General features: G+C 67.8%; 52 protein-coding genes and 2 pseudogenes (2 of these 54 only partly in view). 30 read left to right on the top strand and 24 right to left on the bottom strand.

Going from position 1 to position 57671, the window contains the following annotated elements; translation table 11 throughout:
* Nucleotides 1-189, bottom strand: the 5' portion of a protein-coding gene (locus AAW14_RS07855; protein ID WP_265561318.1) for a DUF5326 family protein. Its footprint begins 24 nt before the window's first position; only the first 189 of its 213 coding nucleotides appear in the window; its start codon is at nt 187-189; its stop codon lies off the left edge, out of view.
* Between the two features lie 167 nt (nt 190-356).
* Nucleotides 357-674: a cupin domain-containing protein gene (locus AAW14_RS07850; RefSeq protein WP_265561316.1), complete on the bottom strand. Its 318-nt coding sequence runs from the start codon at nt 672-674 to the stop codon at nt 357-359.
* A gap of 59 nt (nt 675-733) precedes the next feature.
* On the opposite strand from AAW14_RS07850, the gene AAW14_RS07845 reads away from it, so the two are divergent.
* The 5 genes from AAW14_RS07845 (at nt 734) to AAW14_RS07825 (ending at nt 4562) form a co-directional block, all read left to right on the top strand.
* On the top strand, nt 734-1114 hold the full coding sequence (locus AAW14_RS07845) for a phage holin family protein (RefSeq protein ID WP_265561314.1): 381 nt from the start codon (nt 734-736) through the stop codon (nt 1112-1114).
* Nucleotides 1115-1122: 8 nt separating this feature from the next.
* Nucleotides 1123-1614 (top strand): low molecular weight protein-tyrosine-phosphatase, encoded by a 492-nt coding sequence (locus AAW14_RS07840; protein ID WP_265561312.1) that lies wholly within the window; start codon nt 1123-1125, stop codon nt 1612-1614.
* Nucleotides 1611-2765 carry a cystathionine gamma-lyase gene (locus AAW14_RS07835; RefSeq protein WP_265561310.1) on the top strand — a complete coding sequence of 385 codons (1155 nt, stop codon included), beginning with the start codon at nt 1611-1613 and terminating at the stop codon, nt 2763-2765. Before AAW14_RS07840 ends, AAW14_RS07835 begins: the two co-directional genes overlap by 4 nt.
* A 257-nt stretch (nt 2766-3022) precedes the next feature.
* Nucleotides 3023-3928 (top strand): LysR family transcriptional regulator, encoded by a 906-nt coding sequence (locus AAW14_RS07830; RefSeq protein ID WP_265561308.1) that lies wholly within the window; start codon nt 3023-3025, stop codon nt 3926-3928.
* 151 nt (nt 3929-4079) lie between these two features.
* Nucleotides 4080-4562: an NUDIX domain-containing protein gene (locus AAW14_RS07825; protein ID WP_265561306.1), complete on the top strand. Its 483-nt coding sequence runs from the start codon at nt 4080-4082 to the stop codon at nt 4560-4562.
* Between the two features lie 22 nt (nt 4563-4584).
* Here AAW14_RS07825 and AAW14_RS07820 read toward each other — a convergent pair whose 3' ends face one another.
* Both AAW14_RS07820 and AAW14_RS07815 read right to left on the bottom strand, forming a co-directional pair.
* A complete protein-coding gene (locus AAW14_RS07820; RefSeq protein WP_265561304.1) occupies nt 4585-5949 on the bottom strand; it encodes a globin domain-containing protein in 1365 nt (454 codons plus the stop codon).
* 416 nt (nt 5950-6365) lie between these two features.
* A pseudogene (locus AAW14_RS07815) lies at nt 6366-6994 on the bottom strand (HAD family hydrolase).
* 219 nt (nt 6995-7213) lie between these two features.
* Between AAW14_RS07815 and AAW14_RS07810 the strand changes: the two are divergent.
* Nucleotides 7214-8080 carry a GNAT family N-acetyltransferase gene (locus AAW14_RS07810; protein WP_265561303.1) on the top strand — a complete coding sequence of 289 codons (867 nt, stop codon included), beginning with the start codon at nt 7214-7216 and terminating at the stop codon, nt 8078-8080.
* 76 nt (nt 8081-8156) lie between these two features.
* Here the strand turns inward: AAW14_RS07810 and AAW14_RS07805 are convergent, their stop codons facing one another.
* On the bottom strand, nt 8157-9365 hold the full coding sequence (locus AAW14_RS07805) for an MFS transporter (RefSeq protein ID WP_265561300.1): 1209 nt from the start codon (nt 9363-9365) through the stop codon (nt 8157-8159).
* A gap of 142 nt (nt 9366-9507) precedes the next feature.
* Here AAW14_RS07805 and AAW14_RS07800 point away from each other — a divergent pair, with 142 nt between their 5' ends.
* The gene (locus tag AAW14_RS07800; RefSeq protein ID WP_265561298.1) at nt 9508-9966 is read left to right on the top strand and encodes a MarR family winged helix-turn-helix transcriptional regulator; all 459 of its coding nucleotides are present in this window, start codon (nt 9508-9510) and stop codon (nt 9964-9966) included.
* A gap of 36 nt (nt 9967-10002) precedes the next feature.
* Here the strand turns inward: AAW14_RS07800 and AAW14_RS07795 are convergent.
* Nucleotides 10003-10536 (bottom strand): annotated as a pseudogene (locus tag AAW14_RS07795) (IS630 family transposase); the annotation flags it as partial.
* Between the two features lie 129 nt (nt 10537-10665).
* Between AAW14_RS07795 and AAW14_RS07790 the strand changes: the two are divergent.
* Nucleotides 10666-11118, top strand: a complete 453-nt coding sequence (locus tag AAW14_RS07790; protein ID WP_265561297.1) for a GNAT family N-acetyltransferase — start codon at nt 10666-10668, stop codon at nt 11116-11118.
* A 128-nt stretch (nt 11119-11246) separates the two neighbouring features.
* On the opposite strand, the gene AAW14_RS07785 is transcribed toward AAW14_RS07790, so the two are convergent.
* Nucleotides 11247-12632, bottom strand: coding sequence for a serine hydrolase domain-containing protein (locus AAW14_RS07785; RefSeq protein ID WP_265561295.1), 1386 nt, complete (start codon nt 12630-12632; stop codon nt 11247-11249).
* Nucleotides 12633-12742: 110 nt separating this feature from the next.
* Between AAW14_RS07785 and AAW14_RS07780 the strand changes: the two genes are divergently transcribed.
* Nucleotides 12743-13321, top strand: a complete 579-nt coding sequence (locus AAW14_RS07780; protein ID WP_265561293.1) for an NUDIX hydrolase — start codon at nt 12743-12745, stop codon at nt 13319-13321.
* Here the strand turns inward: AAW14_RS07780 and dnaB are convergent.
* The gene (dnaB, locus tag AAW14_RS07775) at nt 13266-14741 is read right to left on the bottom strand and encodes a replicative DNA helicase (protein WP_265561291.1); all 1476 of its coding nucleotides are present in this window, start codon (nt 14739-14741) and stop codon (nt 13266-13268) included. The genes AAW14_RS07780 and dnaB overlap by 56 nt on opposite strands.
* Before the next feature lie 460 nt (nt 14742-15201).
* Here dnaB and AAW14_RS07770 point away from each other — a divergent pair, with 460 nt between their 5' ends.
* Nucleotides 15202-16539 (top strand): MATE family efflux transporter, encoded by a 1338-nt coding sequence (locus AAW14_RS07770; protein ID WP_265561289.1) that lies wholly within the window; start codon nt 15202-15204, stop codon nt 16537-16539.
* A gap of 168 nt (nt 16540-16707) precedes the next feature.
* Here AAW14_RS07770 and rplI read toward each other — a convergent pair whose 3' ends face one another.
* The 4 genes from rplI to rpsF all read right to left on the bottom strand — a co-directional run bounded on the left by rplI (nt 16708) and on the right by rpsF (nt 18441).
* Nucleotides 16708-17154 (bottom strand): 50S ribosomal protein L9, encoded by a 447-nt coding sequence (gene rplI / locus AAW14_RS07765; RefSeq protein WP_265561287.1) that lies wholly within the window; start codon nt 17152-17154, stop codon nt 16708-16710.
* 18 nt (nt 17155-17172) lie between these two features.
* Complete coding sequence (gene rpsR / locus AAW14_RS07760; RefSeq protein ID WP_003949403.1) at nt 17173-17409, bottom strand: 30S ribosomal protein S18; 237 nt, start codon at nt 17407-17409, stop codon at nt 17173-17175.
* An 82-nt stretch (nt 17410-17491) separates the two neighbouring features.
* Nucleotides 17492-18073 carry a single-stranded DNA-binding protein gene (locus AAW14_RS07755; RefSeq protein WP_265561285.1) on the bottom strand — a complete coding sequence of 194 codons (582 nt, stop codon included), beginning with the start codon at nt 18071-18073 and terminating at the stop codon, nt 17492-17494.
* A gap of 77 nt (nt 18074-18150) precedes the next feature.
* Nucleotides 18151-18441, bottom strand: coding sequence for a 30S ribosomal protein S6 (gene rpsF, locus AAW14_RS07750; protein WP_004985983.1), 291 nt, complete (start codon nt 18439-18441; stop codon nt 18151-18153).
* Nucleotides 18442-18705: 264 nt separating this feature from the next.
* Between rpsF and AAW14_RS07745 the strand changes: the two genes are divergently transcribed.
* The 3 genes from AAW14_RS07745 (at nt 18706) to AAW14_RS07735 (ending at nt 21452) form a co-directional block, all read left to right on the top strand.
* Nucleotides 18706-19020 (top strand): hypothetical protein, encoded by a 315-nt coding sequence (locus AAW14_RS07745; protein ID WP_265561281.1) that lies wholly within the window; start codon nt 18706-18708, stop codon nt 19018-19020.
* A gap of 160 nt (nt 19021-19180) precedes the next feature.
* Entirely contained in the window at nt 19181-20299 is a 1119-nt protein-coding gene (femX, locus tag AAW14_RS07740) for a peptidoglycan bridge formation glycyltransferase FemX (protein ID WP_265561280.1), read from the top strand.
* A gap of 121 nt (nt 20300-20420) precedes the next feature.
* Nucleotides 20421-21452 (top strand): alanine racemase, encoded by a 1032-nt coding sequence (locus AAW14_RS07735; protein ID WP_265561278.1) that lies wholly within the window; start codon nt 20421-20423, stop codon nt 21450-21452.
* An 81-nt stretch (nt 21453-21533) separates the two neighbouring features.
* On the opposite strand, the gene AAW14_RS07730 is transcribed toward AAW14_RS07735, so the two are convergent.
* Both AAW14_RS07730 and AAW14_RS07725 read right to left on the bottom strand, forming a co-directional pair.
* Complete coding sequence (locus AAW14_RS07730) at nt 21534-23042, bottom strand: glycosyltransferase family 87 protein (RefSeq protein ID WP_265561276.1); 1509 nt, start codon at nt 23040-23042, stop codon at nt 21534-21536.
* A gap of 129 nt (nt 23043-23171) precedes the next feature.
* On the bottom strand, nt 23172-25841 hold the full coding sequence (locus AAW14_RS07725) for a transglycosylase domain-containing protein (RefSeq protein ID WP_265561274.1): 2670 nt from the start codon (nt 25839-25841) through the stop codon (nt 23172-23174).
* 373 nt (nt 25842-26214) lie between these two features.
* Here AAW14_RS07725 and AAW14_RS07720 point away from each other — a divergent pair, with 373 nt between their 5' ends.
* The 4 genes from AAW14_RS07720 (at nt 26215) to AAW14_RS07705 (ending at nt 29965) form a co-directional block, all read left to right on the top strand.
* Complete coding sequence (locus AAW14_RS07720; RefSeq protein ID WP_265561272.1) at nt 26215-26895, top strand: PadR family transcriptional regulator; 681 nt, start codon at nt 26215-26217, stop codon at nt 26893-26895.
* Between the two features lie 44 nt (nt 26896-26939).
* Nucleotides 26940-28022: an inositol-3-phosphate synthase gene (locus AAW14_RS07715; RefSeq protein ID WP_265561270.1), complete on the top strand. Its 1083-nt coding sequence runs from the start codon at nt 26940-26942 to the stop codon at nt 28020-28022.
* 77 nt (nt 28023-28099) lie between these two features.
* Entirely contained in the window at nt 28100-29362 is a 1263-nt protein-coding gene (locus AAW14_RS07710) for an MFS transporter (RefSeq protein WP_265561268.1), read from the top strand.
* A gap of 108 nt (nt 29363-29470) precedes the next feature.
* Nucleotides 29471-29965 carry a hypothetical protein gene (locus tag AAW14_RS07705; protein ID WP_265561266.1) on the top strand — a complete coding sequence of 165 codons (495 nt, stop codon included), beginning with the start codon at nt 29471-29473 and terminating at the stop codon, nt 29963-29965.
* Between the two features lie 105 nt (nt 29966-30070).
* Here AAW14_RS07705 and AAW14_RS07700 read toward each other — a convergent pair whose 3' ends face one another.
* Nucleotides 30071-31516, bottom strand: a complete 1446-nt coding sequence (locus tag AAW14_RS07700; RefSeq protein ID WP_265561264.1) for a CCA tRNA nucleotidyltransferase — start codon at nt 31514-31516, stop codon at nt 30071-30073.
* Between the two features lie 244 nt (nt 31517-31760).
* Between AAW14_RS07700 and AAW14_RS07695 the strand changes: the two genes are divergently transcribed.
* The 7 genes from AAW14_RS07695 to trxA all read left to right on the top strand — a co-directional run bounded on the left by AAW14_RS07695 (nt 31761) and on the right by trxA (nt 41944).
* A complete protein-coding gene (locus AAW14_RS07695; protein WP_265561261.1) occupies nt 31761-34199 on the top strand; it encodes a DUF6049 family protein in 2439 nt (812 codons plus the stop codon).
* Between the two features lie 46 nt (nt 34200-34245).
* Nucleotides 34246-36576 carry a murein biosynthesis integral membrane protein MurJ gene (murJ, locus tag AAW14_RS07690; RefSeq protein ID WP_265561258.1) on the top strand — a complete coding sequence of 777 codons (2331 nt, stop codon included), beginning with the start codon at nt 34246-34248 and terminating at the stop codon, nt 36574-36576.
* A gap of 118 nt (nt 36577-36694) precedes the next feature.
* Nucleotides 36695-38419 carry a protein kinase family protein gene (locus tag AAW14_RS07685; RefSeq protein WP_265561256.1) on the top strand — a complete coding sequence of 575 codons (1725 nt, stop codon included), beginning with the start codon at nt 36695-36697 and terminating at the stop codon, nt 38417-38419.
* A gap of 363 nt (nt 38420-38782) precedes the next feature.
* Nucleotides 38783-39496, top strand: coding sequence for an RNA polymerase sigma factor SigM (sigM, locus tag AAW14_RS07680; RefSeq protein ID WP_265561254.1), 714 nt, complete (start codon nt 38783-38785; stop codon nt 39494-39496).
* Nucleotides 39493-40416, top strand: coding sequence for an anti-sigma factor family protein (locus AAW14_RS07675; RefSeq protein ID WP_265561252.1), 924 nt, complete (start codon nt 39493-39495; stop codon nt 40414-40416). The genes sigM and AAW14_RS07675 overlap by 4 nt, the downstream gene beginning before the upstream one ends.
* Before the next feature lie 179 nt (nt 40417-40595).
* Complete coding sequence (trxB, locus tag AAW14_RS07670; RefSeq protein WP_265561250.1) at nt 40596-41567, top strand: thioredoxin-disulfide reductase; 972 nt, start codon at nt 40596-40598, stop codon at nt 41565-41567.
* Between the two features lie 44 nt (nt 41568-41611).
* The gene (trxA, locus tag AAW14_RS07665; RefSeq protein WP_003991504.1) at nt 41612-41944 is read left to right on the top strand and encodes a thioredoxin; all 333 of its coding nucleotides are present in this window, start codon (nt 41612-41614) and stop codon (nt 41942-41944) included.
* 117 nt (nt 41945-42061) lie between these two features.
* Here trxA and AAW14_RS07660 read toward each other — a convergent pair whose 3' ends face one another.
* The 9 genes from AAW14_RS07660 to rpmH form a co-directional block, all read right to left on the bottom strand.
* Nucleotides 42062-42679 (bottom strand): GNAT family N-acetyltransferase, encoded by a 618-nt coding sequence (locus tag AAW14_RS07660; protein ID WP_265561246.1) that lies wholly within the window; start codon nt 42677-42679, stop codon nt 42062-42064.
* A 326-nt stretch (nt 42680-43005) separates the two neighbouring features.
* On the bottom strand, nt 43006-44106 hold the full coding sequence (locus tag AAW14_RS07655) for a ParB/RepB/Spo0J family partition protein (protein WP_265561244.1): 1101 nt from the start codon (nt 44104-44106) through the stop codon (nt 43006-43008).
* Entirely contained in the window at nt 44103-45176 is a 1074-nt protein-coding gene (locus tag AAW14_RS07650; RefSeq protein ID WP_322741023.1) for a ParA family protein, read from the bottom strand. The genes AAW14_RS07655 and AAW14_RS07650 overlap by 4 nt, the downstream gene beginning before the upstream one ends.
* Nucleotides 45177-45512: 336 nt before the next feature.
* The gene (rsmG, locus tag AAW14_RS07645; protein WP_265561242.1) at nt 45513-46229 is read right to left on the bottom strand and encodes a 16S rRNA (guanine(527)-N(7))-methyltransferase RsmG; all 717 of its coding nucleotides are present in this window, start codon (nt 46227-46229) and stop codon (nt 45513-45515) included.
* Between the two features lie 161 nt (nt 46230-46390).
* Nucleotides 46391-46903 (bottom strand): protein jag, encoded by a 513-nt coding sequence (locus AAW14_RS07640; protein ID WP_265561240.1) that lies wholly within the window; start codon nt 46901-46903, stop codon nt 46391-46393.
* A 15-nt stretch (nt 46904-46918) separates the two neighbouring features.
* Nucleotides 46919-48199, bottom strand: a complete 1281-nt coding sequence (gene yidC, locus AAW14_RS07635; RefSeq protein ID WP_265561238.1) for a membrane protein insertase YidC — start codon at nt 48197-48199, stop codon at nt 46919-46921.
* A 3-nt stretch (nt 48200-48202) separates the two neighbouring features.
* Complete coding sequence (gene yidD / locus AAW14_RS07630; RefSeq protein ID WP_265561236.1) at nt 48203-48556, bottom strand: membrane protein insertion efficiency factor YidD; 354 nt, start codon at nt 48554-48556, stop codon at nt 48203-48205.
* Nucleotides 48553-48927 carry a ribonuclease P protein component gene (rnpA, locus tag AAW14_RS07625; RefSeq protein WP_265561234.1) on the bottom strand — a complete coding sequence of 125 codons (375 nt, stop codon included), beginning with the start codon at nt 48925-48927 and terminating at the stop codon, nt 48553-48555. The genes yidD and rnpA overlap by 4 nt, the downstream gene beginning before the upstream one ends.
* 18 nt (nt 48928-48945) lie before the next feature.
* A complete protein-coding gene (rpmH, locus tag AAW14_RS07620) occupies nt 48946-49083 on the bottom strand; it encodes a 50S ribosomal protein L34 (RefSeq protein ID WP_003956500.1) in 138 nt (45 codons plus the stop codon).
* Nucleotides 49084-49508: 425 nt separating this feature from the next.
* Between rpmH and dnaA the strand changes: the two genes are divergently transcribed.
* From dnaA to gyrB, 6 genes are all read left to right on the top strand, one after another.
* Nucleotides 49509-51440 (top strand): chromosomal replication initiator protein DnaA, encoded by a 1932-nt coding sequence (gene dnaA, locus AAW14_RS07615; RefSeq protein ID WP_265561232.1) that lies wholly within the window; start codon nt 49509-49511, stop codon nt 51438-51440.
* 860 nt (nt 51441-52300) lie between these two features.
* Entirely contained in the window at nt 52301-53431 is a 1131-nt protein-coding gene (gene dnaN, locus AAW14_RS07610) for a DNA polymerase III subunit beta (RefSeq protein ID WP_265561481.1), read from the top strand.
* A 259-nt stretch (nt 53432-53690) separates the two neighbouring features.
* On the top strand, nt 53691-54566 hold the full coding sequence (gene gnd, locus AAW14_RS07605; protein ID WP_265561230.1) for a phosphogluconate dehydrogenase (NAD(+)-dependent, decarboxylating): 876 nt from the start codon (nt 53691-53693) through the stop codon (nt 54564-54566).
* A 52-nt stretch (nt 54567-54618) separates the two neighbouring features.
* The gene (recF, locus tag AAW14_RS07600; RefSeq protein WP_265561228.1) at nt 54619-55740 is read left to right on the top strand and encodes a DNA replication/repair protein RecF; all 1122 of its coding nucleotides are present in this window, start codon (nt 54619-54621) and stop codon (nt 55738-55740) included.
* The gene (locus AAW14_RS07595) at nt 55737-56270 is read left to right on the top strand and encodes a DUF721 domain-containing protein (protein ID WP_265561226.1); all 534 of its coding nucleotides are present in this window, start codon (nt 55737-55739) and stop codon (nt 56268-56270) included. Before recF ends, AAW14_RS07595 begins: the two co-directional genes overlap by 4 nt.
* 362 nt (nt 56271-56632) lie before the next feature.
* Nucleotides 56633-57671: the start of a DNA topoisomerase (ATP-hydrolyzing) subunit B gene (gene gyrB, locus AAW14_RS07590; RefSeq protein ID WP_322741018.1), read on the top strand. 1046 nt of this gene lie beyond the right edge of the window; the window shows 1039 of its 2085 coding nt (coding positions 1-1039); the start codon lies at nt 56633-56635; its stop codon lies off the right edge, out of view.

The following is a 57671-nucleotide window of genomic DNA, read 5'->3' as shown; positions in this document are numbered from 1 at the left end:
GCTCGACATGAACTTCCGTACGACGTAGATGAGTCCGCCGACCAGCGCGACGAAGAGCAGCACCTTGAAGAGCAGCCCGATCACGAACCCGATGACGGTCGCGATCACGCTCCCGAAGACAACCAGGGCGATGACCGGCACCGCGACCCACTTCACCCACCACGGCAAACCCGTGAAGATCTCTCGCATCGCCCTTGTCCTTGTCTCTCCGCCCGTCGCCCCGCATACCGTCGGGGCTGTGCTTCCGGGTCCTTCGATGTCCTGCCTTCGATGCTAGGACCGCCAAGGGCCGAAGAAGAGAGCTCGCACCCCTTGTCCGCCCCTGATCGTCCCCCTAGGGAACCCCGAGACGGGCCTCAGCTCTCGGGCGGAGAGAACACCACCAGAACCCTCAGGTCCTCGGTGATGTGGTGGAACTTATGGGCGACCCCGGCGGGCACGTACACAACACTGCCGCGCCCGACCTGGGTGGTCTCCGTGCCCACGGTGATCGAGGCGCGCCCGCTGACGACGAAGTACACCTCGTCCTGCTGGTGCGGCTTCTGCGGGTCCAGATCGCCGGCGTCGAGCGCGTACAGGCCGACCGACATGTTCCGCTCCCGCAGGAACTGCAGGTAGGCACCTTCGTTGGCGGCACGTTCCGCCTCCAGTTCGTCCAGCCGGAATGCCTTCATCGCACTTGTCCGCCCTCGCTCGGTACTCGACTCCGATCCCATCTGCCACGATCAGACACATGAAGAATTTCGTAGTCAAGACGATCGCCAACGCCGGGGCTCTCGCCGTCGCCGTCTGGCTGCTCGACAAGATCACCCTGACAGGTACCAGCACCGGCAAGAAGATCGGCACGCTGATCGTCGTAGCGCTCCTCTTCGGTCTGGTGAACTTCCTGGTCAAGCCGATCGTGAAGGTGCTGACCTTCCCGCTGTTCATCCTGACGCTCGGCCTGATAACCCTGGTCGTCAACGCCCTGATGCTGCTGCTGACCTCCTGGCTGGCAGGCAAGCTGAATCTGAGCTTCCATGTCGAGGGCTTCTGGACCGCCGTCCTGGGCGGCCTGATCATCTCGATCGTCTCCTGGGCGCTGCACATCGTGCTCCCCGACGAAAAGGACTGATGCGCTCCATGACCTATCGCGTCTGCTTCGTCTGCACCGGCAACATCTGCCGCTCCCCGATGGCCGAGTCCGTCTTCCGGGCTCGGGTGGCGGAGGCTGGTCTCGGGGGCCTGGTGGAGGTCGACAGCGCGGGCACGGGCGACTGGCACGAGGGAGACGGCGCCGATCCGCGCACGGTCGCCGTGCTGGAGGGCAACGACTACGACAGCGGTCACGTCGCTCGCCAGTTCCAGCCCTCCTGGTTCTCCCGCCTCGACCTCGTGATCGCCCTCGACTCCGGCCATCTCAAGGTCCTGCGCCGTCTGGCACCCACCCCGGAGGACGCGGCGAAGGTCCGCCTCCTGCGCTCGTACGACCCGGCCGCCGACGACGACCTCGACGTACCGGACCCGTATTACGGGGGGATGGACGGATTCGTGGCGTGCCTTGGGATGGTGGAGGCGGCGAGCCAGGGCCTGCTCGCCGCGGTACGAGAGCATGTGGAGGGACAGGCAGCATGACATCCGGGGATTCCGACCCATCCGGCCCGGGAATGGGCGACGGCACACGTGCGGTGCGGGCGGGGCTGCCCGAGCCCGTCAAGTACGAGCCGACCCTGCCGGGTCCTGTCTTCGCGGCGCACTTCCATCTGCCCGGGGAGCCGACCGGCCCGTACGCCTACGGGCGTGACGAGAACCCCACCTGGACCCATCTGGAGCGTGCCATCGGCGAGCTGGAGGCGCCCGGCGAGGAGGGTGTCGAAACGCTTGCCTTCGCCTCCGGCATGGCCGCGATCTCGGCCGTCCTCTTCTCCCAGCTGCGCGCCGGTGACACCGTGGTGCTGCCCTCGGACGGCTATCAGGTGCTGCCGCTGGTGCGCGAACAGCTGACCGGGTACGGCATCCATGTGCGCACCGCGCCGACCGGCGACGACGCCCAGCTCGACGTCCTGGACGGCGCGAAGCTGCTGTGGATCGAGACCCCCTCCAATCCCGGGCTCGACGTCTGCAACGTGCGGCGGCTGGTCGGCGCGGCGCGTGCGCAGGGCACCCTCGTCGCCGTCGACAACACGCTCGCGACCCCGCTCGGCCAGCGGCCCCTCGAGCTGGGCGCCGACTTCTCCGTGGCCAGTGGCACCAAGATGCTCACCGGGCACGGGGACCTGCTGCTCGGATACGTGGTGTCCCGGAGCGCCGCCCTGATGGCCTCCGTACGACGCTGGCGCAAGATCGTCGGCGCGATCCCGGGTCCCATGGAGGCCTGGCTCGCACACCGCTCGTTGGCCACGCTCCAGCTGCGCGCCGACCGGCAGACCGCCAACGCGCTCTCGGTCGCCGAGGCGTTGCACGGCCGCCCCGAGGTGACCGGGCTGCGCTATCCGGGTCTGCCCGACGATCCCTCGCAGAAGGTCGCCGCGCAGCAGATGCGGCGTTTCGGGTGCGTGGTGTCCTTCACGTTGCCCACACGCGCACGTGCCGAGCGCTTTCTGGGCGCGCTGCACATCGTTGACGACGCGACGAGTTTCGGAGGCGTCCGGTCCACCGCCGAGCGGCGTGGACGCTGGGGCGGTGACGCGGTGCCCGAGGGCTTCATCCGGTTCTCTGCCGGTGCCGAGGACCCCGAGGACCTTGTGGCCGATGTGCTGCGTGCGCTGGACGAGTCGGCTCGGTGACCATGCCTCGAGCGATGGTCCGCGACCTCGGCTACGTACGGCCGGGGGAGGGGGCTCGCCGGAGGGGTTCCGCTACGTACAACGGACGGTCCGAACCTCCCCCCTCGTGGCTCGGACCGTCCCGGTTCCGCGCGCGAAGAACCGCGCGAACAAGGCTAGTTGACTCTGTGTCAGTGTCCAATCACGGTAGCGACAGAGACCTATCGACTTATTTATAGTTGAGCGCGGTCGGGGGTGCTGGGAGGGGAGGAAGCGCCATGGATTTGGCCCTGCTGCGCACCTTCGTAACCGTGCACCGGGCCGGTTCCTTCACCCGCGCCGCGGCACTGCTCGGTCTCTCGCAGCCGGCGGTCACCTCGCAGATTCGCACCCTGGAACGGCAACTGGGACGCCCCCTCTTCCTGCGCCAGGCCCGCGGTGTGACCCCCACGACCATCGGCGACGAACTGGCGCACAAGGCCGCGCCCCATCTCGACGCCCTCGTCGAGATCGCCGAAACCGGTCTCGACGAGCAGTCGTCAGTGCGTACCCTTCATCTCGCCGGGCCACCGGAGTTCACCGCGGAGCGCGCCCTGCCCGCGCTCGCGGAGCTGACCGACGACGACGGCCAGGTGCTCGCCCTTCGCGCCTCCTTCGGGAACGCGGACGAGACCCTGGAGGGGCTTGCCGCCGGACACCACGACCTGGCGATCACCACGGCCCGGCCCCGGGGCCCCTTGCTCACGGCGACTCCCCTGTGCGACGAGGAGCACGTGCTGGTCGCGGCCCCCCGCTGGGTCTCCCGCATCGGCCCCGGCAAGTTGCGCCGCAAGGGCGCACACGCGCTGGAGAACCTTCCGGTGGTGGAGGTGCACGAGTCGCTGCCCTTTGTGTCCCGCTACTGGGCCTCCGTCTTCGATTCCTGTCCGGCCGCCTCCGGCACCGTCATCGTCCCCGACCTGCGCGCGGTGCTCGCCTGCGCCGTCACAGGCGCCGGACTGGCCGTGCTGCCTCGCTACCTCTGCGCCTCCGCACTGGAGCATGGGGACGTGGTGGCCCTGCACGAACCGGCGGTGCCTCCGCTGCGGACCTACTTCCTGGTGGTGCGCACCGGCACTCTGGCCATGCCGCACATCGCACGGGCTCACGAGTGGCTGCTGCGGACGGCGGCCCGCTGGGGCTGACCGCACTGTGCCGGCGCCACGGTCGGCCGATACCGGCGTCAGCCCTTCGTTCCATGGCCCGCCAGGGGATCCACCCGGAGTTCACCCGGGGTTCGGGTCCGTGTGGGGCGCGCGATGTTTCACGTGGAACAGGCTGGGCCACATTTCACCCATGACCGTTCGCCCCGTGGTCAAGCGCACCGCCCGCGCCATCCTGCTCGATGGTGACGACCTGATTCTGATCAAGCGGACCAAGCCCGGCGTCGATCCCTACTGGGTCACACCGGGGGGCGGAGTCGAGCCGTCGGACACGACCGTCGTGGACGCGCTCCACCGTGAAGTGCACGAGGAACTCGGCGCCAAGATCATCGATGTGGTGCCCTGCTTCGTGGACACGGTCGAGCACATCGGCGAGGACGGCGGCGCGACCGGTGTGAAGGTCCAGCACTTCTTCGTCTGCCGTCTGGAGTCCATGGACGAGCGCCTGCGACACGGCCCGGAGGTCGAGGAGCCCGCCGGCGAGTACGAGATCGTACGGGTGCCCTTCACCCGGGTCGGTATCGCCTCCGTGCACCTGGTGCCCCTGTCGCTGCGGCACTACCTGGACGGGAACATCGAGGGCGTACGAGCCATGCACGCGCCCGACCTGGGCTGACGTCCCGACACAAGGCGTTCTCCTACGGAACTCGGGCCTCGGCCGTGATCAGTTCCTCCACCGAATCATGGCGGATCCGCTCCGACGGGATACCAATGTCCCTCAGTGCGTCCACACCGCTGCGGATCATGCCGGGGGGACCCGAAAGGTACGCGTCGTACTCGTTCCACGGCCCGTACTCGCGCACGGCATCCGGAAGCTGGAGGTGCGCCTGTGCGTCGACGACCGGGCGGACCGAAAGCCAGGGGTGGCTCTGCTGAAGCCGCAGCATGGTGTCGATGTCGTACAGGTCGTGCCCGGTGCGGGCGCCGTAGAAGACCTCGACGGGACGCCGCTGACCGTACTCGGCGACGTCCTCGACCAGGGCCTTGATGGGCGCGATGCCGGTGCCGCCGCCGAGACAGAGCAGTCCGCAGTTGGTCGTGTGGTCCACGGTCATCGTGCCGACCGGCGGACCGAGGCGGATGATGTCACCGGGACGGGCCCGGTGGACCAGCGCGTTGGAGACCCAGCCCGCCGGGACCGCTTTCACATGAAACGAGAGCAGGCCGTCGGAGCGCGGCGCCGAGGCGAAGGAGTAGTGCCGCCACACCCGTGGCCACCACGGGGTCTCCACGCTCGTGTACTGCCCGGCGAGGAACGGGTACGGCTGGTCCGGACGGACCGTGATCACCGCGATGTCCGGGGTGCGAAGGTCGTGCGAGACGACCTCGGCGTACCACCAGGCCGGGGCGAGCAACTCGTCCGCAGCCGCCGCGTCGATCATCACCTGGGAGATCGTCGTGTACGCACGCACCCAGGCGGCTTCCGTCTCCTCGCTCCAGATCGCCGAGGCGTACCTGCTCAACGCGCCGATCAGGCACTCACCGACGGCCGGGTAGTGCTCGGGCCGGGTCCCGTACTTGCGGTGCCCACGGCCGAGGTTCTGCAGATAGGCGACGAGGACCTCGGTGTTGTCGAGGTGCTCGGCGGCGGTCAGGAGCGCTCTGAGCAGCCGGTCCCGCTGAGTGTCCATCGCGGCGGGGAACAGGGGCCGCAGTTCGGGATGGCGCACGAAGAGAAGCGCATAGAAGTACGAGGTGACCTTGTCCGCGACCGGTCCGATCTCGACCATGGTCCGCCGGATCAGCACGGCATCGGGGGAGGCGGCGGAGGGACGTTCCGTCGGGGCGGCCGTTCCCGAGGTCCCAGCTATTCGCGGCTGCTCTGTGGCGTTCCCGGGCGTCGGACTGCCGACGGGACCTGTCGCTGCCGGGTGGCCACCATCGGGCGTCTCCTGCTCTTCGCTCGTGGGCGTCTCGGGCAACTGACGGGGAGTGAACCAGCCGCCACCGCCGCTGCCGCCGGACGTGCCGTTGTCGGCCGACATGGTGGTCGGAGCGTCCATGGTGTGCCTCGCCTCGAACATCTTTCGGTGGTCTGCGCACTTCCCAGGTCGGAGGGTGCCTGTTTCCCCCGCCGACGACCTTGCTTTCCCCCGTTGTGTCCCTACCCGCCAATGCGGCCACATTCAATCCGGAATCTTGCCGCGTACGGACAAGTAATACGAGAGTGTGACATTGGCCGCAGTGGTCGCACCGCAGCATCTCACCTTGGGCCCACACTCGGCCGCGGAACAGAGAATGCGTGTCTTCGATCTCTCCGTCCCATTAGGCTGCACCGGCCTCCGCTCGCGCCTTGCGGGACGTGCGCACACCACACCGGACGCGAACCGGACTCGACCATACCGGTCGCCGTTCCGCAGACAAGTACCCCCTTGCCCCCGGACGCAGGAACAGGCGGGCGAACCATCAATTCCCTCAATTACCGGGCGCCGCATACCAATTCATAGGCATCCCACAGATCCCGTCCGACATAGGAGTGGGTGGCACGGCCCACCAGATGACGGTCCCCATTGACCGCGACGGATACCGGTACGGCGTCGAACAGGTCCTTGTCCGACAGCGAATCCCCATAGGCGACACAGTCCGCGCGCCGTACGCCGAACTCCGCGCACAGCTGGTCCGCGATCCACACCTTGGCTGCGGCGTTGAGTATCCCCGTGAGGTCCACCGCTTCCCTGAAGGGCAGGGCGGAAAACGCGAGCCGAATGCCGCATGTGCGCCCCACTGCGTCAGCCGCTCCACGAAGAAGGAGGGCGACAGGGAGATGACGGCACAATAGTCACTGTTCTCATGGATCTCCGCCCATACCTCCTCGATACGGGACAACCAGGGAGCCGCTGCGAACGCCGCCGCCACATGTGCTTCTGTGAGCCCCGCCCACAGGGCGTGCACCTGTACCGCGTACTCCGGGGGGCCGATGCGCCCGGTCGCGGCTGCCCGGTCCAGTGCCACCGTTTCGGCCTCCAGGCCCAGTTGCCGAGAGATCTCCACGGGGGCGGACGTCCCATGCAACAGTGTGCCGTCGAGGTCGAAGAGATGAAGCCTCACCGTGGGCGAGGAGGCTAGCGGCCGGCTTCCGTCGGGCCCGGCACTCCTGGACCGCGACTGTTCATCTGCTCGACGCCGACCGATCGTGATCGGGTCGTCGCCGTTTCACGTGAAACATCTGTCCTCGTACTGTGCAAGGGGGTGGGCATGGCCAAAAGCGTGTGCGTTCGATCCCAAACCGGTAGACGCCAATGGCACATGTCAGACAGCCTGACCTGCGTGTCGACACCTGCCCTCGCTGCGCTGCCCATCCGCCGTCTGACGCATCGCGATCTACTCGCCTGCGCCGACTTGTCCGAGGATCGCGGCTGGCCCCGCGAGGAACACAAGTGGGGGCTGCTCCTCGCCGCCGGCACCGGTTACGGCATCGACGACCCCCAGGGCGGTCTCGTCGCCGCCTGTGTCGTGACCGAGTACGGATCCCGGTACCGGCCGGATCTGTGCGGCATCGGCATGGTTCTGGTGGCCGAGCGGCATGCCGGCCAGGGTGTCGGCCGTCGGCTGATGCGTCATGTGGTGGCGGGGGCCGGCACCAGCCCGCTCACCCTCTATGCAACCCCCTACGGACGTCCCCTCTACGAAGAACTGGGCTTCAAGGTCACTGGCACCTCCGAGATGGTGAGCGGGCATTTCACAGCCGACGGCCCGTCGTCCGCCGTCAACACCCGCCCGGCCAACGGGGAAGACCTCGCCACACTCGTCCGGCTCGATGAGGAGGTCTTCGGGGCGGACCGCACCCATCTGATCACGCGGCTTCCCGCCTTCGCCGACCAGTTGCGCGTCGCCGAGGAGAACGGACGGATCACCGGGTACGCGGCCGCCTGGCCCAACATGGACACTCATGTGATGGGCCCGCTCATCGCCCGCGACACGGAAACGGCGCAAGCCCTGGTGGCATCCCTCGCCGCCCATACCGACCGGCCGCTGCGCACCGACGTCGATGTACGGCACGAGCACCTGCTGACCTGGCTCAAGGAGCGCGGACTGGTCTCCGTCGGCTTCAACGCGGTCATGACGTACGGCATCCCCGATCTGCCCGGCGACTGGACTCGGCGCTTCGCTCCTCTGACAGTGGCGGCAGGCTGACCTCACAGGGCACGGCACGCGTGCCGCCTGGCTGTAGGGAGCGGGCGTGTGCCGTGTCGGTAAGGGAAGGCCCCGCTCAGTGGTGCAAGGCTGTGCGTGTCTCGCCGGACGAGGCACCCACTACGACCGAGCTGGAGCCCGTCTCCCGGCGCTCCAGCGCAGCCGAGAGGAACGCAAGCAGCAACGCGGAGAGGGCAAGGAAGGCGCCGACCCAGTTGGGGGCGGTGTAGCCGAGGCCGCGGGCGATGACGAGGCCGCCGAGCCAGGCCGAGAGGGCATTGCCGAGGTTGAAGGCGCCGATGTTCGCCGCCGAGGCGAGGGTCGGAGCCCCGTGTGCGTGGTCCAGGACCCGCTTCTGCAGCGGAGGGACGGTCGCGAACCCGAGGGCGCCGATCAGCACGATGGTGGGCGCTGCAAGGACCTTGCTGTGAGCGGTCACGGTGAACAGCGCCAGTACTAGGGCAAGGCCGCCGAGCGAAACGTACAGCATCGGCATCAGCGCGCGGTCGGCATACCGGCCGCCGATGAGATTGCCGCCGACCATCCCAAGACCGAAAAGGACCAGAAGCCAGGTGACCGAGCCGTCGGCGAAGCCGGAGACACGGGTCATCATGGGCGCGATGTAGGTGATGGCCGCGAACACTCCGCCGAAGCCGAGGACGGTCATCGCCATGGCGAGCAGTACTTGGCCGTTCTTGAAGGCGGCCAGTTCGTGGCGGAGATGCACGCCCTCGGCCTTGGGCAGGTCGGGCACGAGCCTCGCGACGCCGAGCAGCCCCACCACGCCCAGAGCGGCGACGACGGCGAAGGTGACCCGCCAGCCCGCGGACTGCCCGATGAGCGTGCCGAGCGGGACGCCGACGACGTTGGCCACCGTCAGGCCGCTGAACATCATGGAGATGGCGCCGGCCTTCTTCTCCGGGGCGACGAGCTCGGCGGCGACCACCGAGCCGATGCCGAAGAACGCGCCATGGGCCAGGGAGGCCACCACCCGGCCCAACAGCATCAGCCCGAAGACCGGGGCAACGGCCGAGAGCAGGTTGCCCAGGACGAACAGGCCCATCAGGAGCATCAGCATGCGCTTGCGGGGGACCTTGGTCCCGAGCGCGGTCATGATCGGGGCCCCGACCATCACACCCAGGGCATAGCCGGTCACGAGCAGGCCGGCGGTCGGAATGGAGACCCCGAAGTCACCCGCCACCTCGGGCAACACACCCATGATCACGAATTCGGTGGTCCCGATTCCAAAGGCCCCGATCGCGAGGGCCAAGAGCGCGAGAGGCATGGAGGTACACCTTCCCAGAACGATTGCATGAGCACTATGCCTTCACTAACAATAATTGCAGACGCGTCATATATGCAACCGCAGGATATTGCCGTGGTGCCCTATCCTGAGAGTGAGCCGCTCCGGGACGGAGGAAAACGCCATGACAGCGACGGACCCCGCGCTCACCGCCCTTGCGCAGGGCTGGTGTGCTCTCTCCCTGTTGCACGGGAGGATCGAGGCTGCCATCGAGCGCGCCCTGCAGACCCGGCACGGCCTGAGCGTGCGGGAGTACTCCCTGCTCGACGTCCTCAGCCGGCAGCACGACGGCGTCGGCGGTCACCTCCAGATGAAGCAGGTCGCCGACGCGGTGGTACTCAGCCAGAGCGCCACGACCCGGCTGGTCACCCGACTCGAGGACCGCGGCCTTCTCTCGCGCTACCTCTGCCCCACCGACCGCCGCGGCATCTACACCAACGTCACCGAGGCCGGCCTCGCACTCCTCGAAGAGGCCCGTCCCACCAATGACGCCGCCCTGCGTGAGGCACTCGACGAAGCAGCGAAGAACCCCGAGCTGGCCCCCCTGGTCCGCGTGGTGGAGTCACTGAACATTCCTGCCTAGTGTCATGGTCCGGAGATTCTTGAGCAGTAGCGGCAGATAGCGGGGATGGGCGAGCAGCCACTTGTGCACCACGGGCGCCTTGTGGGTGGAGAGGTTGTCGCAGATGACGTGGACCGCCAGGCCAGGGTGGTCTGGCGGTCGATCTCGTCCAGGAAGTCACGGAAGTCCACCGCCCGGTGCTGCGCGGACAGCTTCCCCGTAGCGGTGTTCAGCGCGGCGAACAGATCCACCGTGCCGTGCCGGACGTAATCGAAACTGCGCCGCTCAGGTGTCCCGGGCACCATGGGCAGCACCGGCGCGGTCCGCTCAAGGGCTTGGATCTGCGGCTTCTCGTCCACCGCGAACACAGCCGCGTTCGCAGGCCGCGCCAGATACAAGCCCACCACAATCACGGATCTTGTCGACCAGCAGCAAATCCGGGGAGATCTTGAAGTCCTCGGTCCGCCACGGCTGCAGCCCAAAAGCCCGCCAAATGCGGTGCACGCCGGTCGGGGAGAACCCCACCCGCTTCGCCAGCTCCCGCTTCGACCAGTGCGTGGCCCCCTCGGGCGTCTGCTCCAGCGTGCACACGGCATCAGACAACACGAGCGGGTTCAACCGCGGTCCAGCCATCCCGCCATCGGACCGCAGAACTCAAGGCCAGGACACTAGAAGTGCGCCCCTTCTCCCGGGTCGCGCGGGCCCCATAGGGTGCCGAGCATGGGAGATCTTGAGATACGCCCCGCCGTCGCGGACGACGTCCCGGCGATCGTCGCCATGCTCGCCGATGATCCGCTGGGCGCCCAGCGTGAGTCACCGGACGATCTGACGCCGTACCTGAACGCCCTGGAGCGGCTCAGCAGCGATCCGAATCAGCACCTCATGGCCGCCGTGCGCGACGGGCGTGTCGTCGGCACGCTCCAGCTCACGATCATCCCGGGGCTTTCCCGAAAGGGCGCGGCCCGCTCGCTCATCGAAGCCGTCCGCATCCACGCCGACGAGCGCGGCGGTGGCCTTGGCACACAACTCATCGAGTGGGCAATCGAGGAATCCCGCCGCCAGGACTGCCAGTTGGTCCAACTGACCTCCGACGCCACCCGCACGGACGCCCACCGCTTCTACGAACGTCTGGGGTTCGAAGCCTCGCACGTGGGTTTCAAACGGCTGCTCTGACACCCCTTTCGAGAGCCGAGGAGGCCCGTCACGTGGGTCGAGGAGCACCGGCGACGGAAGCAGACGGCACACAAGGACACAGGGGCATGTTTCACGTGAAACATGCCCCTCCATGGGCGCCGCAGTGCCTATCGAAGCCCGCTCCACCCCTCCGGGTCCACTCCACCGGGCACCGGAGAGCCCTCGTCGTACGGCTGACGCGTGAACACGAACGATCCGAAGTCCAGATGGCTCAATGATCCGTCCGGCCGTCGCACGGCCTTCAGGACCTCTCCCGCGCAGTAGCCGTCGAGGCCGGTCCAGGTGCCGTCCCCGTTCGGCCGCAGACGCGAACGTCGCCCCACGCCGGACAGCGGCTCCAGGGACAGGCCCCGGTCGGCGGTCAGCCGCAGCAGGAAGCCCTGGGTGCCCCAGTACCACTGCCCTGCCAGCTCCAGGACAGCCCGGTCGACGTCCGGCAGTGGACGCCACGGCTCGGGGATCCGGGGTTCCGCGTCGGCCACGATGCCGACGAGATCGGCGGCGACACCGGAGAGCCTCGGACCCGAGGTGCAATTGGCCAGCACGACGGCCGCCACGTCGTCCTCGGCGCTGAAGGTGAGGTTCGCCAGGAAGCCCGGCAGGGAGCCAGAGTGTCCGAGGAGCAGGCGGCCGTCCCGGCGCCGGAACTCCAGGCCGAGTCCGTAGGCATAACCCGCCACCAGATCCACGGCCTCGGAGGGGGCGGCGGGTGTGCGCATCTCGTGAAGCGACTCCTCGCTCAGCACTCGGTCGTCACCACGGCTGAGGAAGGCAGCAAAGCGGGCCAGGTCTCCGGTTGTGGACCACAGTTGACCAGCCGGGGCCATCCGGCCAAGGTCCTCCGCGGGTTCCGGGAGCATCACATCGGCCCATGGATGCACGGCCCAGCCACCCGCGTGCGGCGGCTGCGGCCGGCTGCTCGTCCGGTGCAGCCCCAGAGGTTCGAGCACCTCGCGGCGCAGGACGTCCTCCCAGGAAGCTCCGCGATGCTCCTCCACCAGGGCGCCCAGGAGCGTATAGCCGGGGTTGGAGTAGTGGAATCTGCGGCCGACCGGGTGCCTCAGGGGCCGTTCGCCCAGCACGTCCGCGAGTTCCGGACGCAGCGAGCCGGGCGTGCGCTCCCACCAGGGCGCGGGCGACTCGGCCGCCAGACCGCCCGTGTGTGCGAGCAGATGGGCGATGGTTGCCTCCCCCGCCCCGGTCCCGGGCAGGTGCTTTTCCAACGGGTCACCTAGGTCCAGAAGCCCCTCGTCGCGCAGCCGCAGTACGAGAACCGCCGTGAAGGTCTTGGTGATCGAGCCGATCCGGTACTGCACATTTTCGTCCGGGGCATGGCCATCCACGGAGGTGCGCGAGCCGTGCCATACCGTCCGTCCTTCCCGGACGACCGCCGCCACGAGCGACGGCGACCGTCCCACGGTCTGTGCCACGGCGATGCGGTGCAGCAGGGCCCGGCGTGTGGCGGGCAGCAGCTCTTCCTGAGATGTCGTCATGCCCCAAGTCCACCCGGCCCCGCATCCCGCGTCGAGCCCATATCCCCCGACGCCGCCGAGCACCGGCAGGACGTTCACCGCCGTCAGTCCTCCCTGTCATCGTGTGGCCTATGGGCGAACTGGTTGAGCGCGTCGACGAGCACGACGACGTGCTGGGCGTGGTGGACAGGGGCGATGCGATTCGGCATGGGTGGCTGCATCGCATAGCTACGATCGTGTGCCGTGATACCGACGGGCGGATCCTCGTGCACCGCCGTCCGGACGATGTGCTTCTCTTCCCGGGGCACTTCAACTGGATGCTCGGAGGCGCGGTGGGCGTTGCCGAGTCGTATGAGGAGGCCGCCACGCGAGAGCTGGCGGAGGAGCTGGGCGTCCGGGGTCAACCGCGGTTCGTGTTCAAGTTCCTGTGCGCCGGGGCGATCAGTCCGTACTGGCTCGGTCTGCACGAGGTCGTTGTCACGGAACCGGTCCAGCCCGATCCCTCGGAGATCGCCTGGTATGACTGGCTGACGGAGTCCGAACTGACCGACAAGGTCCGCCATCGAGCGTTCGTTCCAGATGCCCGCGAAGCCTTCGAACGCTACAGCGCCCGGTCATCGGTGGACACAGCATCCCCCGGGACGGTGGGTCAGGTCAGGTCTGAGCCATGTCGACAAAACGGGAGTAGTGGCCCTGGAAGGCGACCGTGATCGTGGCCGTCGGGCCGTTACGGTGCTTGCCGACGATGATGTCCGCCTCGCCCGCCCGCGGCGATTCCTTCTCGTACGCGTCTTCGCGATGCAGCAGGATCACCATGTCGGCGTCCTGCTCGATCGAGCCGGACTCACGCAGGTCGGACACCATGGGCTTCTTGTCGGTCCGCTGCTCGGGGCCTCGGTTGAGCTGCGAGAGGGCAATCACCGGCAGCTCTAGCTCCTTGGCCAGCAGCTTCAGGTTTCGCGACATCTCGGAGACTTCCTGCTGGCGGCTCTCGGACCGTTTGGAGCCGGACTGCATCAGCTGGAGATAGTCGATGACGACGAGCTTCAGGTCGTTGCGCTGCTTGAGGCGTCGGCACTTGGCACGGATCTCCATCATCGACAGGTTCGGCGAGTCGTCGATGTACAGAGGGGCCGCCGAGACATCTGGCATACGGCGGGCGAGCCGGGTCCAGTCCTCGTCCGTCATCGTGCCGGACCGCATGTGGTGAAGGGCCACACGGGCTTCGGCGGACAGCAGACGCATCGCGATCTCGTTACGGCCCATTTCGAGCGAGAAGATCACACTCGGCAGGTTGTGCTTGATGGATGCCGCCCGCGCGAAGTCCAGGGCGAGCGTCGACTTACCCATCGCCGGGCGGGCCGCGATGATGATCATCTGGCCGGGGTGCAGTCCATTGGTGAGCTGGTCGAGATCGGTGAAGCCGGTCGGTACGCCGGTCATCTCCCCCGATCTCGAGCCGATCGCCTCGATCTCGTCGAGCGCGCCTTCCATGATCTCGCTGAGCGGCAGATAGTCCTCGGCCGTCCGCTGCTCGGTGACGGCGAAGATCTCGGCCTGGGCGCTGTTGACGATCTCGTCGATGTCTCCGTCGGCCGCATATCCCATCTGTGTGATCCGTGTGCCGGCCTCGACCAGGCGGCGCAGCACCGCGCGCTCGTGCACGATCTGCGCGTAGTACTCGGCGTTCGCCGCGGTCGGGACCGTCTGCACCAGCGTGTGCAGATACGGGGCGCCACCGACCTTGGTGATCTCGCCCCGCTTGGTCAGCTCGGCGGCGACCGTGATGGGGTCGGCCGGCTCGCCCTTCGCGTACAGGTCGAGGATCGCCTGGTAGATCGTCTCGTGGGCGGGCCGGTAGAAATCGTGGCCCTTGAGGACCTCGACAACGTCGGCAATCGCGTCCTTGGACAGGAGCATGCCACCCAGGACGGACTGCTCGGCGTCCAGATCCTGCGGCGGAACTCGCTCGAAGGACGAGCCGGAGCCGTCCCAGGAACCACTGTCCTGGCCCCGGTCGTGCTGCTCGTCACGGCCCGGACCGCCGTCGCGGCGACGACGGGAGGCGGGGACACGATCACTGGGACCGCTGTCGGCCCACGGATCGTCCAAGGGCTCGGAGATGCTCACCGGGCCGCCTCCTCCCGTCCGCCACGCGGACCTCGCCGTGCACCTCATTTCTAGGGCACGACACTGACAAAGCGAGAAGCCCAGCTCCGGTTCAGACGCGTCGATTCCGCGCGATTTCCGAGGACGGAGGAGGGAGTGGGCGCCGGACCACGGTAGGCCCCCAGGCACCGTCAGCCAATCTGGTTATCCACAGGCCATGTGGACGACGGCCCCGTTGCTGTGGAGAACTCCGCAAAACCTGTGCACGACACGGTGGACAGCCCTGTGAACAAGCCCTCAGCCCCTTCACCGCACCTGCTCCGACCTGGCCTTTTCCCGTCCACCGGCTGTGCAGAAGAAAAACTTCCCCAGTCGGATCAAGATCGCCGCGAACGGTGCACAGCGCCACACTCCGCCAGAGCTCGAGTAAGGGGTACAGGCACTTTGCATCTCTTACCTGTGGACGATTACATTGATGCTCATGACACAGGCTTCCGCGCCACCGCGCACCACTCGCCGTCGGCACGACCGGGAGATCGTCGCGCTGGCCGTTCCGGCGTTCGGCGCACTCGTCGCGGAGCCCCTCTTCGTCATGGCCGACAGCGCGATCGTCGGCCATCTCGGCACCTCACAGCTGGCCGGTCTCGGCGTCGCCTCGGCGCTGCTGACCACCGCGGTGAGCGTGTTCGTCTTCCTCGCGTACGCCACCACGGCCGCGGTCGCCCGTCGCGTCGGCGCGGGCGATCTACGCGCCGCCATCCGGCAGGGCATGGACGGTATCTGGCTGGCGCTGCTTCTCGGTCTGGCCGTCATCGCGATTGTGCTGCCCACGGCGCCGGGCATCGTGGACCTTTTCGGCACCTCGCCGACCGCGGCCCCCTATGCGACGACGTATCTGCGGGTCTCGGCACTCGGCATACCCGCGATGCTGATCGTGCTCGCCGCGACCGGTGTACTGCGCGGCCTGCAGGACACGAGGACCCCTCTTTACGTCGCCGTCGCAGGTTTCGTGGCAAACGCCGCGCTCAACGCAGCTCTCGTCTATGGCGCCGGACTGGGCATTGCCGGTTCGGCCTGGGGCACCGTGATCGCCCAGTGCGCCATGGCCGCCGTCTATCTCTGCGTCGTCATCCGCGGCGCATGCAGACACGGCGCCCCGCTTCGGCCGGATGCGGCCGGGATACGCGCGTGTGCCCAGGCGGGAGTACCCCTGCTGGTCCGGACGCTCTCGCTGCGGGCGATCCTGATGATCGCCACCGCCGTCGCCGCCCGGCTCGGGGACGCGGACATGGCCGCACACCAGATCATCCTGTCGTTGTGGAGCCTGCTCGCCTTCGCCCTCGACGCGATCGCCATTGCCGGGCAGGCCATCATCGGGCGCTTTCTCGGCGCGGACGACCCCCAGGGCGCCCGAGAGGCATGCCGGCGCATGGTGCAGTGGGGGATCGTCGCCGGGGTCGTGCTCGGATTGCTCGTCCTGGTGACCCGTCCGCTCTTCCTGCCACTGTTCACCAATGACACGGCCGTCCACCAGACAGCCCTGCCCGCGCTGGTACTCGTGGCCGTCGCGCAGCCCGTCTGCGGAGTCGTCTTCGTGCTGGACGGCGTGCTGATGGGCGCGGGGGACGGACCCTATCTCGCCCGGGCAATGGTGCTGACCCTGGCGGTCTTCGCGCCCGTGGCCCTGCTTGTCCCGTTCTTCGGTGGCGGACTCGCCACCCTGTGGGGAGCGATGACACTGATGATGACCATGCGGATGCTCACGCTGTGGCTGCGCGCCAGCTCGGGCCGCTGGATCGTGACAGGCGCGACGCGCTGACAGGGAAGTACACACCGATATATATGGGGCGAGACGACGGTTGCGTCGATAGGTCACCATGTTTCACGTGAAACGTGGTCAGGCGCCCTGGCGGGACATCTGACGGCAAGCACAGGGGGCCGCATCCCAAGGATGCGGCCCCCTGTGTCGCTTCAGCGAGCGCTGCGCTTACGCAGCGACGACCTCGATGTTGACCTTGGCGGCAACCTCGGGGTGCAGACGCACCGACGTCTCGTGGGCGCCCAGCGTCTTGATCGGCGCACCCAGCTCAATGCGGCGCTTGTCGACCTCGGGGCCGCCGGAGGCCTTGATCGCCGAAGCGATGTCGGCCGGAGTGACGGAACCGAACAGACGGCCGGCGTCGCCGGAGCGGACGGCCAGACGGACCTTCACACCCTCGAGCTGGGCCTTGACCTGGTTGGCCTGCTCGATGGTCTGGATCTCGTGGATCTTGCGAGCACGACGGATCTGCTCGACGTCCTTCTCGCCGCCCTTGGTCCAGCGGATCGCGAGCTTCCGCGGGATCAGGTAGTTGCGAGCGTAACCGTCCTTGACGTCGACGACGTCGCCCGCGGCACCGAGGCCGGAGACCTCGTGGGTGAGGATGATCTTCATGAGTCGGTCACCCTTCCCTTAGCGAGCAGTGGAGGTGTAGGGCAGCAGCGCCATCTCACGGCTGTTCTTGACGGCCGTGGCGACGTCACGCTGATGCTGCGTGCAGTTGCCGGTCACGCGGCGGGCACGGATCTTGCCGCGGTCGGAAATGAACTTCCGCAGCATGTTCGTGTCCTTGTAGTCCACGTACGTGACCTTGTCCTTGCAGAAAGCGCAGACCTTCTTCTTCGGCTTGCGCACAGGCGGCTTCGCCATGGTGTATCTCCTGTGTGATCAAGAAGTTGGGGGTACGACCCACCCTCGACCCGGCCGGTCCCCACGGAGCCGGCCGAAAGGCCTAGAAGGGAGGCTCGTCCGAGTAGCCGCCACCGCCGCCGGAGCCGGAGCCGGAGCCACCGCCCCAGCCGCCGCCACCCTGGCCACCGGCCGGAGCGCCGGACGCCCACGGGTCGTCGGCCGGAGCGCCGCCGCCCTGCTGACCGCCGCCGGAGCTACCGCCCCAGCCGCCGCCACCCTGGCCGCCACCGCCGCCGTAACCACCCTGGCCACCGCGACCGGCGGTCTTGGTGACCTTGGCCGTGGCGTTGCGCAGGCTCGCGCCGACTTCCTCGACGTCGAGCTCGTAGACCGTGCGCTTGACGCCCTCACGGTCCTCGTAGGACCGCTGCTTCAGCCGGCCCTGCACGATGACGCGCATGCCTCGCTGGAGCGACTCGGCGACGTTCTCCGCCGCCTGACGCCAGACTGAGCACGTCAGGAACAGGCTCTCGCCGTCCTTCCACTCGTTCGTCTGGCGGTCGAAGGTGCGGGGAGTGGACGCGACGCGGAACTTCGCGACCGCCGCACCGGACGGGGTGAAGCGCAGCTCGGGGTCATCGACAAGATTGCCGACAACCGTGATGACGGTCTCGCCTGCCATGGGGGAACCTCTCGGCGGGTTTGCTGCTGGCTGCTTGTGCTGCTACTCGAAATCCCGAGATCGGCTGAGCCGGAGGCTCAGTGGGTCTCGGGGCGGAGGACCTTGGTCCGGAGGACCGACTCGTTCAGGTTCATCTGGCGGTCGAGCTCCTTGACGACCGCAGGCTCGGCCTGCAGGTCGATGACCGAGTAGATGCCCTCGGGCTTCTTCTTGATCTCGTACGAGAGACGACGACGGCCCCAGGTGTCGACCTTCTCGACCTTTCCGCCGCCGTCACGGACGACAGAAAGGAAGTTCTCGATCAGCGGGGAGACAGCGCGCTCCTCGAGATCGGGGTCGAGGATGACCATCACCTCGTAGTGACGCATGTGGAACCCACCTCCTCTGGACTCAGCGGCCACGGTCGTTCCGTGGCAGGAGGGTTGTGATGCGTACGCAACGGTATCGGCCGCCACTGACAATCGGAGGCCAGTCGACGGTTGACCCGGCTCAGCCTGGGCAGACACCGGTGCAGACGGTACAGAGTACCCGCACACGTGCTTCCGGTTGAAATCCGGCCGCCAAGGCCGTCAATCTGTACACATCGGGTGTGTATGGCGCTACGATGCGCCGCCTTCCGCAGGAGGTGCCCCATGGCACAGGCATTGCGACCCAACACCACCGGTTCTCTCTTCGCCACGGATGGCAAGGCCCATCCCGTCCAGGACACCCTTCTCGCGGTGACCCTGGTGCTCGGACTCACGGCCTTCATCACGGCGATGTTCCCCAACCTGCATCTGATCAGTTCCTGGACGGGCCTGGTGGGGATCTTCACGGGCGCATACGGACAGTACATCTCCGTGACCACGCGTGAGCGCTTCGGGCTGATCCTGGGACTCGGCGCCTCGGCCATCGGTTTCTTCCTCGGCATGGCACATGGCGGACTCCTCGGCGGGATCATCAGCTGATCCACAACGTCGCCGGTCGTCCCACGGGGTTCGTGGGACGACCGGCGACCACACAGGTCGCATAGGGCCAGACGGGGCGCTCGCGGGGCGCAGTAGGCTTCGGCGCGAGAGCCGGAGCCCCTGTACCCATGGGGACACACCAGCCCGAGGAGCGCCCCGAATGAGCCTGACCCTGAGGACGATCAGTCGCGAGCAGCATCTGGCGTACATCCAGAGCCTGCCGGCGGCGAGCCACATGCAGGTCCCGGCCTGGGCAGACGTCAAGGCGGAGTGGCGCTCCGAGAACCTCGGCTGGTTCGACAGGAATGGCGAACTGGTGGGCGTCGGACTGGTGCTCTACCGTCAGCTGCCCAAGATCAAGCGCTATCTCGCCTACCTGCCCGAGGGCCCGGTCATCAACTGGTTCGCGCCAAATCTGGACGAGTGGATCCAGCCGATGCTCGCGCACCTCAAGAACCAGGGCGCGTTCTCCGTGAAGATGGGGCCGCCGGTGATCATCCGGCGCTGGGAGGCCAACTCCATCAAGCAGGGCATCCAGAGCCCCGATGTGAAGCGCCTGCGCGACATCGAGGCGGACTTCATCGAGCCGCGTGCCTTCGAGGTGGCGGACAAGCTGCGCCGCATGGGCTGGCAGCAGGGCGAGGACGGCGGCGCCGGCTTCGGCGACGTGCAGCCTCGCTACGTCTTCCAGGTGCCACTCGCGAACCGCTCCCTGGAAGAGGTCCACAAGAACTTCAACCAGCTGTGGCGCCGCAACATCAAGAAGGCCGAAAAGGCCGGTGTCGAGGTAGTCCAGGGCGGTTACCAGGACCTCGAGGAATGGCAGCGGCTGTACGAGATCACGGCCGTCCGCGACCACTTCCGGCCCCGCCCGCTGTCGTACTTCCAGCGCATGTGGACGGCCCTCAACACCGAGGACCCCAACCGCATGCGGCTCTACTTCGCGCGGCACAACGGTGTGAACCTGTCGGCGGCGACGATGCTGGTGGTAGGCGGGCACGTCTGGTACTCCTACGGCGCCTCCGACAACATCGGCCGTGAGGTGCGGCCCTCGAACGCGATGCAGTGGCGCATGCTGCGCGACGCCTACGCGCTCGGCGCCACCGTCTACGACCTGCGCGGCATCTCCGACTCCCTGGACGAGACGGACCATCTCTTCGGCCTGATCCAGTTCAAGGTGGGCACGGGCGGCCAGGCCGCCGAGTACCTCGGCGAGTGGGACTTCCCGCTCAACAAGCTGCTCCACAAGGCGCTCGACATCTACATGTCGCGCCGCTGACAGCGACGCGTGCCGGGCCCTCAGGCGGCCCGGCACCACCCGCCGGCCCGGCGGATCCGTCACAATTCCCCTTCAGACCTCTGACACACCACAGCCCACGAGAAAGGTTCCGGGACCGGCCATGGCGCTCACGCTCTACGTCGACACCGCGCGCTGGCGGGCACATCACAAGCACGTGCAGGAGCAGTTCCCCGGACTCGTCCCCGTCTGCAAGGGCAACGGCTACGGATTCGGCCACGAACGGCTGGCGGAAGAGGCCACGCGTCTCGGCTCGGACATCCTCGCCGTGGGCACCACGTACGAGGCAGCTCGGATCAAGGACTGGTTCGGCGGCGACCTGCTGGTACTGACGCCCTTCCGGCGCGGCGAGGAGCCCGTGCCGCTGCCGGACCGCGTCATCCGTTCGGTGTCGTCCGTGGACGGCGTCTACGGGCTCGTGGGCGCCCGTGTGGTCATCGAGGTCATGTCCTCGATGAAGCGGCACGGTGTGAGCGAGCAGGACCTGCCGCAACTGCACGCCGCCATAGAGAATGTCCGCCTCGAGGGTTTCGCCATCCACCTGCCGCTGGATCGCACCGACGGCTCCGACGCCGTCGAGGAGGTCATCGGCTGGATGGACCGGCTGCGCGCGGCCCGGCTGCCCCTGCACACGATGTTCGTCAGCCACCTCAAGGCCGAGGAACTGATCCGACTGCAGCAGCAGTTCCCGCAGACGCGTTTCCGCGCCCGCATCGGCACCCGGCTGTGGCTGGGCGACCATGAATCGACCGAGTACCGCGGAGCCGTCCTTGACGTCACGCGCGTCTCCAAAGGCGACCGCTTCGGCTACCGGCAGCAGAAGGCGGCCTCGGACGGCTTCCTGGTCGTCGTGGCGGGCGGAACGTCGCACGGGGTGGGTCTGGAGGCCCCCAAGGCCCTGCACGGCGTCATGCCGCGCGCCAAGGGCGTCGCCCGGGCCGGCCTCGCGACGGTGAACCGGAACCTTTCGCCTTTCGTCTGGGCGGGCAAGCAGCGCTGGTTCGCCGAGCCCCCGCACATGCAGGTCTCGATCCTGTTCGTTCCCGCGGACGCCACGGAGCCGAAGGTCGGCGACGAACTCGTGGCCCATCTGCGGCACACGACCACACAGTTCGACCGGCTCGTGGACCGCTGAGCGCAAGGCGGGCGCACGAACAAAGGCCGTACACGGAACCCGCGTACGGCCTCGTGCGTGGCGCCTCCACGCCATGTTCGCTCAGAGCGAACCGTTGCCCGTGGGCTCCGCGCCCCGGCTGCCCCACTCCACCTGGGGCCCTTCGAAGTGCACCGCGTGGCGCGGCGGATGGGCCGCGGCGCCCAGCACGAAGACATCCGGCGCCCCGTCCAGCACACCACCCGACGGGTCGTCGTCACCGGCCCGGCGCACCATGTCCCGGTCCGGCATGAAGATGTCGCGTACGACCACGGCGCACAGGTAGAACGTCCCCAGCAGATGGACGGCGATGGCGAGTTGGTATCCCTCCGTCGGCAGGCCCTTGTGGGCGTCTCCGCTGGTCGTGTACGCGAGGTACATCCAGATGCCCAGGAAGTACGCCACCTCGCACGCCTGCCAGATCAGGAAGTCCCGCCAGCGCGGCCGGGCCAGCGCGGCGAGGGGGACCAGCCACAGCACGTACTGCGGCGAGTAGACCTTGTTGGTGAGGATGAACGCCGCCACGATCAGGAACGCAAGCTGTGCGAAGCGCGGACGGCGCGGCGCCGTCAGCGTCATCGCGGCGAGGCCCGCGCAGACAACCACCATCATGATCAAGGCACTGGTGTTGGCGACGTCCTTGGTGATCTCGATGTTGAACCAGCGCGAGATGAACAGGAAGATCGAACCGAAGTCGACGCCACGCTCCTGGCTGAAGCGGTAGAACTTCGCCCAGCCCTCGGGGGCAAGGAACATCACCGGCGCGTTGACCACGAGCCACGCGCCCACCGCGCCCAGGAGGGCGGTACAGAACTCCCGCCACCTGCCGGCCCTCCAGCACAGCACGAGGAGCGGGCCCAGCACCAGGAACGGATAGAACTTGGCGGCAGTGGCAAGACCGACCAGGACGCCGAAGGCGAGAGCCCGGCCACGCGACCACATCAGCATCGCGGCGGCCAGCAGGGCCACGGCAAGCAGATCCCAGTTGATGGTGGCGGTCAGCGCGAAGGCGGGCGCGAGGGCGACCAGGAGGCCGTCCCAGGGGCGGCGACGGTGGATCCTCGCGGTGCACACGGCGATGACCGCGGCGCACACCATGAGCATCCCTGCGTTGACCATCCAGTAGGTCTGCTCACGGGCCTGGAGGGCGCCGCTGCCCGGCGTCAGCCAGGAAGCAACCTCCATGAACACACCGGTGAGCACCGGATACTCGAGGTAGTCCATGTCGCCGGTGAGCTTGTCGAAGTAGGGCACGAGCCCATCGGCGAAACCGCGCCCCTGATAGAGGTGCGGGATGTCCGAGTAGCACGCGTGCGTGTACTGCGAGCTGGCGCCGAAGAACCAGCCGCTGTCGTAGCAGGGCAGCTTCTGGACCATGCCGAGAGCGAACATTCCGATCGCCACGAGCGCCACGACCCGCACGGGAGTCCACCAGGACGTCCCGAGCAGTGCGCGCCGTCCGATGGGACCGCCGATCAGCTCGCTGCCGGCCGCGGCGACCTCGTCCTCCTTGGTCGGCCGCACCCGGTCCGGCTCATGGACGCTCGCTCGCGTCGTCTCTGCACTGGGCATGTGCCTCATCCTGCCGCATCAGTCTGAGAAAGCACCGAGGGCCGCCACACCTGCTCGGTATGACGGCCCTCCTCCGGCCTGTGTTTCACGTGAAACGGAGCGTTTCACGTGAAACACAGTGCGTGACAGCTACCCGTTCGGGCCTCCGAAGAGCCCTCCGTTGCCATTGCCCCGGGAGCTTCCGGTACCGGTGGATTCTGTCGGCGTCGAGGTCACTCCGCCCGTGCCGCCGGCGTCCGTGCCTCCATTGCCGGTGCCACCGTTCGGGACACAGTTCCAGCCGAAGTTGCTACAGGTGTTGCTCGGCGTGGGCGAAGGGGAGAGCAGCGACTTGCTCGGCGTCGGGCTCGGCGTCGGGCTCGGCGTGATGCTCGGCGTGGGGGTGGGCGTCACGCTCGGGCTCGGAGCGCCGTTGACCACCACTCCAATGGGCTGGGGAGTCGGGAAAGACTCCGCGGGCTGCCCCTTGAGCGCTTCCGCCATGTAGTCGTGCCAGATCTCGGCGGGGAATGAGGCACCGTGAATCTTCTTCTGACCGCCTGTCCCGTACATCTGGAGGAACTGGCGGTTCTTGCTGGTCTCGTTGTCGTCCATGCGGTACATGCCGATCGCGGTCGACAGCTGCGGGGTGTACCCGACGAACCAGGCGGACTTGTTGCCGTCCGTCGTACCGGTCTTGCCCGCGACATCACGGCCCGGCAGCTGCGCGGCGGTACCGGTGCCCTTGTCGACCACGGTCTTCAGGACGTCGGTCACGTTGTCGGCGACCGCCGAGGTGAAGGCATTGGTGGGCTTCTTGACGTGCTGGAAGATCGTCCCGTCCTTGCTCGTCACCTTGTCGACCGAATACGGGTCGTTCTGGGTGCCGCTGGCGGCGAAGGTGGCGTAGGCACCTGCCATGCGGATCGCGCTCGGGGAAGAAGTGCCGATGGAGAACGACGGGTAGTTGGAGCTGGCCATGCTGGACTTCAGGATGCCCGCGTTCTCGGCCGCCTGCTCGACCTTGTCCAGGCCGACATCCATGCCCAGCTGGACGTAGGCGGAGTTGACCGATGCCCGCATCGCCTCACGAAGGTCGATCTGGTAGTTGGGCGGGTTCCCCACCGACTCGTTGCCGTCGTTCGTCTGCAGCCACTCCTTACCGTCCTTGTCGGTCCAGACGGTCTTGTCGTAGTTCTTGATCTTGAGCTTGTTCTGACCGCTGTACAGGCTCTTGGGTGAGATCTGGGTGCGTTCGTCCTGGGCTTGAGAGGGGCCCCCGTGGGGATTGCGAATGCCGTCCTGCATGGCCGCCGCCAGCACGAACGGCTTGAACGTCGAACCCACCTGGGCACCGGTCGAGTCGGCGTTGTTGGTGAAGTGCTTGGTGGCGTCCTCACCGCCGTAGATCGCCTCGATGGCACCGGAGGCCGGGTTCACAGAGGCTCCGCCGAACTGGACGTGTGTGTCCGTGTTCGGGCGCAGCTTGGGCTTGATGTTGGCCTGCTGGACTTTCTTGACGGCCTTCTCGAGCTCATCGACCTTCTTCCGGTTGAAGGTCGTGTGGATCTGGTAGCCACCCTGCCGCAGCTTGTCCGGAGTGATCCCGGTCTCACTGCTGTGGGTCATGAGGTAGCTGTTGGCCAGGTCGACGAGATAACCGATCTGACCGCTGAGCCGGGTGTTGGACCGCGGGTTCTGGACCGTGGGCAGCGTTGTGTACTTTGCCCGCTCCGCGGCGCTCAGGTGGCCGTACTGGACCATCTTGTTGAGCGTGTCCTGCATCTGCGCCAGGGCCCGCTTGCTGTTGGCCTGGGGAGTGGCGGCCGGGTCGATGGACGTCGCACCCGCCGGGTCGTAGTAGGTGGCGCCCTTGACCATCGCCGCCAGGAAGGCACACTCGCCCGGGTTCAGGCTCTTGGCTTCCTTGTTGAAGTAGGCGCGGGACGCCGCCTGGAGGCCGTAGGCGCCGCGGCCGAAGTACGCCGAGTTCAGGTAGCCGGCCATGATCTGGTCCTTGGGGACCACGGCACCCACCTTGATCGCGACGAAGATCTCCTTGAATTTCCGGGAGACGGTCTGCGACTGGTCGTTCAGCATCGCGTTCTTGACGTACTGCTGCGTGATGGTCGAGCCACCCTGTGTTTGGCCACCGCGCGCCATGTTGAGGACGGCGCGTGCGATGCCGCTCGGGTCGACACCGCTGTCGGTCTCGAAGGTCTTGTTCTCCTGCGAGATCACGGCGTACCGCATCTCCCTGGGGATCTCCGAGTAGTTGATGATCTGCCGGTTGATCTCACCGCCGGTGGCGACCATCGGCGTGCCGTCGGACCAGTAGTAGACGTTGTTCTGCGCGGTCGCGGTCTGGGCCACGTTCGGGACGCTCACCATCGCGTACCCAATGCCCGCTACCGCGACCAGGCTCCCTATGAAGCCGATGAACAGGCCCGTCACCAGCTTCCACGACGGCAGCCAGCGCCCGACCCCGGACTTGCCTGCACGCGGGTAGTCGATGAAGTGCTTCTTGGCGGGGGCGGGGTTGCGCCCTCTGCCCCGACCAGGCCCGCTCGGACCACCGGGACCGTATCCCGGCTCCTCGGACCCTCTCCGTCGTGCGCCCCCACTTCTCTGTGCCGCCCGCCGGGCCTCGGCACGACCACCGTACGGGCGCTCCTCACCTCCCGCTCCATAGGAAGCGGACGGGGACCCGGTGGCGCCTCGCGGTGTCGCGCGGCGGCCGGAGGGCGGCGACTGGCCGCGTCGGGCCGCGGCACGTCCGCCTCCCTGCGGCTGCGGCGGTTTGCGACGGTGCTCGCTCATCGAACGACTACTCCTCGGGCAGGCGCATCCTGGCGCGCCTGGAGACGGCGGCTGGTTTCCGGTCCCCCCGAAGTACGGATGCGGTCGTTTTGTCATTCACCCGTACTGCACCAAGGACGAGGACGCCTCCTGCCGTCACTCGGTTCCCGTTGGTGTGCATGCCGCACAGACTACGCACCGCCAAAACCCCCCGAGCTCATAAGTTCACCCCAAATCAGGCAACTCGCATCCTACGAATCGGTGATGTGACCCCGTTCACCATGCCCCCTCTTGTCGCATACGGAGACGCGTTCTATCGTCATGATGTATCGAGTCGATACATCAGCTCGACATAAAGACCATGCGACGAGACAGCGACAGGAGGGAGGCGCGCATGAGCCGGCGTTCCGGGATCCTCGAGTTCGCCGTCCTGGGCCTGCTCCGCGAGTCCCCGATGCACGGCTATGAGCTGCGCAAGCGACTCAATACATCACTGGGTGTATTTCGCGCGTTCAGCTATGGGACGCTCTACCCCTGCCTCAAGACGCTGGTCACGAACGGCTGGTTGACCGAGGAGTCGGGCGGCGACCCGGACGACGCCCTCGCCGCTCCGCTCTCAGGACGCCGCGCCAAGATCGTCTACCGGTTGACGGCGGAAGGTAAGGAGCACTTCGAGGAACTGCTCTCCCAGACGGGTCCTGACGCCTACGAGGACGAGCACTTCGCCGCTCGTTTCGCCTTCTTCGGACAGACGTCCCGTGATGTCCGCATGCGCGTCCTCGAGGGGCGCCGCAGCCGACTGGAGGAGCGTCTGGAGAAGATGCGCGTCTCGCTGGCGCGCACCCGGGAGCGCCTCGACGACTACACCCTCGAGCTCCAGCGCCACGGGATGGAGTCCGTGGAGCGCGAAGTGCGCTGGCTGAACGAGCTCATCGAGAGCGAGCGGGCCGGACGGGACCTCAGGGGTTCCGCCGCCGACGGCTCCGCTCACGACAGCACATCTGGAGAGACGGGCGGCCTGCCCCGGCACCGGGACAGCACCCGGCCGGATCCGTCCGACGACACCACCACGTGAGGTCCAGTCGGGGCTTCACCTCGTACACACAGGGAGCAACCGGAATGGGTTCGGTTCGCGTAGCCATCGTCGGCGTGGGCAACTGCGCCGCATCGCTGGTGCAGGGAGTCGAGTACTACAAGGACGCCGACCCGGCGTCCAAGGTGCCGGGTCTGATGCATGTTCAGTTCGGCGACTACCACGTCCGTGACATCGAGTTCGTCGCCGCGTTCGACGTGGACGCCAAGAAGGTCGGCCTCGACCTGGCGGACGCCATCGGCGCCTCCGAGAACAACACCATCAAGATCTGCGACGTCCCGACCACTGGCGTGACGGTCCAGCGCGGCCACACCCTCGACGGTCTCGGCAAGTACTACCGCGCCACCATCGAGGAGTCCGCCGAGGAGCCGGTCGACGTCGTCCAGGTCCTCAAGGACCGGCAGGTCGACGTCCTCGTCTGCTACCTGCCCGTCGGCTCCGAGGACGCGGCGAAGTTCTACGCCCAGTGCGCCATCGACGCCAAGGTCGCCTTCGTCAACGCCCTCCCGGTCTTCATCGCCGGCACGAAGGAATGGGCGGACAAGTTCACCGAGGCGGGCGTGCCGATCGTCGGTGACGACATCAAGTCGCAGGTCGGCGCCACCATCACGCACCGCGTCATGGCGAAGCTGTTCGAGGACCGGGGCGTCGTCCTGGACCGCACCATGCAGCTGAACGTCGGCGGCAACATGGACTTCAAGAACATGCTCGAGCGTGACCGCCTGGAGTCGAAGAAGATCTCCAAGACGCAGGCCGTCACCTCCCAGATCCCCGACCGGGACCTCGGCGAGAAGAACGTCCACATCGGCCCGTCCGACTACGTGGCCTGGCTCGACGACCGCAAGTGGGCGTACGTCCGCCTCGAGGGCCGTGCCTTCGGCGACGTCCCGCTGAACCTGGAGTACAAGCTCGAGGTGTGGGACTCCCCGAACTCCGCGGGTGTCATCATCGACGCCCTGCGCGCCGCGAAGATCGCCAAGGACCGCGGCATCGGCGGCCCCGTGCTGTCCGCGTCCTCGTACTTCATGAAGTCCCCGCCGGTCCAGTACTTCGACGACGAGGCCCGCGAGAGCGTCGAGAAGTTCATCCGGGGCGAGGTCGAGCGCTAGGACCGTCCGTCGCTGGTCCTGACCGGGTCCCCGGGCCATGTGCCCGGGGACCCTGCGTGTATGTGAGGCTGTGCCTCATGTCCGTCGTGCGCGACCTGAGTGTTCTGCTGCGCTTCCAGGGCTTCCGGCGCCTGCTCGCCGTACGGCTGCTCTCCCAGGGGGCCGACGGCGTCTACCAGGTCGCGCTCGCCACCTATGTCGTCTTCTCCCCCGAGAAGCAGGCATCGGCCGCCGCCGTCGCCTCCGCGATGGCCGTGCTGCTCCTGCCGTACTCGCTCGTCGGCCCCTTCGCGGGTGTCCTGCTGGACCGCTGGCGACGCCGCCAGGTCTTCCTCTACGGCAACCTCCTACGGACCCTGCTGGCCTGCGCGACGGCCGCCCTCATGCTGAGCCATGTCCCGGACTGGCTCTTCTACGTCTCGGCGCTGTGCGTCACCGCGGTCAACCGCTTCGTCCTCGCGGGCCTGTCCGCGGCGCTGCCCCGGGTGGTCGACGACGAACGTCTGGTGATGGCCAACTCGCTCTCACCGACGGCCGGGACGCTCGCCGCCACCGCGGGCGGCGGACTCGCCTTCGCCGTACGCCTGGTGGCTGCGGACTCGGACGCCGCGGTGGTGCTGCTGGGCGCGGCCCTGTATCTCGCCGCCGCTCTCGCTTCGTTGAGCCTGGCACCGAACCTGCTGGGTCCCGACCGGGAGTCGATGCCGCCACGGCTGGGCAGGGCCGTCGTCGACGCCACCCGCGACCTGGTGGCGGGCGTACGGCATCTGGCGGCCCCTCCGCGGCGGGAGGCAGCCTGGGCACTGGCGGCGATGACGCTGATGCGGTTCTGCTACGGCGCGCTGCTGGTGCTTCTGCTGATGCTGTGCCGGTACGCCCTGTCTTCGAACCCGAAAGAGGGACTCGCTCTGCTGGGTGTGGCGCTGGGGGTGTCCGGCGCCGGGTTCTTCGCCGCGGCCGTCGTGACGCCGTGGGCCGCGGGACGGCTCGGTCCACGCCGTTGGATCGTTGTGTGCGCCGCGGCCGCCGCGGTTCTCGAACCCGCGCTCGGCCTCCCGTTCGCCACCGTTCCCCTGATGGTCGCGGCCTTCGTCCTGGGGCTGATCACCCAGGGCGCGAAGATCTCCACGGACACGATCGTCCAGTCCACGGTCGAGGACGGTTTCCGCGGCCGTATCTTCTCCGTCTACGACGTGCTCTTCAACGTCGCCTTCGTCGGTGCGGCCGGTGTTGCCGCCCTGATGCTGCCGCCTGACGGTCGCTCAGCCGTCCTGGTGGTCACGGTCGCTGTTATCTACGCCGCAATTGCTATGACTATGTCCCGTTTTGAAAGTCAGTAAGTGTCACATCAAGGCTACGGAGCCCCTCTGAGCTTCAGAGTTGTCCGTGGGGACCGGTAACTTACGGGCGTCTTATATGCGCACCCACGTTCGAGGGGGACCCCCAAAGTGACCACTCCGCCGCCCCAGGGCCCGAATCCGTACGCCCAGCAGCCCACCATGCCTATGGGGCAGCAGCCCGGCCAACCGGGAGTTCCGCCGCAGGGTCCCTACGCGCCGTTCCCGAACCAGGGCGCTCCGGCCCCGGTACCGCCGCAGGCCGGTTCGGGCAAGCGTGCGAGCAAGAAAGCGCTGCGCATCGTCGGGGCCATCGTCGTCGTCATCATCGGCTTGGCCGTGAAGTTCGGCATCGGTTGGTGGGCCAGCGAGACCGATGCCGAGACGACGTCGGTGGGCGCCTGTATGCACAACGACGGCTCGGACTCCAAGGCCAACCTCACGGAGGTCGACTGCTCCTCCAGCGGAGCCCAGTACAAGGTCGTCCAGAAGTTTGACGGCAGCAGCGACCAGGACAAGTGCCAGGCGGTCAAGGAGGCGACGAGCGCCTACGTCCAGTACGGCAACGGCCATGACGTGGTGCTCTGCCTGAAGGACAACAAGTAAGAACCTGGATGGCCCATAACAGTGGGGCGGTGTTTCACGTGAAACACCGCCCCACTGTGCGTCCCGGGGTCATGTTTCACGTGAAACATGACCCGGACCCATGGATCAGGAGCTCTGCTCAGCCCACCAGTCCTTGAGTGCCTTCACCGCGGCGTCATGCTCCATCGGACCATGCTCCAGACGCAGCTCCAGCAGGAACTTGTACGCCTGGCCGACCACCGGGCCGGGACGGACTCCCAGGATCTCCATGATCTGGTTGCCGTCCAGGTCAGGGCGGATCGCGTCCAGCTCCTCCTGCTCCTGGAGCTGGGCGATGCGCCTCTCCAGACCGTCGTACGCGCGCGAGAGCGCGGTCGCCTTGCGCTTGTTGCGAGTGGTGCAGTCGGACCTGGTCAGCTTGTGGAGCCGGTCGAGGAGCGGACCCGCGTCACGGACATAGCGGCGCACCGCGGAGTCCGTCCATTCTCCTGTGCCGTAGCCATGGAAGCGCAGGTGGAGTTCGACCAGGCGCGCAACGTCCTTCACCAGGTCGTTGGGATACTTCAGCTCCGTCATCCGCTTCTTGGTCATCTTCGCGCCCACCACCTCGTGGTGATGGAAGGAGACCCGACCGTCCTTTTCAAAGCGGCGCGTCCTCGGCTTGCCGATGTCGTGCAGCAGCGCGGCAAGCCGCAGGGTCAGGTCCGGGCCATCCTCCTCCAGCGCCATCGCCTGCTCCAGCACGATCAGCGTGTGGTCGTAGACGTCCTTGTGCCGGTGGTGCTCGTCACGTTCCAGCCGGAGTGCGGGAAGCTCCGGCAGGACATGGTCGGCGAGACCGGTCCCGGACAGCAGCGTCAGCCCCTTGCGCGGGTGGGCGGACAGGATGAGCTTGTTCAGTTCGTCACGTACCCGCTCGGCGGACACGATCTCGATCCGCCCGGCCATCTCCTTCATGGCCGTGACGACCTCAGGAGCGACCTCGAAGTCCAGCTGGGCCGCGAAGCGCGCGGCGCGCATCATCCGCAGCGGGTCGTCCGAGAACGAGTCCTCAGGGGCTCCCGGTGTACGCAGGACCTGGGCGGCGAGGTCGTCGAGACCGCCGTACGGGTCGATGAACGCCTTCTCGGGCAACGCGACCGCCATCGCATTGACGGTGAAATCGCGCCGGACCAGGTCCTCCTCGATGGTGTCGCCGTACGACACCTCGGGCTTACGGGAGGTGCGGTCGTACGCCTCGGAGCGGTACGTCGTCACCTCGATCTGGTAGCCGTCCTTCTGGGCACCGACCGTCCCGAAGGCGATCCCGACCTCCCATGTGGCGTCCGCCCACGGCCGTACGATCTTCAGGACGTCCTCGGGGCGGGCGTCGGTCGTGAAGTCGAGGTCGTTGCCGAGCCGGCCGAGGAGGGCATCCCGCACCGAGCCGCCGACCAGGGCGAGTGAGAACCCGGCCTCCTGGAAACGGCGGGCGAGGTCGTCGGCGACAGGGGAGACCCGCAGCAGTTCACTCACCTCGGGGCGCTGCACCTGACTCAGGGCACGGGGATTGGCTTCGTTGGCGTTCGGCACAACAGAAAAGGGTACGTGGCCCGGGCTGCGGCGAGCGCCTCCATTAAACCTGCACAAGCGTTCCGTAAGCATGCATAAGCGCCATGTATCCATGCACCCTGGATACAGACATATTCGGGACAGCCCGGGCGCGCGCTTCCGATCTTGTGACGCGGTCCGCGGCACTTCCCTTGCGCGCACATCGTTACCATGCCTGGACGCACATTCCGACGACCACTGACGACGACGAGGGACGGACGAACGCGTGGCCGAGGCGGCAGACTCCCAGGGGATGAGTTCCTCACCTGCCCGCCGGTGGCTCCGGCGCACCGCGGCGCTGCTCGCGGGCGCGCCCCTGCTGGCCGGTCTGCTGCAGCTGCCCGCCGGCCCGGCGGCGCACGCCGACGAGAAGGGCTCACCGACGGCGGCCGACGGCAGCCGTACGGTCGCCGTCTCCCTGAACTCGCTCAGTCCCAGCGTGCCGACCGACGGCGACACCCTCACCGTCACCGGCACGGTCACGAACAACGGCAAGCAGCCCATCACGGACGCCCATGTGGGACTGCGCGTCGGCTCGTCCCTGAGCAACCGGGCCTCCATCGACAGCGCCGCCCGGCGTACCGGCTTCCTGCCGAGCGTCGACGGGAGCGAGGTCGACGGGAAGTATGCCGAGAAGTTCACCAAGATCGACCCGGGGTCCTCGCAGGACTTCAGCGTCTCCGTGCCCGTCAAGGAGCTGAACCTCGACTCCGACGGGGTCTATCCGCTCGGTGTCTCCCTCTCCGGCCAGACCGCCGCGCAGCCTTACGAGCAGGTACTCGGCATCCAGCGGACGTTTCTGCCCTGGGAACCCGACAGCGCCGCGACCAAGACGAAGACGGCGTACCTCTGGCCGCTGATCTCATCCGTCCACATGACTGTGGAGACCCTTCCCAATCAGCAGCAGACGCCCGTCTTCCAGAACGACGACCTGGCCAAGGAGATCTCTCCGGGCGGCCGGCTCTCCCAGCTCCTGGCGCTGGGCAAGAACCTCGATGTCACCTGGGTGATCGATCCCGACCTGCTCGCCTCGGTGGACGCGATGACGGGCAGCTACGGCGTCAAGGGCAACGGCGACACGGTCGCGGCGGGCAAGAACCAGGCGGTCGCCAAGCAGTGGCTCGGCGATCTCGAGAAAGCTGTCCAGAACAAGGAGGTCGTCGCCCTCCCCTTCGCCGACCCCGACCTGGCCTCGATCGCCCACAACGGCAGGAACGTCACCGGTTCCCTGAGCCACCTCAAGGACGCCACGGATGTGGCCGCGAGCACCGTGGAGACCGTCCTCCACGTGAATCCCGACACAGACTTCGCCTGGCCCGTCGACGGCGCGATCGACCCCTCGATCGTCAAGGTCGCCACGTCCGCGGGCGCCGACAAGGTGATCGCCCGCAGTGACAGCCTCCAGGAGACCGGCAGCCTGCCCTACACGCCCACCGCGGCGCGCCCCATCGGCGGCGGCACCACGGCGGTGGTCACGGACGACGACCTGTCGACCGCCTTCGAGGACGACATGACCTCGGCCGACAGCTCCACGCTCGCCGTGCAGGAGTTCCTCGCCCACAGCCTGATGATCAATCTTGAGGAGCCGCAGAAGCAGCGCAGCATCGTGGTCGCCCCGCAGCGGATGCCGTCCGCGAGCCAGGCCCAGTCGATGGCACAGGCGCTGACGGCCCTCCAGGGCAGCAATTGGTCACAGTCCGACGACCTGTCCGCGGCCGCCAAGGCCAAGCCGGACCCGAGGGCCGCGACCAGGGTGCCGTCCGTCTACCGCTACCCGTCGTCGCTGCGCAAGGCGGAGCTGCCGGAGTCGGCGTTCCAGCAGACCGAAGACACCCAGGACAAGCTCGACAGCTTCAAGGTGATCCTCACCGACCCGGCACGGGTCGTCACGCCCTTCGGACGGGCCATAGACCGCGCCATGTCCACCTCCTGGCGCGGAAGCGCCACCCAGGCATCGACCTTCCGCCAGGGCGTGGAGGCGTACCTCGACGGGCTCACCGACCAGGTCAGGCTGATCGAGAAATCCGAGACGAAGCTCTCAGGCCGCAGCGCGACGATCCCCGTGACGGTGCAGAACAACCTCATGCAAGGGGTCAACCATCTGGTGCTGCGGCTGACCTCGGAGCAGCCCACCCGGTTGAAGGTCGGGAACGGGCCCTACACCGAGCAGCCCATCACCGTCTCGGGCGGGCACAGCCAGTCCGTGAAGTTCACCACCACGGCCAATGCCAACGGCCGGGCCGCCGTGGTCGCCCAGCTCTTCACGGAGGACGGGCAGGCCTACGGCCCCGCCGTCACCTTCGACGTGAATGTCACGGAGATCACGCCGACGGTGATGCTGGTCATCGCCGGTGGCGTCCTGCTGCTGGTCCTTGCCGGGTTCCGCATGTACACCCAGCGCAAGCGTCTGGCCACGCGGCAGACCGATGAGGAGGCGCAGGGCGGCACCCAGGACCCGGACACCACCGCGCAGGACGGGGATCTGAACGGCTCCGCGGACAGCCCCGTAGACACGGACGACACCGAACGTTCCGCCAAAGCTTCCGAACAGGAGTCGGACGGGGAGAGCCGGGCAGACGCCCCGGAGCAGCCGAGTGACCCGGCACCGGACACCGCACCGGAAAGCGCCGACCCGTCCGGCACGGGTGAGAGAGTGGACCGTTGAGCGATGTCGTGGCCGGTGGGCCTGGGGAGTATGAGGTGGGGTATCCATGAACGCGCCGTACGACGGTGACCGCGGTCAGGGCGCCGTGGGCAGCTCGGGTCACCCCGAAAGCCCGCCGCCCCAGGAGCCCGGCCAGGTGCCTCCCCAGCCCCCGGCGGACATGTACCTCCAGGACGCCTACGACCAGGACCCCTACCGCGCTCAGGACCTCTCCGCCCAGGATCCGGTGACGGAGGCGCTCTACGACCGCGCCGCACATCCCCCGCCGCCACCGGGCACCTACCCACCGCCACAGTCCTTGTACGCACAGCCACCGGCCCCGCAGTACACCCCGGACCCGCGTGTGTGGGCCCAGCCACCCGCGCCCGAGCCCGAGGGGCCCACTCAGCACCTGCCGTACGGCGACGACCCCCGTACGACCCAGTTCGTGGGCGTCGACGACCTGGTCACCCAGGCCGGCGAGGAGCGCCACGAGCCGGACGCCTTCGCCCATCTCTTCCGGGACCAGCAACAGGGCGGCGGGCCCTACGGGCGATCGCCGTCCGTACCCGGCCCGGCAACCTCACCTTCCCCGGCCCAGAACCCGGCGGGGCAGTACCCGGGACAGGCCTATTCCTCCGCTTCCCCGGGGGCCGGTGCGTACGCCACCACGCCCATCCCTGCCGGAGAGGCCGCATCGGCGCCCGCGCCCGTACCGGCCGCCGCTGCCACTCCCGCGACCGCCCCCGTACCCGCGGCGAAAAAGGGTGGGCGGGCCTCCGGCCTGCTCAAGTCCAGCGCCGTGATGGCAGCCGGCACGATGGTCTCCCGCCTCACCGGCTTCATCCGCTCTGCAATGATCGTTTCGGCGCTGGGCGTCAGCGTGCTCGGCGACACCTTCCAGGTCGCCTACCAGCTGCCGACGATGATCTACATCCTCACTGTCGGCGGCGGCCTCAACTCCGTCTTCGTGCCGCAGCTCGTGCGCGCCATGAAGGAGGACGAGGACGGCGGTGAGGCGTACGCCAACCGGCTGCTGACCCTGGTCATGGTGGCCCTGGGCGCCCTCACCGCGGTCGCGATCTTCGCCGCACCGCTCCTGATCCGTCTGCTGTCCGACTCCGTGGCCAGCGATCCGGCGGCCAACGCGGTCGGCGTCACCTTCGTCCGCTACTTCCTGCCGTCGATCTTCTTCATGGGGATCCACGTGGTGATGGGGCAGATCCTGAATGCCCGCGGGAAGTTCGGCGCGATGATGTGGACCCCGGTCCTCAACAACATCGTCATCATCGTGACGCTCGGCATGTTCATCTGGGTGTACGGCACCGCGGAACACTCCGGGATGAAGGTCACGAACATCCCGCCGGAGGGCCAGCGCCTGCTCGGCGTCGGCGTTCTGCTGGGACTCGTGGTCCAGTCCCTCGCGATGATCCCCTATCTGCGGGAGACCGGATTCCGGCTGCGGCTCCGCTTCGACTGGAAGGGCCACGGCCTCGGCAAGGCCGCCACGCTCGCCAAGTGGACCGTCCTCTTCGTCCTCGCCAACCAGGCGGGCGCGCTCGTCGTGTCCCAGCTGTCCACGGCCGCGGGCAAGCACGCTCGCGTCGACGGCACCGGCTTCGCCGCCTACGCGAACGCCCAGCTGATCTGGGGCCTGCCCCAGGCGATCATCACGGTCTCCCTGATGGCCGCCCTGCTCCCGCGCATCTCGCGCTCAGCCTCCGAGGGCGACGGCGGAGCCGTCCGCGACGACATCTCCCAGGGCCTGCGCACGACGGCCGTCGCGATCGTGCCGATCGCCTTCGGGTTCGTTGCGTTCGGCATCCCCATGTGCACGCTGATCTTCGGCTCCTCCGGTACCGGCGGCGCCACCAACATGGGCTACATGCTGATGGCCTTCGGTCTCGGCCTCATCCCGTACTCCGTGCAGTACGTGGTGCTCCGCGCGTTCTACGCGTACGAGGACACGCGCACACCCTTCTACAACACGGTCATCGTCGCGGCCGTCAACGCGGGTGCCTCGACCGTGTGCTACTACGTCCTCCCGGCCCGCTGGGCCGTGATCGGCATGGCGGCCTCGTACGGCCTCGCGTACGCCATCGGTGTCGGTGTGGCGTGGGCCCGGCTGCGCAAGCGGCTGGGCGGCGATCTGGACGGCGCCCGGGTGCTGCGAACGTACGCGCGCCTCGGCATCGCCTCGGTACCGGCCACTCTGCTGAGCGGAGCCGCCTGCTACGAAATCGGCCACACGCTGGGCCAGGGCGTCGGCGGCTCGCTCGCCGCCCTGCTCGGCGGTGGAGCTCTTCTCCTCGGTGTCTTCTACATCGCCGCGCGGAAGATGCGCATCGAGGAACTCAACTCAATGGTGGGCATGGTCCGCGGGCGCCTGGGGCGCTGAGGCGGGGGTACGCGCACAACCATCGTCCGTCGCCGTGTGTCGTGCATAGCAGCGGACTGTGGGCACAATTGGTTTCTGCGTCGGACAGCGCGCAACGGATGGGGAGGCAGGAACGACGGTGGCGGAACGGAGCACGGCTGCCGTCGACGTGGCAGACAACAGCGGCGATGAGCCGCTGGCCGCCAAGGCGGACCAGTCCACGTCCGACGGGGTGGCCCAGGACCGGGAGCGGATCACGAACGCCGACGAGGCACAGGGGAGCGGTGGGACCGAGTGTCCCGGGAAGGCCTCGACGCCCGAGTTGCACAGTGGTCACAAGCTCGCCAGACGCTACCGACTCGAGGAGTGCGTCACCCGTCTGGACGGATTCAGCAGCTGGCGTGCGGTGGACGAGAAACTCCGCCGCGCCGTCGGCGTCCACATCCTTCCCGCAGACCATGTGCGGGCGCGTTCGGTACTGGCCGCCGCCCGCTCCTCCGCGCTGCTCGGGGACCCCCGCTTCGTGCAGGTCCTGGACGCCGTCGAGGAGAACGATGTCGTCTATGTGGTGCATGAGTGGCTGCCCGACGCCGTCGAACTGACCACGCTGCTCGCCACCGGGCCGCTCGAGGCCCACGACGCCTACCAGATGGTCACCCAGGTCTCCCAGGCGATGGCCGCCGCCCACCGCGAGGGCCTCGCCCATCTGCGCCTGAACCCGGGCACCGTGCTGCGTACGTCCTCCGGTCAATGGCGCATCCGCGGCCTCGCCGTGAACGCCGCGCTGCGCGGCATCGGCTCCGACACGCCGCAGCGCACCGATACGGAGGCCATCGGCGCGCTCCTGTATGCAGCCCTGACCCAACGCTGGCCCTACGAGGACGATGCCTACGGACTGTCCGGGCTGCCCAAGGGCGTCGGCCTGATCGCCCCCGACCAGGTGCGCGCCGGCGTCCACCGCGGTCTGTCCGAGCTGTCCATGCGCGCCCTGGCCAACGACGGCGCGACCGCCTCCCGCCACGAGTCCCCGTGCACGACGCCCGAGGAACTGGTGAAGGCGATCGGTGAGATGCCCCGCATCCGCCCGCCGGAGCTCGCGTTCACGGCACCGCCCGAATACCAACGCACGACGTACCAGCAGGGCACGTACGGTCATCCCTCGACCCATCCGGGCGCCACCCAGCCCGTCGCGACCCCGCCGCCGCCGCTCCAGAGCCGTACCGGCAAGGCCCTCAAGTGGGCCGTCTCGGCACTGCTCATCGCCGCGCTGGGTCTCGGCAGCTGGCAGTTGGCGGAGGCCCTGATGGACCAGGGCAAGAAGTCCGACAACACGAAGCAGAACCAGACGACGGACGGGAACGACAAGAACGGCGGCACCAACTCCAAGCCGGTCAAGGCGCTCACGATCCAGGGAGCCCAGGAGTTCGTCGCGAAGGGCGATGCCCAGCACCCCGATGACGTCGGCAAGACGTACGACGGCAGCGACTCGACGTACTGGAGGACCAACACCTTCGTAAGCGGTCCGACCCTCGCCCCGTACAAGCCGGGCGTGGGGATCGTCTACGATCTCGGCTCGGCGCAGGCACCCGCCACGGCGACCATCGGGCTCCGCTACGCGGGCAATCACACGACGGTGGACCTCTACGCGGCCGATTCGCTGACGCCGTCGTCGTTGGACTCGATGCAAAAGATCGGCAGCGTCACGACGAGCGGAACCAACGCAAGAGTGAAGGTCACCAAGCCGGTGAAGACCCAGTACGTCCTCGTATGGATCACCGCTGTGCCGTACTCGGGAGCGGACCCGAGCTCGTACACCGGCGAGGGTTACAAGCAGGCCATCACCGAGGTGAAGTTCAGGGGCTGACGCGCCACTTGTACCGTCAGGAGCGGTCAGGCTCGCTCGATCACCGAGTGCAGCAACGGAAAGACGCTCTACGGCTCGTGGGTTGGCCGCGGAACGTGGCGCATCGAGGGCGAGTGCGGCGTCTGCCGGGTGGTCGCAGGACGCCCGCGGGCGCGGCTAGCAGCAACACGGAATGGACGGAACGGGGAGCCCTTCGACAACTCGGTGGGCCCCCGGTTCCGTCCATGGTGGCATCGGAGCCGGCCGCGGAAAGATCCTCGCCACCCACCTCAACCGACCTGACTCTGTGGCATCCTGTTGGTCGGGCTTCCGAGTTGGGTAATAGCGTCACGGTTGGCTCCCCTAAGGACTCGGGGGAAATGCGTGGATAACGGATCGGGTCAAACCGAATTCTCTGATTCTGATCTCCTCGCCCGTCATGTCGACGGCGACCCCGACGCCTTCGGTGAGCTCGTACGGCGGCATCGCGACCGGCTGTGGGCCGTGGCCCTGCGGACGCTGGGGGACCGCGAGGAAGCCGCCGACGCCGTCCAGGACGCCCTTGTCTCGGCCTACCGGGCCGCCCATACCTTTCGCGGCCAGTCGGCCGTCACGACCTGGCTGCACCGGATCACAGTGAACGCCTGCCTGGACCGCGCTCGAAAGGCCGCGTCCAGGAAGACTTCCCCCGTCGACGACACGGAACGGCTGGAGCAGCTCCTGGAGCCGCATGAGTCGGCATCCGCCCCGGCCGAGCGCAACGAGCTGCACCGCGAGTTGCTGGAAGCCCTGGGCACCCTTTCGCCCGACCAACGAGCCGCCCTCGTCCTGGTGGACATGCAGGGCTACCCCGTGGCGGAGGCCGCCCACATCCTCGATGTTCCGACCGGAACCGTGAAGAGCCGCTGTGCCCGGGGCAGAGCGAGACTGCTGCCGCTGCTCACCCACTTGCGGACCGAGAGCGGCGGCGAGGACGGCAAGAAGTCGGACGGCGGACGGAACCGGGGGCGCGGGGCATCCGTCCCACCCGCAGCGGGACCACGAGAAGCGGGGCCAAGCGATTCAGCTGCTGTGAAGGGCGGAGGTGGGCGAGCGTGACATCCACGACCGACACAGCCGGGCACCCGGAGGTCGAAGAGCTCTCCGACCTCAGCGAAGGTCTCCTTCCGTCTGCCCGCACTGCCGACGTACGACGGCATCTGGACTACTGCGCCCTCTGTGCCGACGTCTATGACTCCCTCGAGGAGATCCGCGGCCTTCTGGGCACCGTATCGGGCCCGCCGCGGATGCCCGACGATGTGGCGAGCCGTATCGACGCCGCGCTCGCCGCAGAGGCGCTCCTGAACGCGACGGCTCCAGACACCGCCGCGAATACGCCCTCCTCCGACCTCGCCGTGGCACATGTTTCACGTGAAACATCGCCCTCCTTCCCGGACGACCGTCCTTCGGGGCACGCCCGCGCAGCCACTGGACCGGGGCGCACGCCACGCACACGCCGCGGCCGCAGGGTCGTCGCCCTGGGAGCCGTCATTGCGGCCGCTGCCCTCGGCCTGGGCGCGCTGCTGGTGCAGACACTGGGCAATGACTCGGGCAAGGCTCCACCGACGGCCGCCCCGGAGACCGACGCAGCACACACCTACTCCGAGAGCTCGCTGCAGAGCCAGGTGGCGGGACTGCTCGCAGCGAAGAAGACGAACGAAGGCCGATCAGGCAGTGCCAGGCCCTGGAGCGCCGAATCCGACTCCGGGACGACAGGGTCCACAGGTATGCGGCCGAACAAGACCTTCCAGGACACCACCGTCAATGTGCCGAGCTGCATCGGGACAGCCATACACACCAACGAGGCTCTGCTCGCCGCAGACAAGGGTGTGTACCAGGGAAGGGCCGTCTATCTCGTCGTCACGCCCGCCGCCTCCGACAACACCAGGGTCACGGCCTACATCGTCGACGCCGCGTGCGTGCAGTCCTCGGCCGCGACGGGCAAGGTACTGCTGACCCACTCGTACGCCCGCTCCTGAGGCTCCTGTACGGGACGGTTCCTGCCCAAGTGCCGCTTGGCATCTGTGTGCGATGCCGTGTCTCCGTGTGCCCGGACACACCGGGAATGCTGGCCCCTTAGGATCCGTTGGGTGGGGTGAGAGCAGAGAGAGCCTCCCACCGGCAGTAGCAGCACTCTCCAAAGACAAGGAATGAAGCCGTGAGCGACGTCCGTAACGTGATCATCATCGGCTCCGGGCCCGCCGGCTACACGGCGGCGCTCTACACCGCGCGCGCGTCGCTGAAGCCGCTGGTGTTCGAAGGTGCCGTCACCGCGGGCGGAGCCCTGATGAACACCACCGAAGTCGAAAACTTCCCCGGCTTCCAGGACGGCATCATGGGCCCCGAGCTCATGGACAACATGCGTGCGCAGGCCGAGCGCTTCGGTGCCGAGCTGGTCCCGGACGACGTCGTCGCCGTCGACCTCACCGGTGAGATCAAGACCGTTACGGACACCGTCGGCACTGTCCACAAGGCGAAGTCCGTCATCGTCGCCACCGGCTCTCAGCACCGCAAGCTGGGCCTGCCGAACGAGGATGCCCTCTCTGGCCGTGGTGTGTCCTGGTGCGCCACCTGTGACGGCTTCTTCTTCAAGGACCAGGACATCGCCGTGATCGGCGGCGGCGACACCGCTATGGAGGAGGCCACCTTCCTCTCCCGCTTCGCCAAGTCCGTCACCGTCGTCCACCGCCGTGACACCCTGCGCGCGTCCAAGGCCATGCAGGAACGCGCCTTCGCCGACCCGAAGATCAGCTTTGTCTGGGACAGCGAGGTCGCCGAGATCAAGGGCGACCCGAAGCTCGAGAGCCTGACGCTGCGCAACCTGAAGACCGGAGAGCTCACGGAGCTGCCGGTGACCGGCCTGTTCATCGCAATCGGACACGACCCGCGCACCGAGCTCTTCAAGGGCCAGCTGGAACTGGACGAGGAGGGGTACCTGAAGGTCACCTCACCCTCCACCCGGACCAACCTCACCGGCGTCTTCGGCGCCGGCGACGTCGTCGACCACACCTACCGCCAGGCGATCACCGCGGCTGGCACCGGCTGCTCCGCCGCCCTCGACGCCGAGCGTTTCCTCGCGGCCCTCGCGGACAGCGAGCAGCAGGCCGAGCCCGAGAAGACCACCGTCTGACCCCCTTCCCGCCCCTACTCCCCACCTAGTTAAGGAGCCTCGCCGTGGCCGGCACCCTGAAGAACGTGACCGACGATTCCTTCGAGCAGGACGTCCTCAAGAGCGACAAGCCCGTCCTGGTGGACTTCTGGGCCGCCTGGTGCGGTCCGTGCCGCCAGATCGCTCCGTCCCTCGAGGCGATCGCCGCCGAGTACGGTGACAAGATCGAGGTCGTCAAGCTCAACATCGACGAGAACCCGGGTACGGCCGCCAAGTACGGCGTCATGTCGATCCCAACTCTGAACGTCTACCAGGGTGGCGAGGTCGCCAAGACCATCGTTGGCGCCAAGCCCAAGGCCGCCATCGTCCGCGACCTCGAGGACTTCATCGCCGAGTGAGCGGCGACGCCGCTGAACCAGGGGCGGCGATGTTTCACGTGAAACACGAACGGGCCAGTCCGAAAGGGCTGGCCCATTCGCATGACGTGAGGTGCTCACGAGCACAACGGCCATCGATCACAGCGGGCGCAGCGCGGGCTCCTTCTGTACAGCCCCCAGCAGACGGTCCAGCGCCAGTTCGACGTCTTCCTTCCAGGAGAGCGTGGTGCGGAGCTCCAGCCTCAGCCGCGGATACGTCGGGTGCGGGCGTACGGTCTTGAAGCCCACCGCCAGGAGGTGCTCCGCGGGCAGGAGGCACGCAGGCTCTTTCCAGCGTGCGTCGCCGAAGGCCTCGATCGCCCTGAAGCCGCGGCGGAGCAAGTCCTTGGCGACCGTCTGGACCATCACACGCCCGAGTCCCTGACCCTGATATCCGGGCAGGATAAAGGCGGTCATCAGCTGAACGGCATCCGGTGACATCGGACTCGTGGGGAACGCCGTCGACCGCGGAACATAGGCAGGCGGCGCATACAGCACAAAGCCCACTGGTACCTCGTCCACGTAGGCGACACGCCCGCAGGATCCCCAATCCAGGAGGACCGCGGAGATCCATGCCTCCTTCTCCAGCGCGGCCGTGCCGGCCTTTACCGCCGCTTCGCTGCTGACGGGATCCAGCTCCCAGAAGACACACGCGCGACAGCGGTTGGGAAGGTCGGGAAGGTTGTCCAGCGTGAGCGGTACGAGCCGACGCCCCATGAAGGCAGTTCCTCGCTTCCTTCGCCCGCAGCAGTGCGGGCGGCTGTCAGAGCGCTCCGCTCCCTGAGCAGGCTGCCGACGAAGCCGCCGAGCGCCCCCAGGCTCAGGCCCGCGGTCACCAGTCCGGTACGGCTCACGGTTCGCATGGCCCCCGCCTCCCCGATGAAGGTGCCGTCAGGTGGATGCGCCATACCCCAAAACATCGTATCCATGATGCGATTGCATCGATACTGCCTGAAAGCAAAGAGCGGACCGTGTTCCGGTACACACCGGACATGGTCCGCTCTGGTGGTCGGCCGATCGAAATCTGTCGCCCACCTGCCGGCTCAGTCCTCCGGCTCCTCAGGAGCACCGTCCTGAAGGCCCTGCTGAAGAACCGGACCCTCGCCCGGAGCCAGGGTTCCGAGGATCCGCTCAAGATCCTCCATCGATGCGAACTCGACGGTGATCTTTCCCTTCTTCTGGCCGAGGTCAACCTTCACCCGGGTCTCGAAGCGGTCCGAGAGCCGGGTGGCCAGCTCGCTGAGGGCCGGAGAGACACGAGCACCGGCGCGCGGCCCCTTGGAGCGGGGGGCGCTCTGCGGCCGGGACCCCATGAGCGTGACGATCTCCTCGACCGCCCTGACGGAGAGGCCCTCGGCCACGATGCGATGAGCCAGGCGGTCCTGCTCCTCGGAGTCCTCCACGGACAGCAGGGCTCGGGCGTGTCCAGCGGACAGCACCCCGGCCGCCACCCTGCGCTGCACCGCTGGGGACAGCTTCAGCAGACGCAGCGTGTTGGAGACCTGCGGGCGGGATCGGCCGATGCGGTCCGCCAGCTGATCATGGGTACAGTTGAAGTCCTTGAGGAGCTGGTCATAGGCCGCCGCCTCTTCCAGCGGATTCAGCTGAGCCCGGTGCAGGTTCTCCAGGAGAGCGTCCAGGAGGAGCTTCTCGTCGTCCGTCGCCCGTACGATCGCGGGAATGGCCTCGAGACCGGCCTCACGGCAAGCTCGCCAGCGCCGCTCACCCATGATCAGCTCATAGCGAGCCGGCCCCACCTGACGCACCACGATGGGCTGGAGAAGCCCTACCTCCTGGATGGAGGTGATCAGCTCGGCGAGGGCATCCTCGTCGAACACCTCGCGGGGCTGGCGAGGGTTCGGAGTGATGGAGTCCAGGGGCAGCTCGGCGAAGTGGGCACCGAGAGAAGCCCTCGGCGTCTCCCCGGCGCCGTTCATCGACGGCTCCTCGGTTTCATGTGAAACAGACGGCAGTGTGGCCACCTTCGCGGCCGCCACTCCACGGTCCGTCGTCAGAACGGGCACGGCCGGTGAGGCGGACGTGCCGCCGCCCGCCGCAGCCGGAACTGTCGGCTTCTCCCCTGTTGGGGCAGCAGGGATCAGTGCGCCGAGACCGCGGCCCAGCCCCCTCCGTCGCTCGCTCACTGGATCCCCTCCACCATGCTCTGTTCCGTCTGGGCGCCGATATGGGCCTGCTGTGCGTCGTACGCGACGCCAACGCCCTTCAGCGCGATTTCACGTGCCGCCTCAAGATAAGAGAGAGCACCACTCGATCCTGGATCGTAGGTCAGCACCGTCTGTCCATAACTCGGCGCCTCGGAGATGCGGACCGAGCGGGGAATGCTCGTCCTCAACACCTCGTCGCCGAAGTGGCTGCGCACCTCGTCCGCGACCTGGGATGCCAGGCGGGTCCGGCCGTCGTACATGGTGAGCAGGATGGTCGACACATGCAGGGCGGGGTTGAGATGTCCCCGAACGAGGTCCACGTTGCGCAGCAACTGACCCAGGCCTTCCAATGCGTAGTACTCGCACTGGATGGGGATGAGGACCTCCTGCCCGGCGACCAGTGCATTGACCGTCAGCAGACCCAGCGAGGGCGGGCAGTCGATGAGGATGTAATCCAGCGGCTGTTCGTAGGCCTGAATTGCCCGTTGTAGCCGGCTCTCTCGCGCCACCAGGGACACCAGCTCGATCTCCGCACCGGCGAGATCGATCGTGGCGGGAGCGCAGAAGAGACCCTCGACATCAGGGACAGGCTGGACGACCTCTGCGAGCGGCTTGCTCTCCACCAACACGTCGTAGATGGAAGGAACTTCGGCGTGGTGGTCGATTCCCAGGGCCGTAGAGGCGTTGCCCTGAGGATCGAGATCGATCACCAGGACGCGGCCTCCGTGCAGGGCGAGAGAGGCTGCGAGGTTGACCGTCGTCGTGGTCTTGCCCACCCCGCCTTTCTGGTTGGCGACCACGACGACCCGGGTCTGCTCGGGCCGTGGCAGGCCTTCACCGGCGCGCCCCAGTGCCTCCACCGCAAGTTGGGCAGCACGACCGATGGGAGTGTCGTCCATCGGAGGCGGTGTTTCACGTGAAACATCCTCCCCCATCGACTCGGTACGGGGACCGGGGACCGGATCGGTCATCGGTCCCGCGATGTTGGCGTTGGACCGCAAGGATTCACTCTCCTCGACTTCAGGCTCGCAATGAACAGAGCCTCCCATGTCTTCGGGGTCGTGAACCAGTGAGGTCTGGTCTTCTGTGGAGAAATCCACCTCTGTGGACAACTCCGTGCCCTCCACGGGGGGCATGGCGCCAGGTGTGGACGGTTCTCCGAGGGATCCGAGAGGTTTCCGGTCGCGGGGTTCGGCAGCGGCCCGGCCGCGACTGATGATGCCGTGCAGCAGTGAGCGACGTTTCACGTGAAACACGATGCACAGCAGCTCGGGCTGGGCCTCCGCGACACTCCGAGATGCGTAGGTTCGGCAGCTTGTGTGGAGTACGCCGAGTCGTCAGCGCGGATCAGCTCACCGCCGACCCAACGAAGCCGATGTCTCCGGTCAACGACGCCGCCGCGCCCGCCCCGTCCTGGCCGCCTTCGCCCTCTTGGCGGCGAAGCGCACACCTCCCGGGCTCTCCCCGACCTCCACGCGCACCACCGTCGAGAGCGGGTCCACCACTCCTTCGCCGACATGCAGGATGGACGTCTCCACAGCGCCGAGCTTGGTCAGAGCGGTGGCGGCGCTCTTCAGCTCCTCCTCCGCGGTGTCGCCCTTGAGTGCCAGCATCTCCCCGTACGGGCGCAGCAGCGGAATGCCCCAGGTGGCCAGGCGGTCCAACGGAGCCACCGCGCGCGCGGTCACGACATGGACGGGCTGGATCTTGCCCATGACCTCCTCGGCCCGCCCACGGACGACGGTCACATGGTCGAGGCCGAGCAGCTCGACGACCTCGGTGAGGAAGTTGGTGCGCCGCAGCAGCGGCTCGAGCAGCGTGATCTTCAGGTCCTCCCGGACGAGCGCAAGCGGGATGCCGGGCAGCCCTGCGCCGGAGCCGACATCACACACGGTCACCCCGTCGGGGACGACCTCCGAGAGCACCGCACAGTTCAGCAGATGCCGTTCCCACAACCGGGGCACTTCCCGTGGGCCGATCAGGCCGCGCTGCACACCTGCTTCGGCAAGCAGCTCCGCGTAGCGGACCGCGTCCGCGAAGCGATCGCCGAACACCTCGCGCGCCTTCTCGGGCGCAGGGGGAAGCTCTGCTGCCTCCGTCACGGGGACCGTCCTTCCGTACCGCATGGGCGCACTGAGCGCAGATCACCAGGACTAACAGGAACTACCGGCTGCCGGGACCGCAGCCCCGAGGGCACTACCAGGCTGACAAAGTTCGGCCCCGCCTGCGCTACAGACGGGGCCGAAGAAACGTACGGACCGAATCAGGCGGGCAGCACGATGACGAAGCGCTGCGGCTCCTCGCCCTCGGACTCGCTGCGCAGGCCCGCGGCCTTGACCGCGTCATGCACCACCTTGCGCTCGAAGGGCGACATCGGCTTGAGTTTCACGGGCTCGCCGGTGCTCTTGACCTCTGCAGCAGCCTTGGCGCCCAGCTCCGAGAGCTCTGCACGCTTCTTGGCGCGGTAGCCCCCGATGTCCAGCATCAGCCGGCTGCGGTCCCCGGTCTCCCGGTGCACAGCCAGGCGCGTGAGCTCCTGGAGCGCCTCCAGCACCTCGCCGTCACGGCCGACCAACTTCTGCAGGTCGCGGCTGCCCGTGTCACTGATGATCGACACGGCTGCACGGTCCGCCTCGACGTCCATGTCGATATCACCGTCGAGGTCGGCGATGTCCAGCAAACCCTCGAGGTAGTCCGCCGCGATCTCGCCCTCCTGCTCCAGGCGGGTCAGGGTGTCTGCACCCTCGGCAGCGGCGGAGGTGGTGCCTTCCGTCACGGGATGGACTCCTTCTTACTTCTTGGACGGGGACTTGGGCCGCTGCGGACCCTTGCGCTGGCCGGACTGGGCCTTGCTGCGGGAGCCGCTGCCGGGCTGGGACGTCGCCTTCTTGGCGGCGTCGGCCGACTTGGCATCCTGCGGCTCGTCGGACTCACTCAGCGAAGACGAGTCCGTCTCCGAGCCACCCGCGGACTTGGCACCACCGGACTGGCGCTGTGACTTGCTCTGCCGCTTGGGCTGCTGGCGCTTGGGCGCCGCACCAGCGGTCGCGGGGCCGTCCTCGACGGTGGCCACGGCCGCGGCCTCACCCTTCACCACGGTGCCGTCGGTCTGGGCCGCGAGGCCGGCCTTGGTCAGACCGTTGATGAACTTGCGCTCGAACTCGTTGCGGTCGCGACCCTTGGTGACGATCGCCTTGACGATGGCCTTCTCACGCCGGTTGCGGGTCTTGCCGTGGTGCGTGACGTGCTTGTGAAGGCGCTCCAGGTAGGCGGCCTGAGCCTTGGAACCCGGGGTCGGGTTGTTGTGGATCACGTACATCTGCTGGCCCATGGTCCACACGTTGGTGGTCAGCCAGTAGACGAGGACACCGACCGGGAAGTTGATGCCGAAGACGGCGAACATGACCGGGAAGACGTACATCAGCATCTTCTGCTGCTGCATGAAGGGCGTCTTCACCGTCGTGTCGACGTTCTTGGTCATCAGCTGGCGCTGCGTGTAGAACTGCGACGCCGACATCAGCACGATCATGATCGCGGTGACGACACGGACGTCTGTCAGCGAGGCACCGAGAGAAGCCACCTTGTCGGCGCTGTCCGTGAACTTCGCGGCCAGCGGGGCGCCGAAGATGTGTGCCTTACGGGCGCTGGCGAGCAGCGGCTCGTTGAGGACGCCGATCGTCTTGCTCGTCGCAATGGCGTTGAGCACGTGGTACAGGGCGAAGAAGAACGGAGACTGCGCCAGGATGGGAAGGCACGAGGAGAGCGGGTTGGTGCCCGACTCCTTGTACAGCTTCATCATCTCTTCGGACTGACGCTGCTTGTCGTTCTTGTAGCGCTCCTGGATCTTCTTCATCTCGGGCTGGAGCGTCTGCATGGCCCGGGTCGCCTTGATCTGCTTCACGAAGAGCGGGATCAGGCAGATACGAATCAGGATCACCAGGGACACGATGGACAGGCCCCAGGCCCAGCCCGTGTCGGCGCCGAAGATCGCGCCATACACCATGTGGAACTGGACGATGACCCAGGAGACGGGTGTCGTGATGAAGCTGAAGAGGCTGGCAATCGTGTCCACTAATCATGCTCCTTGGACATGGGACGAGGTCTCTGCGGCCGGGCTCGAGGAGATGTTCCCCTCGATGGCCGGTTCGGCGGCGGAGGGCCCGCCCTTGCGTGCACGCCAGGCGTCGCGCAGCATTTCGTGCCACCGCGGACGCTTGCGCGGCGGGACATGGTCCACACCGCCGAGCGACCACGGATTGCACCGCAGGATGCGCCAGGCGGTGAGTGCCGTTCCCTTGATCGCACCGTGCCGGTCGATGGCTGTGTACCCGTAGTGGGAACACGACGGGTAGTACTTGCATACCGGCCCGAGCAGCGGACTGATCGTCCACTGGTAGAGCTTGATCAGAGCCAGCAGCGGGTACTTCATCGCGTGCCCCCTCCTCCCAGCAGCCGCTGGAGGGCGGCGTCCAGGTCTCGGGCCAGCTGTGCATGGTCGGCGTCACCCGCACCGGGCAGCGCTCGTACGACTACCAGGCTACCGGGGGGCAACAGGGCCACTCGGTCCCGCATCAGGTGGCGAAGTCTGCGCTTCACCTTGTTGCGCACGACCGCTCCACCCACAGCCTTGCTCACGACGAAACCCGCACGCGTCGGGGGAGCGCTCTCCCCAGGCGCATGCGGGTCCGTGGCACCGCTACGAAGGTGGACGACGAGAAGCGGGCGTCCGGCCCGACGTCCTCGACGTACCGCGGTCGCGAAGTCCTCGCGCCGCCTCAGCCGATGCTCGGTAGGCAGCACGTCATGACCTGTAAGCGATCAGGCGGACAGGCGGGCGCGACCCTTGCTGCGGCGGGACGCCAGGATGGCGCGGCCGGCACGGGTGCGCATACGCAGCCGGAAGCCGTGGGTCTTCGCGCGACGACGGTTGTTCGGCTGGAAGGTGCGCTTGCTCACTCGGGGGCTCCAGTAATGATTCGGTGGGTGGCGGGGTGTCGCCTGGCTGTCACCGTGCGCCCACGAGTAGCTCGCATTACGCCCGAGTGCACCGCTTCCCGATCACCGAATGTGCCCTGGTAGGAGCACGAGTACGTGATCTGTGCCCATCGGAGGCAGGCGGCAGCAGCCATCGACAACTCGACCTGGTTACGGTACGCGGGGCTACGCCATCCGGTCAAACCAACGGCCGGGGAGAGACACTTGTCCACAGGCTGGGGACAACAACTTGAACCGTACCGGCCGCCCTGACTACCGTGGCTGAACTCCGATTCGTTCCCTTGTCCCCACCCCAGCAGTTTTGCCCCCGACCCGGGCTCACCCGAGTTACATACCGATCCGTCCCGCAACCACACGTTCGTGGGACCCGTGAGAGAGCGTGCCCTGTGGCTGACGTCCCTGCCGATCTTGCCGCAGTGTGGCCACGAGTACTCGAGCAGCTTCTCGGTGAGGGGCGCGGGCCGGGTGTCGAGGCGAAGGACGAGCACTGGATCAAGCGCTGCCAGCCGCTGGCGCTGGTCGCCGACACCGCCCTGCTCGCCGTGCCGAACGAGTTTGCCAAGGGTGTCCTCGAGGGGCGGCTCGCGCCGATCGTCAGCGACACGCTGAGCCGCGAGTGCGGCCGCCCGATCCGCATCGCGATCACCGTCGACGACTCCGCCGGCGAGCCTCCGGCCCCGTCCGCCCAGCCACGCTACGAGGAGCCCGAGCTTCCCTCCCGCCAGGGCCGCGACGCATACGACCCCTCCCAGAGCCGCGATGTGTACGACGGCCAGGGCGGCTACGAGGGATACGGCCGCCACCGCTCCGACGACCACCGCGTGGGCCGACCCGAGCAGCTCCCCCCCGGCCCCGGCGATCAGCTTCCGCCCGCCCGCGCGGACCAGCTCCCCCCCGCCCGACCGGCGTATCCGGGCGAATACCAGCGCCCCGAGCCCGGAGCCTGGCCGCGCGCCTCCCAGGACGACTACGGCTGGCAGCAGCAGCGCCTCGGTTTTCCCGAGCGCGACCCCTACGCGACGCCGGCACCGGACTACCGCGCGCAGTCGCTGGAGCGTCCGCCGTACGAGCAGCAGCGCCCGGACTACGAGAGCGCACGTCCGGACTACGAGAGCCCGCGCCCCGACTACGACCGGCAGCGCCCCGACCGACGCGAGCTCCCGGAGCAGTCATCCGGCAACGGCCAGGTGCACCGGGGCGGCCCGGGCGGGCCCGGCCTGCCCACCACCGGCGCTCCCGGCCCGCTGGCCGCACAGCCCGCACCCGCGACCGGACCGGGCGAGCCCACCGCGCGCCTCAACCCGAAGTACCTTTTCGACACGTTCGTCATCGGTGCCTCGAACCGCTTCGCACACGCCGCCGCGGTCGCCGTCGCCGAGGCGCCAGCGAAGGCGTACAACCCCCTCTTCATCTACGGGGAGTCGGGGCTCGGCAAGACACACCTGCTGCATGCCATCGGGCACTACGCACGCAGCCTCTACCCGGGCACGCGGGTACGGTACGTGAGCTCGGAGGAGTTCACCAACGAGTTCATCAACTCCATCCGCGACGGCAAGGCGGACGCGTTCCGCAAGCGCTACCGCGACATGGACATCCTGTTGGTCGACGACATCCAGTTCCTGGCGCAGAAGGAGTCGACGCAGGAGGAGTTCTTCCACACGTTCAACACCCTCCACAACGCCAACAAGCAGATCGTGCTGTCCTCGGACCGGCCGCCCAAACAGCTGGTCACCCTGGAGGACCGGCTGCGCAACCGCTTCGAGTGGGGCCTGATCACCGACGTCCAGCCGCCCGAGCTGGAGACGCGCATCGCGATCCTGCGCAAGAAGGCGGTGCAGGAGCAGCTGAACGCGCCTCCGGAGGTGCTGGAGTTCATCGCCTCCCGCATCTCGCGCAACATCCGTGAGCTGGAAGGCGCCCTGATCCGGGTGACGGCGTTCGCCTCGCTCAACCGTCAGCCCGTGGACCTCGGTCTGACGGAGATCGTCCTCAAGGACCTGATCCCCGGCGGCGAGGACACGGCCCCCGAGATCACCGCGACCGCCATCATGGCTGCCACCGCCGACTACTTCGGGTTGACGGTGGAGGACCTGTGCGGCACCTCGCGGGGCCGCGCCCTGGTCACCGCCCGGCAGATCGCCATGTATCTGTGCCGTGAGCTGACGGACCTGTCGCTGCCGAAGATCGGTGCCCAGTTCGGCGGCCGGGACCACACGACGGTGATGCACGCCGACCGCAAGATCCGCGCGCTGATGGCCGAGCGGCGCTCCATCTACAACCAGGTGACTGAGCTGACGAACCGCATCAAGAACGGCTGACCGCCGCACGCACACGGCACTGAGGGCGCCCTCGGGAGCAGATCCCGGCGGCGCCCTTCGTCGTTCGCCGGCCATCCGCTGTTCGAATATCTGCGGGGTTACGGCCACTCTCCACAGATTCGGTGACTTTCTCGCGTCCACATCCTGGGGACTGTGGAGTTGTCCAGACGGCATCCACAGGCTGTGCTGTTGAAAGACGATCAGTCCAGCTCAGACGCTTGTGGATTGGTGGACGAACGATCTCCACAGACTGTGGACAAAAGGAAGATCCACAGGCTGTGCACGGAGTTGTCCACCGACAGCCCACAGGCTGCGGCCGGTTGTCCCCAGTGATCGCCGGCTTCTCCACATCCCTGTCCACTGTTCGGCAACACGACGCTCCCCCTCACCAGGTCGAGTGAAAGGCGTCACACCAAGGTGCCGCGGTGGGCTGTGGGAAAGGTGGGTAAAGCTGGGGACGGCGTTGGGGAGAAGTGCCCCGCGGCTGTGCATGGGGTGTGCAGAACTTTCCGTTCTCCACAGAGACACCTGGTTGTCCACTGCTCCCGCCCACAGGGTCAGTGGACAAAATATCGCCTCTGAGCTGGGAAAACGCGGTTATCCACGGTATCCACAGCCCCTACTACTACTCCCAACTAGAGAGAGCTGGGATTTCGTTTCGAAGCGGGGCCTGTGCACAACTCGCTCTCCGGCTCCCGGCCGCCCCTCGTCACGACTTGACCCCGAGAGGCACCTACTGTCAGTGCCGTGCGTCAGACTGGTCCCCGGTGTCCTTCCCCTCACAGGGACCGGCGACACCGAGTCAGACGACGAAGGCGAAGCAGGGCGAGAACGCCGGCAACAGCAGGAGGCGGCTTACGGTGAAGATCCGGGTGGAACGCGACGTACTCGCGGAGGCAGTGGCCTGGGCGGCGCGCAGCCTCCCGGCCCGTCCGCCGGCGCCTGTCCTCGCGGGCCTGCTGCTGAAGGCCGAGGACGGCCAGCTGAGCCTGTCCAGCTTCGACTACGAGGTCTCCGCGCGGGTCTCCGTGGAGGCGGAGGTCGAGGAGGAGGGCACGGTCCTCGTCTCCGGCCGGCTCCTCGCCGACATCTCCCGGGCTCTCCCCAACCGCCCCGTGGAGATTTCCACAGACGGTGTACGGGCGACGGTGGTCTGCGGCTCCTCGCGGTTCACCCTCCACACCCTCCCGGTGGAGGAGTACCCGGCGCTTCCCCAGATGCCGAATGCGACGGGCACGGTCCCGGGCGAGGTCTTCGCCTCCGCCGTGCAGCAGGTCGCCATCGCCGCCGGCCGTGACGACACGCTGCCCGTCCTCACCGGTGTGCGCATCGAGATCGAGGGCGACACGGTCACGCTGGCCTCCACCGACCGCTACCGCTTCGCGGTCCGCGAGTTCCTGTGGAAGCCGGAGAACCCGGAGGCGTCCGCGGTCGCCCTGGTACCCGCCAAGACGCTCCTGGACACCGCCAAGGCGCTGACCAGCGGCGACAGCGTGATCCTCGCGCTGTCCGGCTCGGGCGCGGGCGAGGGCCTGATCGGTTTCGAGGGAGCCGGGCGGCGGACGACCACCCGACTCCTCGAGGGTGACCTCCCGAAGTACCGCACGCTGTTCCCGACGGAGTTCAACTCGGTCGCCACCATCGAGACCGCCCCCTTCGTGGAGGCCGTCAAGCGCGTCGCCCTCGTCGCCGAGCGCAACACCCCGGTGCGGCTCAGCTTCGAGCAGGGCGTGCTGATCCTGGAGGCCGGCTCCAGCGACGACGCACAGGCTGTGGAGAGGGTCGACGCGCAGCTGGAGGGTGACGACATCTCGATCGCCTTCAACCCGACCTTCCTGCTGGACGGCCTGAGCGCGATCGACTCGCCGGTGGCCCAGCTGTCCTTCACGACGTCCACGAAGCCCGCGCTGCTCAGCGGCAAGCCGGCCGTGGACGCCGAGGCGGACGAGGCGTACAAGTACCTGATCATGCCGGTGCGGCTCAGCGGCTGAGCCCGGTCCGGGAGCCTCGGCCGGGTCCGGGTCGTCTCCCACAAGATCGCAGTACGCCGGTGCGGCTGCGGCTCAGTGGCCGACGACCGTCCACAGCACCGGGTGGGCCCGGTGGATCATCGGGCCCACCCGGCGAAGCCGCAGGTGAGGGCCTACGTATGAGCGCGTATGCCCACAGGTGTGCAGGAGAGTGCGGGTTTAGGCTCGGACGCGGGTACGAAAGTGCCCTCATGCCACGTCCCAACCTAAGGAACAACTGATGGAGCTCGGTCTCGTCGGCCTCGGCAAGATGGGCGGCAACATGCGCGAGCGGATCCGCCGCGCAGGCCACACCGTCATCGGATACGACCGCAACCCGGACCTCGCCGACGTCCACAGCCTGGAAGAGCTTGTGGGCAAGCTCGCGGGCCCGCGCGTGGTGTGGGTGATGGTCCCGGCCGGTGCCCCGACCCAGTCCACGATCGACGAGCTGGCCGAGCTCCTCGAGCCCGGGGACGTCGTCGTGGACGGCGGGAACTCCCGCTGGACGGACGACGAGAAGCACGCCGAGGAGCTTGCGGCCAAGGGCATAGGCTTCGTCGACTGCGGCGTCTCCGGCGGCGTCTGGGGCCTGCAGAACGGCTATGCGCTGATGTACGGCGGTGACGCCGAGAACGTCGCCAAGGTGCAGCCGGTCTTCGACGCCCTCAAGCCGGAGGGCGACTTCGGCTCGGTGCACGCGGGCAAGGTCGGTGCGGGCCACTTCGCGAAGATGGTCCACAACGGCATCGAGTACGCGATGATGCAGGCCTACGCCGAGGGCTGGGAGCTGCTGGAGAGGGTCGACTCCGTGGAGAACGTCCGCGAGGTCTTCCGCTCCTGGCAGGAGGGCACGGTCATCCGTTCCTGGCTGCTGGACCTCGCGGTCAACGCCCTTGACGAGGACGAGCACCTGGACAAGCTGCGCGGCTGGGCGGCGGACTCCGGAGAGGGCCGCTGGACCGTCGAGGCCGCCATCGACCACGCGGTGCCGCTGCCCGCGATCACCGCGTCGCTGTTCGCGCGGTTCAGCTCGCGGCAGGACGACTCGCCGCAGATGAAGATGATCGCGGCGCTGCGCAACCAGTTCGGCGGCCACGCGGTCGAGAAGAAGTAGTCCACAGGGCCGCCCGGCGGTCCACAACCTTGGGGGAGGTCGGCGAACGACCATGCACGTCACGCATCTGTCGCTGGCCGACTTCCGCTCGTACGCCCGGGTCGAGGTCCCGCTCGACCCGGGCGTCACCGCCTTCGTCGGCCCCAACGGACAGGGCAAGACGAACCTCGTCGAGGCGGTCGGCTATCTCGCCACGCTCGGCAGCCACCGCGTCTCCTCCGACGCCCCCCTCGTCCGTATGGGAGCCGACCGCGCGATCATCCGGGCCGCGGTGCGCCAGGGCGAGCGGCAGCAGCTGGTCGAGCTGGAGCTGAACCCGGGCAAGGCCAACCGCGCCCGCATCAACAGGTCCTCCCAGGCAAGGCCCCGCGATGTGCTCGGCATTGTGCGGAGCGTGCTGTTCGCGCCCGAGGACCTCGCCCTGGTCAAGGGCGACCCGGGTGAGCGGCGCCGTTTCCTCGACGAGCTGATCACCGCCCGCTCCCCGCGCATGGCGGGCGTCCGCTCCGACTACGACCGGGTCCTCAAGCAGCGCAACACCCTCCTCAAGACCGCCGCGCTGGCCCGCCGACACGGGGGCCGTTCCATGGACCTGTCCACGCTGGACGTGTGGGACCAGCACCTCGCGCGGGCGGGTGCCGAACTGCTCGCCCAGCGCCTCGACCTGATCGCCGCGATCCAGCCGCTCGCCGACAAGGCCTACGAGCAGCTGGCTCCCGGCGGGGGCCCGCTGGCCCTGGAGTACAAGCCGTCCGCGCCGGGTGAGGCCCACACCCGCGAGGCCCTCTACGAGCAGCTGACGGCCGCACTCGCCGAGGCCCGCAAGCAGGAGATCGAGCGCGGCGTCACCCTGGTCGGACCCCATCGGGACGATCTGCTGCTGAAGCTCGGCCAGCTGCCCGCCAAGGGGTACGCGTCCCACGGCGAATCCTGGTCCTACGCGCTGGCGCTGCGCCTGGCGTCGTACGACCTGCTGCGCGCGGAGGGCAACGAACCGGTGCTCGTGCTGGACGACGTCTTCGCCGAACTGGACACCCACCGCCGTGAGCGGCTGGCGGAGCTGGTCGCGCCCGGGGAGCAGGTCCTGGTGACCGCCGCGGTCGACGACGACGTACCGCACGTACTGACGGGGATGCGGTACACCGTGTCCGACGGCACCGTGGAGCGCGCATGAGCACCGACGAACCCGCACCGAAGAAGACGCCCGAGCTGTCCGGCGTGGATCTCGCGCGCGTGGCGCTCAGGGCCGCGAAGGAGCAGGCACGCGCGCGGGGGGACGCGGCGCAGCAGAAGAAGCAGGCGCGGCGCGGCGGCCTGCGATCCGGCGCCCGCGCCGACGGCCGCGACCCCATGGCGCTCGGTGCCGCCATCAACCGGCTGATCACCGAGCGGGGCTGGGAGACTCCCGCCGCGGTGGGGGGCGTGATGGGCCGCTGGCCGCAGATCGTCGGCGAGGACCTCGCCAAGCACTGTGTCCCGCAGCGGTACGACGAGGACGAGCGCGTGCTGACCGTGCAGTGCGATTCCACGGCGTGGGCGACGCAGCTGCGGCTGCTGGCCCCCCAGCTGGTCGCGCGTCTCAACGAGGATCTAGGGCACGGCAGGGTCCGGCTGATCAAGGTTCACGGCCCCGGAGGCCCCGCCCGTCGCTTCGGTCCCCTGCGCGCCCCCGGGAGCACGGGACCCGGTGACACCTACGGGTGACCGACATCACTCGGGGCCGCTCGGAGCAGGTGCCGACGGCTCTTCGGGCGTGACCGCATGCGGTCGCGAACACCGGTCTGACTCCGATATTGCCAAGGGTTGACGGCCGGAAGCGCTGAGTGCCGCTCAGAGCCTCTTGGAGCCCCGTTCCGCATATGGGGAGTCGGCCAAGACCGGTTGAGGGCGGCACATGCGGACTCAGGTGCCCGCAAACCCCCATCACTGTCGGCGCTACCGGTAGACTGGAAGACAATCCCGCCCCAGTCGTGGGGACCGTCCGGGACAAGCTGAGCAACGCTGATCAAGGCTTACCAACGCAACATGCCGCAGCCGCTCCGGCAACCCGCCGACGAGCCTGGTTTGTGCTGTGCCAGAAAGGGCGCTTCGTGGCCGATTCCGGCAACCCCAACGAGAACATCCCGTCCGCCGACGCCGACGTCAACGGCGAGGCCACAGCCTCGAACAGCGAGGTCTCCGCCTCGTACGACGCCAGCGCCATCACCGTCCTCGAGGGTCTGGACGCGGTCCGCAAGCGACCCGGCATGTACATCGGCTCGACCGGTGAGCGCGGACTCCACCACCTTGTGTACGAGGTCGTCGACAACGCGGTCGACGAGGCGCTGGCCGGATACGCGGACACGATCGACGTCACGATCCTCGCCGACGGCGGCGTGCGCGTGGTCGACAACGGCCGTGGCATCCCGGTGGACATCCATCCGGTCGAGAAGAAGCCGGCCGTCGAGATCGTGCTGACCGTGCTGCACGCGGGCGGGAAGTTCGGCGGCGGCGGATACGCGGTCTCCGGCGGTCTGCACGGCGTGGGCGTGTCCGTGGTGAACGCGCTGTCCACCAAGATCTCGGTCGAGATCAGGCGTGACGGCTACCGCTGGACGCAGGAATACAAGATGGGCGTCCCCACGGCGCCGCTCCAGCGGCACGAGTCCACCGACGAGACCGGCACCTCGGTCACCTTCTGGGCCGACCCGGACATCTTCGAGACGACCGACTACTCCTTCGAGACGCTCTCGCGGCGCTTCCAGGAGATGGCGTTCCTCAACAAGGGCCTGACGATCAAGCTCACCGACGAGCGCGAGTCCGCGAAGGCCACGGCCAAGGCGGACGAGGCGGGCGCGGACGAGACCCCCGAGGTCAAGACCGTCACGTACCACTACGAGGGCGGCATCGTCGACTTCGTGAAGTACCTCAACTCCCGCAAGGGAGACGTGGTGCACCCCTCCGTGATCTCCATCGAGGCCGAGGACAAGGAGAAGCTCCTGTCCGTCGAGGTCGCGATGCAGTGGAACAACGGGTACAGCGAGGGCGTGTACTCCTTCGCGAACACGATCCACACCCACGAGGGCGGTACGCACGAGGAGGGCTTCCGTGCGGCGCTCACCGGCC

The sequence above is a fragment of the Streptomyces hygroscopicus genome (assembly GCF_026168105.1).
Lineage (GTDB): Bacteria > Actinomycetota > Actinomycetes > Streptomycetales > Streptomycetaceae > Streptomyces > Streptomyces hygroscopicus_D.
Note: the sequence above shows the minus strand (reverse complement) of the source record. Positions and strands in the feature narration are given on the sequence as shown.

Excerpts from the sequence above, each read along its gene's own strand:
- AAW14_RS07850 (WP_265561316.1), bottom strand. The coding sequence starts at position 674 with ATGAAGGCATTCCGGCTGGACGAACTGGAGGCGGAACGTGCCGCCAAC.
- AAW14_RS07845 (WP_265561314.1), top strand. The coding sequence starts at position 734 with ATGAAGAATTTCGTAGTCAAGACGATCGCCAACGCCGGGGCTCTCGCC.
- AAW14_RS07840 (WP_265561312.1), top strand. The coding sequence starts at position 1,123 with ATGACCTATCGCGTCTGCTTCGTCTGCACCGGCAACATCTGCCGCTCC.
- AAW14_RS07835 (WP_265561310.1), top strand. The coding sequence starts at position 1,611 with ATGACATCCGGGGATTCCGACCCATCCGGCCCGGGAATGGGCGACGGC.
- AAW14_RS07830 (WP_265561308.1), top strand. The coding sequence starts at position 3,023 with ATGGATTTGGCCCTGCTGCGCACCTTCGTAACCGTGCACCGGGCCGGT.
- AAW14_RS07825 (WP_265561306.1), top strand. The coding sequence starts at position 4,080 with ATGACCGTTCGCCCCGTGGTCAAGCGCACCGCCCGCGCCATCCTGCTC.
- AAW14_RS07820 (WP_265561304.1), bottom strand. The coding sequence starts at position 5,949 with ATGGACGCTCCGACCACCATGTCGGCCGACAACGGCACGTCCGGCGGC.
- AAW14_RS07805 (WP_265561300.1), bottom strand. The coding sequence starts at position 9,365 with ATGCCTCTCGCGCTCTTGGCCCTCGCGATCGGGGCCTTTGGAATCGGG.
- AAW14_RS07800 (WP_265561298.1), top strand. The coding sequence starts at position 9,508 with ATGACAGCGACGGACCCCGCGCTCACCGCCCTTGCGCAGGGCTGGTGT.
- AAW14_RS07790 (WP_265561297.1), top strand. The coding sequence starts at position 10,666 with ATGGGAGATCTTGAGATACGCCCCGCCGTCGCGGACGACGTCCCGGCG.
- AAW14_RS07785 (WP_265561295.1), bottom strand. The coding sequence starts at position 12,632 with ATGACGACATCTCAGGAAGAGCTGCTGCCCGCCACACGCCGGGCCCTG.
- AAW14_RS07780 (WP_265561293.1), top strand. The coding sequence starts at position 12,743 with ATGGGCGAACTGGTTGAGCGCGTCGACGAGCACGACGACGTGCTGGGC.
- AAW14_RS07770 (WP_265561289.1), top strand. The coding sequence starts at position 15,202 with ATGACACAGGCTTCCGCGCCACCGCGCACCACTCGCCGTCGGCACGAC.
- rplI (WP_265561287.1), bottom strand. The coding sequence starts at position 17,154 with ATGAAGATCATCCTCACCCACGAGGTCTCCGGCCTCGGTGCCGCGGGC.
- rpsR (WP_003949403.1), bottom strand. The coding sequence starts at position 17,409 with ATGGCGAAGCCGCCTGTGCGCAAGCCGAAGAAGAAGGTCTGCGCTTTC.
- AAW14_RS07755 (WP_265561285.1), bottom strand. The coding sequence starts at position 18,073 with ATGGCAGGCGAGACCGTCATCACGGTTGTCGGCAATCTTGTCGATGAC.
- rpsF (WP_004985983.1), bottom strand. The coding sequence starts at position 18,441 with ATGCGTCACTACGAGGTGATGGTCATCCTCGACCCCGATCTCGAGGAG.
- AAW14_RS07745 (WP_265561281.1), top strand. The coding sequence starts at position 18,706 with ATGGCACAGGCATTGCGACCCAACACCACCGGTTCTCTCTTCGCCACG.
- femX (WP_265561280.1), top strand. The coding sequence starts at position 19,181 with ATGAGCCTGACCCTGAGGACGATCAGTCGCGAGCAGCATCTGGCGTAC.
- AAW14_RS07735 (WP_265561278.1), top strand. The coding sequence starts at position 20,421 with ATGGCGCTCACGCTCTACGTCGACACCGCGCGCTGGCGGGCACATCAC.
- AAW14_RS07730 (WP_265561276.1), bottom strand. The coding sequence starts at position 23,042 with ATGCCCAGTGCAGAGACGACGCGAGCGAGCGTCCATGAGCCGGACCGG.
- AAW14_RS07725 (WP_265561274.1), bottom strand. The coding sequence starts at position 25,841 with ATGAGCGAGCACCGTCGCAAACCGCCGCAGCCGCAGGGAGGCGGACGT.
- AAW14_RS07720 (WP_265561272.1), top strand. The coding sequence starts at position 26,215 with ATGAGCCGGCGTTCCGGGATCCTCGAGTTCGCCGTCCTGGGCCTGCTC.
- AAW14_RS07715 (WP_265561270.1), top strand. The coding sequence starts at position 26,940 with ATGGGTTCGGTTCGCGTAGCCATCGTCGGCGTGGGCAACTGCGCCGCA.
- AAW14_RS07710 (WP_265561268.1), top strand. The coding sequence starts at position 28,100 with ATGTCCGTCGTGCGCGACCTGAGTGTTCTGCTGCGCTTCCAGGGCTTC.
- murJ (WP_265561258.1), top strand. The coding sequence starts at position 34,246 with ATGAACGCGCCGTACGACGGTGACCGCGGTCAGGGCGCCGTGGGCAGC.
- AAW14_RS07660 (WP_265561246.1), bottom strand. The coding sequence starts at position 42,679 with ATGGGGCGTCGGCTCGTACCGCTCACGCTGGACAACCTTCCCGACCTT.
- AAW14_RS07650 (WP_322741023.1), bottom strand. The coding sequence starts at position 45,176 with ATGGGAGGCTCTGTTCATTGCGAGCCTGAAGTCGAGGAGAGTGAATCC.
- yidD (WP_265561236.1), bottom strand. The coding sequence starts at position 48,556 with ATGAAGTACCCGCTGCTGGCTCTGATCAAGCTCTACCAGTGGACGATC.
- gnd (WP_265561230.1), top strand. The coding sequence starts at position 53,691 with ATGGAGCTCGGTCTCGTCGGCCTCGGCAAGATGGGCGGCAACATGCGC.
- recF (WP_265561228.1), top strand. The coding sequence starts at position 54,619 with ATGCACGTCACGCATCTGTCGCTGGCCGACTTCCGCTCGTACGCCCGG.
- AAW14_RS07595 (WP_265561226.1), top strand. The coding sequence starts at position 55,737 with ATGAGCACCGACGAACCCGCACCGAAGAAGACGCCCGAGCTGTCCGGC.